Below are 52,848 nucleotides of genomic sequence, written 5' to 3'. Positions count from 1 at the left end.
CGTCGATCCGCGCGGGCAGCGCTGGATGCTCGACATCCAGCTCCCCGGCTCGGCCAACCGCTCCAACGCGGTGATGGCGCTGGCGGTGGCGGAGACGTTCGGGGTGCCGGTGGAGCGGGCGCTGCCCCGGCTGCGCGAGGTCACCTCGGTGGCCGGCCGCTACACGATGGTCGAGCGCGACGGCCGGCACGCGCGGCTGCTGCTGGCGAAGAACCCCGCCGGCTGGCTGGAGGCGTTCGACGTCGCCGACCCGCAGCTCCCGATCGTCCTCTCGGTCAACGCGCAGGGCCCCGACGGGCGCGACACGTCGTGGTTGTGGGACGTCGACTACCGCATCCTGCGCGGCCGCCCGGTGTTCGTGACCGGCGAGCGCCGCCTCGACCTGGCGCTCCGGCTCGACGTGGCGGACGTGCCGTTCACCCTGTGCAGCACGTTCTCCGAGGCGATGGCCATGCAGCCGCCCGGCCGGGTGGACGTGATCGCCAACTACACCGCCTTCCAGCAGATCCGATCGGAGTTCGGTCGTGCCGTCTGACAGCGTCCTGCGCATCGTCTGGATCTATCCCGACCTGTTGAGCACGTACGGCGACCAGGGCAACGTCCTGGTCCTGGAGCAGCGCGCCCAGCGCCGGGGGATCGAGACCGAGACGATCCACGTGCGCTCGTCCGACCCGGTGCCGGAGGGCGGTGACATCTACCTCATCGGCGGCGGCGAGGACCGCCCGCAGATCCTGGCCGCCCAGCGCCTGCGCAAGGACGGCGGCCTGCACCGGGCGATCGCCGGCGGCGCGTCCATGCTGGCGGTGTGCGCGGGCTACCAGATCATGGGCAGCACGTTCGGCGGCGAGGAGGGCCAGCCGGTCCAGGGCATCGGCCTGCTCGACATCGCCAGCGCGCGCGGCCCGGCCCGCGCGGTGGGCGAGCTGGTGGCCGAGGTGGACAGCGCGCTCGGCCTGCCCACGCTGACCGGGTTCGAGAACCACATGGGCGTCACCCGGCTGGGCGCCGGCGTGCGCCCGCTGTCGCGCACGGTCAAGGGCATCGGCAACGGCGACGGCTACGAAGGCTGCTACGCGGGCCACGTGGTCGGCACCTACCTGCACGGCCCGGCGCTGGCCCGCAACCCGGCGCTGGCCGACCTGCTGCTGTCGTGGCGGGTGGGGCAGCTCCCGCCGCTGGACGACTCCCGCTACGAGGCCCTGCGCCAGGAGCGGCTTGCCACCGTCCTGGCCGACTGATCATCCTGATGAATCCGGGCGAACCGGGGTAGAAGGTTCGCCGTGGGTTCCACGGTGACGGTCCCCCAGACCCGGACGATGGGCGGCGAGGAGCTGTCCGCCGACGACGCCTGGGCGACCATGCGCAAGTACGGCGGCTGGCACCTCGTCCGCGACTCGGTGGTCAGGTTCCGCTACGGCGACGGCATGAGCCATGCCCGCGCGCTGGCCTTCCAGCTCTGCCTGGCCATCATCCCCGGCGCGATCGCCCTGGTCGGCCTGAGCGCGGTGACCGACCAGGACGAGCTGGGCCGGGTGCTGGAGCTCACGCTGCGCGGCGTGGCCCCCGGCGGCGGGGCCGAGGCCGTCTCGCAGGCGCTGGAGGGCGGCAACCACGTCTCCGGCAAGCTCGCCCTGTGGCTGGGCCTCGGCACCACGCTGGTGTCGCTGGCGACCTCGATGGCGCAGTTCGAGCGCGGCGCGAACCGCATCTACGGCGTCGAGCGCGACCGGCCCTTCCACCGCAAGTACGCCCGGGCGGCCGTGCTGGCGCTGACCGCCGGAGTCCTGCTGATCACCGGTTTCACGGTCCTGGTGGGCGGCGGCGCGCTGGGGCACGCGATCAGCGAGGTCTACGACTGGGGCGACGGGGCCAGGCAGGCGTTCTCGCTGGTGCGCTGGCCGCTCGGCTTCCTGCTGGCGCTGGCGAGCACGGTCACGCTGTTCCGGGCCTCGCCCCGGCGGCGGCAGCCGGGCCACACCTGGCTGGCCGTGGGCGCGCTGGTGGCGCTCGCCTTGTGGACGGCGTTCACGATGGCGCTGGCCCTCTACACCGACAACAACAGCTCCTTCGGCGACACCTACGGGCCGCTGACGGCCGTCATGGCGCTGCTGCTGTGGTCCTTCCTCAGCTCGGTCGCGCTGTTCCTGGGGATGGCGTTCGCGGCCCAGCTGGAGGCGTGCCGGGCCGGGTGCGTCGAGCCGGCGCATCCCGATCCGGGGCCGACGGCGGAGGAGGAGCGCGAGCCGCTGGTCGGCGCGGTGGGCTCGGCCGCCTTCGCCGTGGTACGCGGCCTGCTGGCCAAGCTCAGGTGAACGATTGACATGCAGCCGTTTGGCTGCCTATTGTTCGACAAGCAGCCGAACGGCTGTATGTTCCGGAACGGACGGCAGATGGACGAGGTGTTCAAGGCGCTGGCCGACCCCAGCCGCCGCAGGCTGCTGGACAGCCTCAACGCCCGCAACGGCCAGACCCTGCGCGAGCTGTGCGCCGGGCTCGACATGGCCCGGCAGTCGGTCAGCAAGCACCTGGGGGTGCTGGAGGAGGCCAACCTGGTCACCACGGTGTGGCGGGGCCGGGAGAAGCTGCACTACCTCAACGCCGTGCCGATCAACGCCATCGCCGACCGCTGGATCACCCAGTACGACCGGCGGCGAGCCGGCGCGCTGGCCGACCTCAAGAGCGCACTGGAGGACCACCCCGTGGCCGACACCGCATTCGTCTACACGACCTACATCAACACCACGCCCGAGCGCCTGTGGCAGGCGCTCACCGAGCCCGCCTTCACCGAGCGCTACTGGGGGATCGCCCTGGAGTCCGACTGGCGGCCGGGCTCGCCGGTCACCTGGAAGCGCGCGGGAACCGCGATCGAGGACCCGGAGCAGGTCGTCCTGGAGTCCGAGCCGGGGCGGCGGCTGGCCTTCACCTGGCACACGATCGGCGACCAGTTCGCCAAGGCGTTCGACGTGGACCCCGAGCTGGTCGCCCGGTGGGGCCGGGAGCCCCGCTCGAAGGTGACGTTCACCATCGAGCCGCACGGCGAGGCGGTCAAGCTGACCGTCGTGCACGACGGCTTCGAGCCCGGCAGCGAGGTGCGCGAGGCGGTCGGCCAGGGCTGGCCCGAGGTGCTGTCGAGCCTGAAGACCCTGCTGGAGACCGGCGACCCGCTGCCGGCCTGAGCCCGGCGGGCCCGATCGGCAGGCCGGGAGGCCCGATCAGTAGACCAGGGCCTGGACGCCCTCGGCGGTGACCTCCTCGACGAACGTCGGCGCCCCGGCGATGCGCACGCCCCCGATGACGTCGTCCACGGTGATTCCCCGGCGGGCCGCGCACTGGGTGCACAACGTCACCCGGCCCGCCGCCAGCACGGCGTCCAGGAGGTCGGCGAGCGGCGCGGCGTGCGGCAGGCTGAACTCCTTGGCCCGCCCCGGCAGCGCGAACCACGACGACTCGCCGGTCAGCCACAGGGAGACCGGGACCCCGCTCGCGAGCGCCGCGGCCGCCACGTTGAACGCCTGGTTGCAACGCTCGGGGGCGTCGGCCCCGGCGGTTACCTTGATCACCAGTGATCGTGCCATGCCAGTCACCCTAGCCGGGCGGGCGTGCCGACGCCGTACACCCGGGCGCCACTAGGCTTGGGGACCATGGAAGAACCTGAGGTGCACCCCGCCCTGGAGCCGATCGCGTTCCTGCTCGGACGGTGGGAGGGCGCGGGCGTCGGCGGTTACCCGACGATCGAGAGCTTCAACTTCGGGCAGGAGATCGAGTTCGGTCACAACGGCAAGCCGTTCCTGACCTACGTCAGCCGCACCTGGCTGCTCGACCAGGACGGCCACCGGGTCCGCCCGCTGGCCACCGAGTCCGGCTACTGGCGGGCCCAGCCCGACCGGCAGATCGAGGTGCTGCTCGCGCATCCGACCGGCGTCGTCGAGATCTACATCGGCGAGGTCGTCTTCCACAAGATCGAGCTGCGCACCGACGTCGTCGCGCGCACCGCCTCCGCCAAGGAGTACACCGCAGGCCACCGCCTGTACGGGCTGGTCAGCGGCAACCTCATGTGGGCCTACGAGATGGCCGCGATGGGGCAGCCGCTGTCCGACCACATGTCGGCCGAGCTGAAGAAGGTCTCGTGAGCACGACGCCGTTCACCGCCGACGCCGTCGAGGCGATCAAGCGCCACATGAACGACGACCACGCCGGTGACGCGCTGCTCATCGTGCGGGCCCTCGGCGGCCGGCCGGCCGCCACCGAGGCCGTCACCAGCGACGTGGACGCCGAGGCGATCGAGTTCACGATCGACGGCGGCGAGCGCGTACGGGTGCCGTGGGGCGAGCCGCTCACCGAGCGGGCCCAGGTGCGCAAGGCCGTGGTGACGCTCTACCGCAGGGCCTGCGCCGAGCTGGGCGTCCCGCCGCGGGGCGAGCACCAGGAGGGATGAAGCACCCGGAGGGGTGAAGTACCCGGAGGGGTGAAGCATCCGGAGAAATGAAGAAGGGCCCCGGGCGACACTCCGCCCGCTCGCGGCGGGCGGGCCGGATGGACCACGGCCAGGATCGGTCGATCCCGGCCTCCGGCTGCCAGGGGCCCCGGTGATTGCCTCGTATTCGCGTCACGTCACGAGACCGAGACAAGCGTCCGCGACGTCAGCGGACAACCACCTCGCTAGCCCGACTATGACTAACCATTATTCGGACCACCTCCTTTCCGCGTACTCATGAAGCTATGTGGTCATCGGCGCGGGAGGCAAATGAATATCACCGGGCCGTACACTCGGAGCATGACCGAGACGCAGTGGCACGAAGAGCTTCGCGCGAAGGGCTACCGGGTCACACCGCAGCGTCAGCTCGTCCTGGAGGCGGTCAAGGAGCTGGAGCACGCCACTCCGGAGGAGATCTGCGCCAGGGTCCGGCAGACGGCGCGCGGGGTCAACATCTCCACCGTCTACCGCACGCTGGAGCTGCTGGAGGAGCTGGGGCTGGTCACCCACACGCACCTCGGGCACGGCGCGCCGACCTACCACCTGGCGGCCGAGGCCGACCACGTCCACCTGGTGTGCCGGGGCTGCGACGAGGTCTTCGAGGTGCGGCCCGAGCTGGCCGAGGGGCTGGTCAAGGCGCTGGACGACGAGATGGGGTTCGTGGCCGACGTCCACCACCTGACCGTCTTCGGACGTTGCCGCGACTGCCGATAGCCTGGAGGGCATGCGTAGCCCTCTGCTCGACCTTCCCGGCGCCGTCGCGGCCGACGCGCCGGACTCCGACGTAGCCGCGCACTACGGCGACCTGTTCGCCGAGCAGCGCGCGCTGGCCAAGGGCGAGGCGGTCGTCGACCGCAGCAACCGCGAGGTGGTCCGTGTCTCGGGCGCCGACCGGCTGAAGTGGCTCAACGACCTGACCTCGCAGAAGCTCGACACGCTGAAACCGGGCGAGTGGACCCAGACGCTCGACCTCGACCTCCAGGGCCACGTCCTGCACCACCTGACGCTGGTGGACGACGGCGAGAGCGTGCTGGCCCACGTCGAGCCGGGCACCGCGCAGAGCCTCGTCGACTATCTCGACCGCATGCGCTTCATGCTGCGGGTCGAGGTGTCGCGGGCCGACGACCTGGCCGTGCTGTCCACGGCCACCGAAGACTTCCTGGTGCCACGCGCCGAGCTGCCCGAGCACCTGGGCAGGCCGCTGGCGGGGCTGTGGGCCTACGAGGCGCTGCGGATCGAGGCGTACCGGCCGCGGCTGGGGTTCGAGACCGACCACAAGACCATCCCGCACGAGGTGGGCTGGATCGGCCCGGCGGTCCACCTCAGCAAGGGCTGCTACCGGGGCCAGGAGACCGTGGCCCGCGTCCACAACCTGGGCCACCCGCCGCGCCGCCTGGTGTTCCTGCACCTCGACGGGAGCGTCGACACCCTGCCGGTGCACGGCGACCCGGTGATCTTCGAGAGCCAGGAGGTCGGCGTGGTGGGCTCGGCGGCCCGCCACCACGAGCTGGGGCCGATCGCGCTGGCCGTGGTCAAGCGCACGGTGCCGGTGGAGGCGCCGCTGCTGGCGGGCGGCGTCGCGGCGAGCCAGGAGGTCGTCGTGCCGCCGGACGCCGGGCGCAACGTCACCATCGACCCGGCGCTGCGGCGGCGGATCCGCTAGAGGTCGAGCACGAGGGTGATCGGCCCGTCGTTGACGAGCGACACCTTCATGTCCGCGCCGAACACCCCGGTCTCAACGCGGGCGCCCAGCGCGCGCAGCTCCTCGACCACCGCCGCCACCAGGGGCTCGGCGACCGGCCCCGGGGCGGCGGCCTGCCAGGTGGGCCGCCGGCCCTTGCGCGCGTCGCCGTAGAGGGTGAACTGGCTGATCACCAGGAGCGGGGCCGAGACGTCCGAGCAGGACTTCTCGCCGTGCAGGACGCGCAGGCCCCACAGCTTGGCGGCGAGCCTGGCCGCCTCGGCCCTGGTGTCGGTGTGGGTGACCCCGACCAGCACGAGCAGGCCGGGCTCGGCGATCGCGCCGACCGTGCGGCCCTCGACCTCCACGGACGCTGAACTCACTCGTTGTACCACTGCTCGCATGAGATCCCATTCTGGACCAGGACAAACCCTCCGTAGACTCGTGCCGAAAGGGGTACCGAGATGTCGCTGATCGTGGAAGTCGTCCGGTCCGGGTTCGTGGAGTCCACGCACCAGGCTCGCATGCTGACCGTCGACGCGGAGGGCCGTCTGGTCGAGACGCGGGGCGCGGTCCACGTCCCGGCCTCGCCGCGCTCGTCGATGAAGCCGCTCCAGGCGCTCGGCATGCTGCGCAGCGGGCTCCGGCTGGAGGGCGAGCTGCTGGCGCTGGCCTGCGCCTCCCACTCGGGGGAGCCGTTCCACGTGGACGGGGTGCGCAAGATCCTGGCGGGCGCCGGGCTGGAGGAGTCGGCGCTGGGCTGCCCCGAGGACTACCCGTTCGACCGCACGGCGACCGAGCGCGGGCGCGTCTACATGAACTGCTCCGGCAAGCACGCCGCCATGCTGGCCACCTGCGCGGCCAACGACTGGCCGCTGACCACGTACCTGGAGCCGGCGCATCCGTTGCAGCGCGCGATCCGGGAGACGGTGGAGGAGCTGACCGGCGAGCGGGTGGCGGCCTCGGGCGTGGACGGGTGCGGGGCGCCGTTGTTCTTCGTGTCGATGCTGGGGGTGACCAAGGCGTTCCGGGCGTTCCCGATGTCGTCGCCCGACTCGTACGAGCGCAGGATCTTCGACGCCGTGACCGCCCACCCCGAGTGGACGTCGGGCACCGACCGCCCCGAGGCGAAGCTCATGCGGGCGCTGCCGGGGCTCATGCTGAAGTCGGGGGCGGAGGCGTTCGACGCGTTCGCCTTCGAGGACGGGCGGGCGGGCACCGTCAAGATCGAGGACGGCTCGGCGCGCGCCCGCGTGCCGGTCACGGTCGCGGCGCTGCGCTCGCTCGGCCTGGACGCCCCCGAGCTGGCCGAGCTGGCCGCGCCGCCGGTGCTCGGCGGCGGGCGGCCGGTCGGCGAGGTGCGGCTGCGCTGAAGGGTCGCACTGAAGGGTCGCACTGAAGGGTCGCGCTGAGGGGCCGCGCTAGAGCGTGCGGAACTGGCGGGTCGCGGAGATGGCGCCCGAGGTCGTCGTGCAGAACGTGCGCATCGAGCCGGCGAACTTCGACAGGTCCCACTCCGCGGGCCCGTGATACCAGTAGAGGTTGTCGGCCTGGTGGCCGTTGCTGGTGACCGAGGCCACCACCCGCGACCAGTGCTCCACGCCGTCGAAGATCACGGCGTAGGGCAGGTAGCGGGAGAACAGCTCCACCCGGTGCTGCTCGGGCACGTGGCCCAGCTCGCCGGAGAACAGGTACTCGCGGAAGCCCAGGGTGTGCGCCAGCGCCGCCGAGCCCTTGGCGGTCTTGGCCGGCATGTACTGGCCGCCGGCCGCCAGCGCGCCGCCCGCGATGATCACGGCCAGGCCGAGCAGCCCGTACGTGGTGAACCAGGCGAGCGCGGCCGTGGCCAGCACCCCGAGCACGATGAGCACGACGCCGACCGTCGTCCAGCGGGTGCGCTCGGTGTCGGGACGGCGGGCGAACCAGCCCTGCTTGACCACGTCGGTGTAGAGCGCGTCGCGGACCTTGCCGAGGTGCGTGGCGAAGGTGCCGGAGAGCTGCGACAGCAGCACCGCGTCGCGGCCGTCGAAGATGGCGTCGTAGAGCGCCTTCTCGTAGGGCAGCAGCGAGTTGACCTGCGCGGCGGGCAGCCGCACCAGCATCCAGTCGGGCGCGTCGTAGGTCTGGCGGGGCTGCTCGTCGATGCGCAGGTAGCCGCGCACGGCGAGGTCCACGATGGTCGCGGTGACGTCCACGACGTCGGCCTGCTCGTCCACCAGCGTGCCGATCTGGCCGGGCCGCACCCCGTCGGGCGGGGAGAAGTGACCGTTCTGGACGGGCGCGACCGCGCCCTTCTCGGCGCCGGCCACGCGGGCGTCGCGGCCCCGCGTCCAGTAGAGCAGGGCCACGCCGCCGAGCAGCAGCACCAGCAGGCCGGCCAGGGCGCCGCCGGTGACGGTGTTCAGCGCGAACGCCGAGGCCAGCGAGAAGCGCTTGTCCAGGATCGGCGTGCCCTTGCTGGAGCCGCGCGGGTAGCCGATGACGACGGTCAGGGCCTGGCCGGGCGCGAGGTTCTCCTGCTCGAAGTCGGCCTGGGTGGCGGAGTGGTCCATCGAGGCGGCGGTGCAGCCGACGGCCGAGGTCAGCTCGCCGGCGAAGCAGGACAGGTTCTGGACCTGGCCGGGGCCCTGCACCGTGACGGTGGCCTTGGCGACCTGCTGGTTCCAGCCGCTCACCGCGAACCAGCGCAGCTCCTCCACGCCGCCGGACGACGTCACCGTGCCCTTGACGTCGTACTCGACGGTGCCGCTGGTCACCGTGAGCACGTCGCCGTCGAGGGTGCCGCCCTTGACGTTGGAGACCTGGTAGAGGCGGTCGTAGTCGTCGTCGTACCGGGTGCGGGTGAGGAACGTGCGCTTCAGCCCACTCGACCCCCCGCTGATCTTCTCGACCACGTGCAGGGTGCCGTCCTTGCCGAGGGTCATCGTGACGTCGTCCGTGATGCCCGCAGCCGCGGCGGTGGCGGGGGCGGCGGTCAGCGTCAGAGCGATGGCCCCCAGCGCGGCCAACGTGGATCTGATACCGGTCATGGCGACGAATGGTAGCGGTTCGTCCCGACAGTCAATCGAGGGTGATGGCGGCGGCCGCGCGCTGGACGCTCTCGGGGCTCGCGCCCTCGCCGGGGTTCTCCAGGGCGAGGGCCTGGTTGGCGGCGGCGAACGGGCGCATGCGCCGCTCGTAGCGGTCCAGGGCGCCGTCGGGGCCGGCGGCGAGCTCCTGCGCCAGCACGTACGCGCCGACCATGGCGAGGCTGGTGCCCTGGCCGGACAGCGGCGAGGCGCAGTAGCCGGCGTCGCCGACCAGCGTCACCCGGCCGGCCGACCAGCGCTCCATCCTGACCTGGGCCATGGCGTCGAAGTAGAAGTCGTCGGCCTTCCCCATGGCGTCCAGCAGCCTGGGGCCCTCCCAGCGCAGGCCGGCGCAGTGCTCCTGGACGAGGCGCTTCTGGGCGTCCACGTCGCGGTGGTCGTAGGCGAGGGGGCCGGCGTGGAAGCCCAGGTTGACGCGCATGGTGGCGGCGTCCCTGTCGCTGTAGACGACGCCGCCCACCTCGCCCTCGCGGAACCAGGTCTGCCAGTGGTCCAGGCCGAGGAAGTTGGGGGCGGTGAAGATGGAGACGTACGCGCCGAGGTGGTGCAGGTAGCGCTCCTCGGGGCCGAAGGCCAGGCGGCGCACGTTGGAGTGCAGGCCGTCGGCGCCGACCACGTAGTCGTAGCGGCCCCGGCGGCCGCTGTCGAACGTCACGTCCACGCCGCCGACGTCCTGGGCGAGGGTGGCGATGGAATCGCCGTAGCGGATGCCGGTGCCGGTGCCGTCGAGCGCGGACAGGACGAGCGCGGTCAGGTCGTCGCGCATCAGCTCGACGTCGGGGCTGTCGAAGCGGCCGCCGCTGAGCGTCTCCTCGGTGTTGCGCATGATCTCGTTGCCGTCGCCGTCCACCATGGACATGCCGCGCATGGTCGTGCGCAGGGCCCGCGCCTGCTCCAGGATGCCGGTCCGATCGGCCACGGTGAGCGCCGCGCCCCTGATGTCGATGGCCTGGCCGCCCGTGCGCGGGGACGGGGCCCGCTCGACGATCGTGGCCTCGAAGCCGTGCCGCCGCAGCCAGTAGGCGAGGACGGGGCCGCCGACGCTGGCGCCGCTGATGAGGACCTTCATGTTCCGCTCCCTTTGTACGTTGTACGCGGAACTGAATGTACGTCGTACATACAGCAGTTCGCAACGGTATGCTGGAGCAATCTGTACTAGGACAGGAGAGGCGATGGACACCCCGCCCTACGCGCGCATCGCGGGCGACATCAAGCGGCGCGTCGCCGACGGCAGGCTGCGGCCCGGCGACCGCGTGCCGTCCACCAGGCAGCTCGCCCGCGACTGGAACGTCGCGCTGGCCACCGCCACCAAGGCCCTGGCGCTGCTGGCCCAGGAAGGCGTGGTGATCGCCGAGCCGCGGGTCGGCACCGTGGTGGCCGAGCCCCGCACGCCCGGCCCGCCCGGCCCGCCCGGCCCGCCCGGCCCGTCCGGGGCGCCCGGGGTGCCGGGAGGGGTGCCGGGGCGGGGGCCGGCCGCGGGGCGCCGGGCGCCGCTACCGGGCCAGGACGGCACGCGCGAGCGCGTCGTGCGCGCCGCCATCGCGATCGCCGACGCCGACGGCCTCGACGAGCTGACCATGCGCGGCCTCGCCGACCGCCTGGGAATGGCCACGATGTCCCTCTACCGCCACGTGAGCAGCAAGGACGAGCTGGTGCTGCTCATGGTGGACGCCGTCATCGGCGACTTCCCGCTGCCCCCGGAGCCGCCCGCGGGCTGGCGCGAGGCGCTGGAGACGACCGCGCGGCTGCAGTGGGCGGTCTACCGCGCGCATCCGTGGGCCGCCGCGGTCACCCCGCTGCACCGCCCGCTGCCCTCGGCCGGCCTGCTCAAGCACTCGGAGCGGGTGATGTCCGCCCTGGCGGGCACCCGGCTTGACGCGGCGACCAAGATGCACGTCCACATACTGCTCTACAGCTACGTGCGGGGCATCGCCGCCAACCTCGAACAGGAGCGGCGGGCGCGGGCCGCCACCGGCCTGACCGACGAGGAGTGGATGGACACCCAGGCGGAGCGCATGCGGGCGGTCAGCGAGTCGCCCGGCTACGGGGCCTTCGCCGCGTTCCTGCGCGAGCTGGGGGAGTTCGACCTCGACCTCGACCGGCTCTTCGAGTTCGGCCTGCGGCCCCTGCTCGACGGCCTGGCCCGGATCGTGGACGGGTGAGACGCGGCTCGCGGGCCGGCGCGGGCCGCCGCCTTCCCCGTCTCCGCCCGCCCCGGGGCCAGGGCTCCTCGCCCGCGCGCAGGGGATCGCCGCGGGTGTCACGCCGCCGGTTCTACACGATCAGCGCGCCCGCGTTCACGGCGCCGACGTGGACGCCCTGGTCGGCGAGTGCCGCGTTCGGGTTGCGGTAGTAGTCGCGCGGCACGGCCTCGATGCCGTCCTCGCCGGGTCCGGCGCCGAAGACGTTGGTTCCACCTTCAACTAACCTGAGAGAACAGTCAACTTCGGTAGGATGACCTCATGCCGACTCGGACGAAGCCGCTGCGGAAGGACGCGCAGCGCAACCGCGACTCGCTGATCGCGACGGCCAGGCAGCTCTACGCCGCCCGCGGCCTGGACGTCTCACTCGACGAGATCGCCCGTACGGCGAAGGTCAGCAGCGGCACGCTCTACAACCACTTCCCCGGCCGCGGCGACCTGATCGAGGCCGTCTTCGCCGACCGGGCCGCCACCGTGGTACGGATCGCCGAGCAGGCGCTGGCGATGGACGACGCGTGGAAGGGGCTGGTCCACTTCCTGGAGCGCATCTGCGAGCTGCAGGCCGCCGACCGCGGCTACAACGACCTTCTCTCCCGCCGGGTCCCGCAGACCCCGCCCACGGAGGGCCACCGGCGGGGCTACGAGCTGATGAGCCGGCTCATCGACCGCGCGCACGAATCCGGGGCGCTGCGCGAGGACGTCACCCTTGAGGACATGGCCTTCGTGACCTGGGGCACCGCCCGCACCGTCGAGGCGACCTCCGGCGTCAGGCCCCAGGCGTGGCGGCGGCACCTCGCCCTCATGCTCGACGGCCTGCGCGCGGAGGCCGCGCACCCCCTGCCCGAACCGCCGTTGCGGCCCGGCGAGCTGGCTGATCTGATGCGCGACTGCGCGTCCTAGGGCCTGGAGGGCAGGAGTCCTGCCGTCCCGGCCGGCCGTCAGTCGGAGATCTGGATGCGCAGGCGGCGGAAGCCCTTGCCCTTGCTCTCGACCTTGGCCACCCTGATGCGGCCGATCTGCTTGGTCGAGGCCACGTGGGTGCCGCCGTCGGCCTGCGTGTCGAGGCCCACGATGTCGACGATCCGTACATCCTGGACGCTCTCGGGCACCAGGTTGGTGGCGGTGCGGATGATGTCGGGGAGGGCGAACGCCTCCGCGCGCGGCAGCACCCTGACGTCGATGCGGCGGTCGGCGGCGATCTCGGCGTTGCAGGCGTCCTCGACGGCCTCCTTGAACCCCGGCGGCACCTCGGGCAGGTTGAAGTCCATGCGGGCGCTCAGCTCGTCCATGTTGCCGCCGGTGACCGGACAGCCGTAGTCGCGGAAGACCACGCCGCACAACACGTGCAGGCCGGAGTGGGTGCGCATGAGCGCCGAGCGGCGCGCGTCGGCCACCGCGGCCCGCACCACCGTGCCCGGCGGCGGGACGGGATCGCCCTCGGCCGGGATCAGGTAAAGGTCGTCGCCCTTGCGCACGCCGGCGATGCGGGTCTCCACGCCCTGCCAGATCAGCACCCCGTGGTCGGCCGGCTGGCCGCCGCCGCCCGGGTAGAAGGCCGACCTGTCGAGCACGACGCCCTCGGGGGAGGAGTCGAGCACGACGGCCTCGAAGTCGCGCAGCGCCTGGTCCGACAGCTCCAGCCTTCTGGTACGTCCGTGGAGGTCGTGGGTCATACCGGAAGTTTAGGGCTCACCACGGGCCGTACGGGCCGTTGTTGCCGCCCCGGCCGCCCATGCCCTTCACCGCGGGCTTGACGTCCACGATGTAGACCGCGGCCGCGATGACGGCCAGGATCGAGAAGATCCCGAGGCCGATGCCCAGGAAGTCGGCGCCGCCGACGTAGAGGAAGCCCATGAGGTATTGGTAGGCCCCGGCCGCGGAGAACAGCGTGGCCAGCCCCAGGATGAGCAGCCAGATCGGTTTCTGCAGCTTGCCGGCCGACAGGAAGGCGTTGGCCGGCACCCGTAGCGCGTGGACGAGTGCATAGACCGACATGCCGAAGATGGCGGCGGCGAGCACCAGGAAGAGGAGGTTGAAGACTCCGTTGATCAGACTCATGTTGTCGGCTCCGCCCAACGCGCGAGATGAAAACCGGACCCCAGCCTAATAGGCGGGACCGACAGCCGGGCACCCCCGAACGGGAAGGCCCGCCTCCGCACGAAGGAGACGGGCCTTCCCGCGGAGGTCAGTCCTTGGTGGTGCGGGTGGTCTTCCTGACCGGCTTGACGGGCTCGGCGACCGGCGGCTCGGCGGCCTCCGACACCTCCTCCAGCTCGAGCGCGGCCGTGCCGGTGGCCTCGCTGACGACCCTGCGGCCGCGCGTGGCGAGCTCCTCGTAGGCCTCGGTGGCGCGGTGGCCGAGCTGGCCGGCGTACTCGCGGGCCTTCTCGGGCAGCTCGCGGGCGACGGACTCGACCTTGTCGGCGTACGCGCGCGTCCGCTCCGGCAGCTCGCGGGCGAGCTCGAAGCGCCGGGCCTGGAGCTTCTGGAGCTGGTCGGGCAGCTCGCGCAGCTTCTCGACGGCGTAGTCGCCGACACCCGCGACCGCGTAGAAGGGCTTGGAGTCGGTGAGCTTCTTGACCTCGGTGGCGAGCGTCATGGATCAACCTTTCTGGGGTTGCTGAGGATCCTGGGGGTTCTGGGCGGCGTCGCTGTCGCGCGGGGCCGCCGCGTAAGGCTGCAGCGCGGCGAGGAACTCCTCGGGCAGCGGCTCGTCCCGCTCGGTGGCCCGCTCGTCCTCGACGGGGCTCTCCTTGCGGAACGACTCGTAGATGTCGATCAGCACCTGGCGTTGCCGCTCGGTGAGATGCGGATCGGCCCGGACCGCGGTGACCACGTCGCTCGGCGGCTCGCGGTCCTCGATCAGCCCCGCCTGCACGTAGAGCGCCTGGGAGGAGATGCGCAGGCCCTTGGCGATCTGGTTGAGGATCTCCGCGCTCGGCTTGCGCAGGCCGCGCTCGATCTGGCTCAGGTAGGGGTTGGAGACCCCGGCAGCCTCCGCGAGCTGGCGCAGCGAGATCTTCGCCTGCGTGCGCTGCTCGCGGATGTACTCACCGATCGAGCCGACCTTGGGTAGTGCCATGCCCATAGTCTGCCGTCCGCTGCTTGCAATTGCAAACGCGGTGATTAACACCAGCAAGCATTAGAGCTGGTAGACCCACAGGACCGGCGCGGCGGTGAGCAATGTCACAGCGAGGGCGAGGTAGCCGTAACGCACCGAGGCCGCCAGCTCAGGACCCGGCTTGACCAGGCGGTTCACCCGCGCCATGACGTTGTGGGCGTGCACGCCCAGCATGCCGTGGGGCGTCGGCATGGCCCCGGCCGTGCCGAACCTGAGCAGCGCCGTGGCCAGCCGGCGCGGCGAGCAGTAGCGCCGGGCCCGGTCGTCGGCGGCCATCTCGATGAGCAGCTCCACCTGTGCCTGCGCGTCGGCCACCACCCGCGACCAGGGCAGCGCCCGGCGCAGCGCGGCGAACGGCAGCAGCACCAGGTCGTGGCGCTCGCGCACGTGCGCCGCCTCGTGCGCGAGCACGGCCGCCAGCTCGTCCTGCGACAGCAGCTTGCGCGCGCCCTCGCTCACCACGACCTGCGAGCGCAGCCCCGGCACGCAGTAGGCCGCCGCGCCCGGGTGGTCGAGCACCCGCACGCCCGGGATCGCCGGGTCGTCGTGGGCGATGAGCGCCAGCAGCATGCGGTGGCGCCGGCGCGCCCGCAGTGCCTGCACGCCGGCCGTGAGCAGCACCGCGACCAGCACGGCCAGCGCGGTGATGCCCGCGATCATGGCCAGCACGTGCAGCGCGTCCCACGGCGCGGCCGGGGTCTCGCCCCGCGCGAACGCGATGAGCCCCGGCAGCACGCCGAGGTCGTAGGGCTGGACCGCGTACGCCAGCATGGCGCCGGTCGTCGCCAGCCCCCAGGCCACGCCCAGGGACTGCCAGAGAATGATGGCCAGCCGCGGCGCGCGCGGGGTCCATTCGGCTTTGGTGAAACGCCAGGAGCCAACGGCGCACGCCGCAGCGAGCGCCGCAAGCGCCGCTGCCGTGATCACTCTTCCTCCAGCTCCGTGAGGGCTCTGCGCAGGATCTCCGCCTCGGGCCCTGACACGGCCTGGGCGAAGCGGGTCAGGGCGGCCGAGCGGTCGCCCGTGAGGTCCAACGCCTCCAGCATAAGCTCGGCGATGTAGGCGTCACGGCTCTCGGCCGGCTGATATCTCCAGGCCCGGCCGTCGCGGGTGCGGTGGAGGAACCCCTTGCGGGTGAGGCGGTCGAGGACGGTCATCACCGTGGTGGGGGCGAGGTCGCGGTCGGCGATGAGCCTGCCGACCTCGCGGGCGGTCAACGCGCCGTCCCCGGCCCACAAAATGTCCATGATGCTGCGCTCAAGCTCGCCAAGACCCTTCACGTCTTTCAGGGTAGCTCTACAGGGCGTCGAGCTGATATCCGGGTGCTCCAGATCTCCCGGGTGGCGGAGGGGATGAGATGAACATCACACTGGTCCAGGGCGACATCACCGAGCAGCACGTGGACGCCGTCGTCAACGCGGCCAACTCCTCGCTCATGGGCGGGGGCGGCGTGGACGGCGCGATCCACCGGCGCGGCGGCCCGGAGATCCTGCGGGCCTGCCAGGAGCTGCGCGCCGGCCGCTACGGCGGCGGCCTGCCGACCGGCCAGGCGGTGGCCACCACCGCGGGCCGGCTGCCCGCCCGCTGGGTGATCCACACGGTGGGCCCGGTCCACTCGCCGTCGCAGGACCGCTCGGACCTGCTGGCCTCCTGCTACCGCGAGTCGCTGCGGGTGGCGGACGAGCTGACGGCCAGGACGGTGGCTTTCCCCGCCATCTCGACCGGCATCTACGGCTGGCCGATGGACGACGCCGCCCGCATCGCCGTGGCCACGGTGCGGGCGGCCGGGGCGTCCGTGACGTCCGTGGAGGAGGTCAGGTTCGTGTTGTTCGACGCCGCGGCCTACGCGGCGTTCGCGGCGCGGCTGGACTGAGCTGGGCGGCTGAGCTGGCCGGGTTGCGCGGCCGGGTCAGGGAGCCGGGGGCGGTGGCGCGACGGCCGTCCACGGCAGGGTCAGCTCGCCGAGCCGCCACCGCTTCCGGCCGCCCAGCGGGGGCCGCTCGTACACCGGCCACGAACCGGCCAGAGCCCGTACGGCGGCCAGCCACCGCTGCCGCGCCCCGTGCGCCCCATAGGGGGCGCTCACCGCCCACGCGTGGTCGAAATCGCGCAGGAACGCATGGATCCGCTCACCCGGGACGTTGCGGTGGATGAGCGTCTTCGGCAGCCGGTCGGCCAGGTCGGAGGGCCGCTCGAAGGCGTCGAACCGGGCCGAGAAGGTCAGGGTCCGCGGCCCGCCCGGCGACAGGCCCACCCACACCGCCCGCCGCCCGTTCTCCGAGCAGGTGCCCTCCACCAGGACGCCGTCCGGCGCGAGCCGGCCGCACAGCACCTCCCAGTAGCGCCAGGCGTCCGCCTCGGCGTACTGGCGCAGCACGTTGAACGCCCGGACCAGCACCGGCGGCCGGTCCACGGGCAGCTCGAAGCCGCCGAGCCGGAAGCTCAGCCCCTCCCGCTCGTACGGCCTGGCCAGCGCCACCCGGGCCGGGTCGATCTCGATGCCCACCACCTCGACCCCGGGCACGGCCCGGCGCAGCCGGGTGAACAGCTCCAGCGTCGTCACGTGCGAGGCGCCGTAGCCCAGGTCCACCACCAGGGGACGCCCGGCCGCCCGCAACCGCCGCCCGTGCGCCGCGACCACCCAGCGGTCGCAGCGCCGCAGCCGGTTCCGGCCGGTCGTGCCCCTGGTGATCGCGCCGACCGGCCTGGTCACGAAACCCGGTGCACCTTGTGCTGGGCTGCCTGGGCGCGCGGGCGGATGACCAGGCGGTCGATGTTGACGTGGGCCGGCCTGGTGACGCACCAGGCGATCGCGTCGGCCACGTCGTCGCTGCTCAGGGGGTCGGGGACGCCTTCGTACACGCGGGCGGCCGCCGCCTCGTCGCCGCGGAACCTGGTCACCGCGAAGCCCTCGCTGCGTACCATGCCCGGCGCGATCTCCACCACGCGCACCGGCCGGCCCACCAGCTCCAGGCGCAGGGTCTCGGCCATCGAGCTCTGGGCGTGCTTGGCCGCGCAGTAGCCGCCGCCGCCCTCGTACGACACCAGGCCCGCGGTGGAGGTCAGCATCACCAGCACGCCGTCGCCGGAGGCGATCAGCTTGGGCGTCAGCGCCTGAGTCATGCGCAGCGAGCCGAGCACGTTGACGTCGTACATGCGCTGCCAGTCGTCGAGCCGCCCCTCGGTCACCGGCTCCAGGCCGAACGCGCCGCCGGCGTTGTTGACCAGCACGTCGCAGCGCTCCAGCGAGGCGGCCAGCGCGTCCACCGACTCCTGGGACGTCACGTCGAGCGTCACCGCCCGGAGGCCGGGCAGCTCGGCGGCCAGTTTGTCCAGCCGGTCGCGGCGCCGCGCGCCGGCCACCACGTCGTATCCCTCGGCGGCGAGCCGGCGGGCCGTCGCCTCGCCGATGCCGCTGCTCGCCCCGGTCACCACAGCCGTCTTCCGCATGCCCACATCCTGCCAGCGCCCGCCGCGCGCCCGCCGCCGGGGGCCCGGCCCGGCCGCCGTCGCGGAGCCGCGACCCCGATGCGTCCGATGTCGGGAATGTCGCATAAATCTGGATGGTTACTAGCTTGGAGGTGGTGCCGCGTGAAGCGACGACGGGTCAGCCGGGTCGCGACCATCAGCATGCACACGTCGCCCCTGGACCAGCCCGGCACGGGCGACGCGGGCGGCATGAACGTGTACATCGTCGAGTCCGCCAAGCGGCTCGCCGACCTCGGCGTGGAGGTGGAGATCTTCACCCGCGCCACCGCCCGCGACCTGCCCCCCGTGGCCGAGCTCGCCCCCGGCGTCCTCGTCCGGCACGTCGCCGCCGGCCCGTACGAGGAGATGGACCGCGCCGACCTGCCCGCCCAGCTCTGCGCCTTCCTGTCGGAGGTGCTGCGCACCGAGGCCATGTACGACCCGGGCCGCTACGATGTCATCCACTCCCACTACTGGCTGTCCGGCCAGGTCGGCTGGCTGGCCAAGGAACGCTGGGGCGTCCCCCTCGTCCACACCATGCACACCATGGCCAAGGTCAAGAACCTGATGCTCGCCGCCGGCGACAAGCCCGAGCCGCAGGCCCGCGTGGTCGGCGAGGAGCAGGTCGTGGAGATCGCCGACCGCCTGGTGGCCAACACCTCCGACGAGGCCCGCGAGCTGGTCGAGCTGTACGGCGCCGCCGAGGAGCGCGTCGCCGTCGTCAACCCCGGCGTCAACCTCAACGTCTTCCAGCCCGGCTCGCAGGCCGCCGCCCGGCACCGCCTGGGCCTGCCGCTGGGCGCGCACGTGCTGCTGTTCGTGGGCCGCATCCAGCCGCTCAAGGCGCCGGACGTGCTGCTGCGCGCCGCCTCCCGCCTGCTCATCGAGGACCCGTCGCTGCGCGGGCGCCTGGTGGTGGCCTGCGTCGGCGGCCCGTCGGGCAACGGCCTGGCCCGCCCCTCCCTCCTCACCGAGCTCGCCGCCGAGCTGGGCATCCCCGACGTCGTCCGGCTCGTGCCGCCGGCTCCGCAGCAGGAGCTGGCCGACTGGTACCGGGCGGCCACGGTCACGGTCGTGCCGTCGTACAACGAGTCGTTCGGCCTCGTCGCCCTGGAGTCGCAGGCGTGCGGCACGCCGGTCGCCGCCGCGGCCGTCGGCGGGCTGCGCACCGCGGTCAGGGACGGCGTCTCCGGCCTCCTCCTCGACACCCACGACCCGGCCGAGTGGGCGCGGGCGCTGCGCCGCTTCGTCGGCGCGCCGGGCTGGCGCGACCAGCTCGCCCGCGGCGCCCGTACGCACGCGGCCGCCTTCGGCTGGCAGGCCACCGCCTCCCGCCTCGTCGAGGTCTACGCGGCCGCCGTCGCCCACCTGCACAAGACGCCCGTCGCCATCAATCTGTAACCTGCGTTGCCATGCGAGATGTCGTCGAAGCCGCGCTCAAGGCCGCGGACGTCACCTATGACGAGCCGCGGCCCGGGGCGTTCCTCGTCAAGCTCCCCGGCCAGCACAAGCTCGCCACCATGACCTGGCTCATCGTCGGGGAGCGGGTGCTCCACGTCGAGGCGTTCTTCTGCCGCAAGCCGGACGAGAACCACGAGGAGTTCTACCGCTGGCTGCTGGAGAAGAACGGCTCCATGTACGGGGTGCACTTCTCCCTCGACCCCGTCGGCGACGTCTACCTCGTGGGCCGCGTCCCGCTGGCCGCCGTCTCCGCCGAGGAGGTCGACCGGCTGCTGGGCTGCGTGCTCACCTACGCCGACGACTGGTTCGACCGGGCGCTGGAGCTGGGCTTCGCCTCCTCGATCCGGCGCGAGTGGGCCTGGCGGGCCAAGCGCGGCGAGTCGCTGGTCAACCTCCAGGCGTTCGCCCGCTTCGCCGATCCCGACCGCTGAGCCCCGCCCCCACCCGGCCGCCCTAGGATGTGGGCCATGGCGACTTTGGTGCTGCTACGGCACGGCGAGAGCGACTGGAACGCGAAGGGCCTGTTCACCGGCTGGGTGGACGTGAGCCTGTCGGCCAAGGGCGAGGAGGAGGCCCGCCGCGGCGGCAAGCTGCTGGTGGAGGCCGGCCTGCGGCCGGACGTCGTCCACACCAGCCTGCTCAGCCGGGCCATCCAGACGGCCCAGCTCGCGCTGGCCGAGGCCGACCTGATGTGGCTGCCGGTCAAGCGGAGCTGGCGGCTCAACGAGCGCCACTACGGCGCGTTGCAGGGCAAGAACAAGGCGCAGACGCGCGAGGCGTTCGGCGACGAGCAGTTCATGCTCTGGCGCCGCTCCTACGACGTGCCGCCGCCGCCGATCGCCGACGACGACGAGTTCTCCCAGGCCGGCGACGCCCGCTACGCCCTCCTCCCGCCGGAGCTCATGCCCCGCACGGAGTGCCTGAAGGACGTGGTGGAGCGCATGCTGCCCTACTGGTACGACCAGATCGTGCCCGACCTCGCGGCCGGCCGCACGGTCCTGGTGGCCGCCCACGGCAACTCGCTGCGGGCCCTGGTCAAGCACCTCGACGGCATCAGCGACGAGGACATCGCCGGCCTCAACATCCCGACCGGCATCCCCCTGCTGTACGAGCTGGACGCCGACTTCCGGCCGCTGGTGCGCGGCGGCGAGTACCTCGACCCCGAGGCCGCCAAGGCCGCCATCGAAGCGGTGGCCAACCAGGGCCGGTAGGGCCCGGCGGGGCCGTCACCCGCCGGTGGTGGGGCCGAACGGGAGGCCGCGTTCGGCCCTGTCCTGGCAGGAGGGGCAGAGCGGCTGGTCAGCCGAGCGGGCCACGGCCTCCGGGGTCGCCGGGCGCGTCCTGCCGAGGACGCTGAAGCCCGGCGGGAGCCCGGTCGCCGGATCGATCAGGAACGTCGTCACCTCGGCGGGGTCGTAGTCGAACTCCCGCCTGCACGCGAAGCAGCGACCGTGCTCCATGATCCCGTCCTTCCGCCGGTGGCACCAGCCTACGGCGGCCGGGGGTCAGTTCGGGCGGTCGCCGGTCACCAGGTAGACGACGTCCTGCGCGACCCGTACCGCGTGGTCGGCGTAACGCTCGTAGTAGCGGCCGATGAGCGTGATGTCGATGGCGGCCTCGACGCCGTGCTCCCAGTCCTTGCCGAGGATGACCCGGAACAACCGGCGGTGCAGCCGGTCCATCGCGTCGTCGTCCTTGGGCAGCTCCAGCGCCGACTCCACGTCCCGCGTGGCGACGCAGCCGCCGGCCTTGGTGACCAGGGTCTCCGCGATCTGGCCCATCTCCACGATGGTGGAGCGGAGCTGGGGCGGGATCGCCGAGTCGGGGTGGCGCAGCCGGGCGACCTTGGCGACGTGGACGGCCAGGTCGCCCATCCGCTCCAGGTCGGTGCCCATGCGCAGCGCGGTGATGACCAGCCGCAGGTCCACCGCCACCGGCTGCTGCCTGGCCATCAGGTCGAAGATCGTGGTCTCGACCTCGGCGAAGATGGCGTTCACTTCCTCGTCGCGCGAGATGACGCTCTCGGCGATCGCGAGGTCCGAGTCGAGCAGGGCCGTGGTGGCACGGGAGATGGCCGACCGGACCAGCCTGGTCATCTCGACCAGCTTGTCCGTCAGTCCTTCGAGTTCCTCATGGTACGCGTCGCGCATGCCGTCACCGTACGTGTCGCACGATGAACGAACCCCGACCGCCAGATGAACTTTCCGGGAAAGGGACGTTCATCCCCTGATGAGAGGGTCTGTCCCCTGAGGAAGGCCACCTACCATCGGAGGCATGAGTGAGATGGCCATGAGCTTCGCGGCCCTGGCCGGCTTCGTCGTGGGCGCGCTGGCGGTGCTCTTCTACCGCAACCAGATCGAGGCCCCGAGCCGTGTCGCCGCGGACGGCGGCGTGGAGACCGGGGCGGCGCTCCCGCAGGGCGTGGCCTCCGTCCTCGCGGTGCTGCCCTCCTCCGCCGTGGTGCTCGACGCGCACGACCGGGTCCTGCGCGCCAGCTCGGCGGCGCGGGCGTTCGGGCTGGTCAAGGGCGACCGGCTGATGGCCGCCGAGCTGCTGGCGCTGGCCCGCCAGGTACGCCGCGACGGCGAGATCCGCGAGAGCGAGATCGACGTCGCCGGGCACAAGTTCGGTCAGGAGACCACCAACTTCGCCGTGCGCGTGGCGCCGCTCGGCTCCCACGGCCAGGTGCTCGTGCTGGCCGAGGACCAGACCGAGCGCCGCAGGGTCGAGGCCGTGCGCCGCGACTTCGTCGCCAACGTCAGCCACGAGCTGAAGACCCCGGTCGGCGCCCTCAGCCTGCTCGCCGAGACCATCCAGGACGCCGCCGACGACCCCGAGGCCGTCACCCGCTTCGCCAACCGCATGCAGCACGAGGCCGCCCGCCTCAACTACCTCGTCCAGGACCTCATCACCCTGAGCAGGATCCAGGGCGCCGAGCCCATCCCCACCCCGGGCCAGGTCTCGATCGACGAGGCCGTCCACGACGCCATCGACCACTGCAACACCAAGGCCGCCGCCAAGGACATCGCGCTCGTCACCGGCGGCACCGAGGGCCTGCGCATCTGGGGCGACGACGAGCTGCTCGTCACCGCCCTGCGCAACCTCATCGACAACGCCGTCGCCTACAGCCCCGAGCACACCCGGGTCGTGGTCAGCGCCCGCCCGGCCGGCGACTCGGTCGAGATCAGCGTCAGCGACCAGGGCATCGGCATCCCCGAGGAGGCGCTGGAGCGCATCTTCGAGCGTTTCTTCCGCGTGGACGCGGCCAGGTCCCGGGCCACCGGCGGCACCGGCCTCGGCCTCGCCATCGTCAAGCACGTCGCCGTCGCGCACGCCGGCGAGGTGTCCGTCTGGAGCAAGGAAGGGTCCGGCTCCACCTTCACCCTCCGCCTGCCCGCCTTCGGCGGCACGGCGGTGGCCGTACCACCCGCGATTCCCTTGGAGGCAGCCTCATGACCCGAGTACTCGTCGTCGAGGACGAGGAGTCGTTCTCCGACGCCCTGTCCTACATGCTGCGCAAGGAGGGTTTCGAGGTGTCGGTCGCGGCGACCGGGCCGGAGGCGCTCGACACGTTCGACCGCAACGGCGCCGACCTGGTGCTGCTCGACCTCATGTTGCCCGGCCTGCCAGGCACGGAGGTGTGCCGGTCGTTGCGGCAGCGGTCCAAGGTGCCGGTGATCATGCTGACCGCCAAGGACAGCGAGATCGACAAGGTGGTCGGCCTGGAGCTGGGCGCCGACGACTACGTGACCAAGCCGTTCTCCTCGCGCGAGCTGGTCGCCCGCATCCGCGCGGTGCTGCGCCGCCAGGGCGACGTCGTGGAGGAGCTGGAGAGCGCCGTGCTGGCCGTCGGGCCGGTGCGCATGGACGTCGACCGGCACGTGGTGGCGGTGCGCGGCGAGCAGGTGCAGCTTCCGCTGAAGGAGTTCGAGCTGCTGGAGGTGCTGCTGCGCAACGCCGGGCGGGTGCTCACCCGCGGCCAGCTCATCGACCGGGTCTGGGGCGCCGACTACGTGGGCGACACCAAGACGCTGGACGTCCACGTCAAGCGCCTGCGCGCCAAGATCGAGGCCGACCCGTCCAACCCGCGCTGCATCCTCACGGTGCGCGGTCTGGGCTACAAGTTCGACGTGGTGGACGGCTGACGAACCCCTTGTCCCGGTGCCGTGCGTACCGGGACAAGGGGTTCTCGCGTTCTCAGTGGGCCTCTTCCTCCTCGGCGGGGGCCGAGGCGGACGGCGTGGGCGTGGGGGCCGCGGTGGCGCCCGGGGCGGGCGGGTAGGCGGCGAACTCGCGGCTGCGCGTGACCACGGGCACGTACATGGACACGGTGCCGGCGTTGGCGAACTGGAGGTCCAGCTTGATGCTCTCGCCGCCCCTGAGGCTCTTGGGGATCGACTCCAGCATGAGCTGGGGGCTGGGCTTGCCGGTGTTGACCAGCTGGTTGCTCGGGATCTGGATGGGGGCCGCGACCTTGACCGAGCCCATGTTCCCGGCGGAGACCGCCTGGAGGGTGTCGGGGGTGCCGTTGGTGTTGAGGATGGTGAGGTAGATCGGGGCCGAGCCGCGCCAGGGGAGCTGGGCGCCGGGGTCGGGGCCGAGGATGAACGCCTGCGGGATGTGAATGCCGCGCGTGCCGTACGAGCCGTTCGCGATCAGTGCTTGGGCCTCGTTGGGCGCGTACGGTTTGTTGGTGTTGGCGTCGAATCCGGCCCCACAGCCGGCGAGCAGGGGGGCTGCCAAGAACGCGGCGGCGGCGACAATCCAGCGACGGCTGGTCACGAGCGGGTACTCCTTGGATCTTGCGCATGCATGTCGGGGGCCTCTCGCGCATGTATCACCTACGCGCGAGTGCAGCGCCAACCATATCGATCCGAATCCATGGTCATATCCGCGCCCCCGCAGGTCATTCGCTATGTCCGGAAATGTCAGGCATAGAGCTCCGCACTTGTCAACCCCCAATATGCGGCTTTGACCTGCAGTTATGAGGATTTCACTGTTCCGGGAGGCTGTGGATGCGTGGTACCCTGGAGTACAGCGGAAGGGGTACTTGTCACATGACTTTCCAGGTCGGCGACACTGTCGTCTACCCCCACCATGGGGCTGCTCGGATCGAAGCAATCACGAAGCGATCCATCAAGGGTGAGGAAAAGACCTACCTGGTGCTCAAGGTCGACAAGGGCGACCTTACCGTCCAGGTGCCAGCCGAAAACGCAGAACTTGTCGGTGTGCGCGATGTCGTCGGTCAGGAAGGCCTTGAGCGGGTTTTCGATGTCCTTCGCATGCCGCACACGGAAGAGCCGACCAACTGGTCTCGTCGTTACAAGGCCAATCTGGAGAAGCTCGCCTCGGGTGACGTGAACAAGGTCGCCGAAGTCGTTCGGGACCTGTGGCGGAGGGACCGCGAGCGTGGTCTGTCCGCGGGCGAGAAGCGCATGCTCGCCAAGGCGCGCCAGATCCTGGTCAGCGAGCTGGCGCTCGCCGAGAAGACCAATGAGGACAAGGCTGAGGCCCTTCTCGACGAGGTTCTCAACAGCTGAACACGAATCTTCCACGGGTGGGCGTCGGAGTCGACGTCCACCCGTTCGCTTCGAGCGTGTCCGGGCGCGAGCTCAGCCTCGCCGGGCTGCGCTGGCCGGGGGAGCCCGGGCTCGACGGCCATTCCGACGGCGACGCCGCCGCGCACGCGGCCTGCGACGCGCTGCTGTCCGCGGCCGGCCTGGGCGATCTGGGCAAGCTGTTCGGCACGTCCGACCCGCGCTGGGCGGGTGCCTCGGGCGTCGCGCTGCTGGAGGAGACCGCCCGCCAGGTGCGCGCGGCGGGCTACGAGATAGGCAACGTCGCCGTCCAGGTGATCGGCAACCGCCCGAAGCTGGCCCCCCGCCGGGTCGAGGCCGAGCTGGCGCTCGGCGGCGCGGTGGGAGCGCCGGTGAGCGTCTCGGCCACCACGACCGACGGGCTGGGGTTGACGGGGCGCGGGGAGGGCATCGCCGCCATCGCGACCGCGCTGGTGGTCAACCTTTCGGCGTAACCGGACGTCTCTCATGTGGGATGCGTGAGGGTGTCCCGGCGGGCCGTCAGCTTCAGCCCGCCCGATGCGGAGGCGGCGGTTCGTCACTGGCGCGGTACGGATCGCCGCCTTCCTCACCTATTGGGTTGTTTGTCTGGTTCGAGGGTAGGTCTCCCGACGCATGTGAACGTCTTCGGGGGGAGCTACACATGATCGGCGCGATTGTCTCCGCCGTGATCATCGGCGCCATCGTCGGTGCGCTGGCCAGGTTGCTGGTGCCCGGCAGGCAGAACATGTCCATCGGGTTGACCCTCATCGTCGGCATCGTCGCGGCGCTGATCGGCACCCTGATCGCGCACGCGCTCGGCTGGGCCGACACGCGGGGGATCGACTGGCTCGAACATCTGCTCCAGCTCGCCCTGGCGGTCATCGGCGTACTCCTGGTGACCCGGATGGGCATGGGGCGCGGGCGAGGTGGCCGTACTCGCGGAACCATGACTTGACCTGCGAAAAATAAAATCCGCGCATAATCGCCGGAGATCGGGTAGCGACATCCCCGTGGAGGTGAACGGCTCACCCTCACGGGGAGGTTTCATACCATGACAATCCAGTCCATCCTTGGCGCCATCGTGATCGGCGCCGTCATCGGCGCCATCGGTCGTCTGCTGCTGCCTGGCCGGCAGGCCATCGGGTGGATCCTCACCGTCGTCGTCGGCATCGTCGCGGCTCTCGTGGGCACCCTGCTCGCGCAGGTGCTGGGCGTTGAGACGACCCCCGGCATCGACTGGATCGAACTCGTGATGCAGGTGGTGCTGGCCGTCGTGGGTGTCGGCCTGGTCGCCGGACTCAAGCGCGGCCACCGCGTCTAGCGGTCTCACCACGGCGGTAGGGCGACGCCCGACCGTACGTCGGACATACATCGGCCCGCCCCGGGAGCCGATCCGATCGGGAAACCCGATCGGATGGACTTCCGGGACGGGCCTCCTCATGTCCTGAGGTCTCCGTCGGTCCTCCCTCGGTCCTCCGTCGGATCTCCGTCAGTCCTCCGGGGGGCGCGGAGTGCTCCGCAGGCGGACCGAAGGGGCCGGGGTGTCCTCATGGATCACCGGGTGCGGGGCGGTGTCCTCCAACTCGTCCTCAGAGCCTTCCGGCGCGTGCTGGGACGGGGCGGGGCGGTGGGGGCGGCCGGCCGACGGCGGCGGCGGGTCGTCGTCCTCCAGGATGATCGGCTGGGGCTGGGTGTCGGCGTTCCTCGGGTCGGGGCGGGGGTGGACGAGGACGTCGGTGGGCTTGTAACGGTCGCCCCAGCGGACGGGGCGGGTGGTGGTGTCCTGGCGGGGGGTCTCCACGTCGGGGGACGGCTGGGCGGGGTCCTGCTCGTGCCCCTGCGGCTGTTCCTGTCCGTGCCCCTGGCCCTGGTCCCGCTCCGACTCCGGCTCGTGTTCGGGCTCGTGTTCGGGCTCGTGGTCGTCGGTGGCGGGCGGGTGCGTGTCCGTGGCGACGGGCTCGTGGTGCTGGGGCTCCTGGACGTGGGTCTGGAGCTCCGGCTCCCGGGGGTGGGGGTCCTGGGCCTCCGACTCCTGGGCGTGCCATTCGGCGACCTGGGCCGAGATCGGTTCGTCCTGGGCGGAGGGCCGGGGGGCGTGCGGCTCGGCGTAGGGCTCGTGCCGACGGGACGGCTTCCTGCGGCCCTCGTGGTCCTCGCGGTCTTCGTGGTCCTCGCGGGCCTCCTGGCTCCCGCGGTCCTCGCGACCCTCGCTCTCGCGGTCCTCCTGGCTCTCCTGGCTCCCGTGGTTCTCGCGGTGTTCACGGTGTTCACGGTGTTCGCGGCGGGGGACCGGGATCTCCCGCGTCGGGATCCCCGCCTCGTCGTCCTCCCGCTCGTCCCGGTGGTTCCGTTCAGCCGTCGCCGCGGGGAGCTCGTCGGGCGTGACCGGGGGCGTCTCCGGGGCCGGAGTGGGGCCGACGACCGGCGTGGACTCCAGCACCGGTGCCGGTGCCGGGGCCTCCGTCACCACCAGCGGCGGCGGGACCGCCTCCGCGGCCCCCCGTCCCCGGTGGAACGGCACGAGGTCCGTCTCCGCCGCGTGGTCGTCCTCGGCCCGCGCGGCCCGGCCGCCGCCCGACTGCACGTGCTTGATCAGCAGCAGCCACAACCACAGGGCCACGGCGAGCATGACCCAGGGGGCGAGCGCCACCCCCACGGCCGTCTGCCGGGGATCGAAGGCGAACCGCACCGCGGTGGCCACGTTGGCCGCGGCGGCGGCCGCGATGAGCAGGACCAGCACGGTCGCGGCCTGGACCCGCACCAGCAGCCGGGCCGAGCGCAGCAGCAGCACGCCGACCAGCGCGACCACGAGGAGCGCGTCGAAGGCCGCCGGGTAGAGGAAGGCGAGGTCGGTCCTGGCCTCGCCGACGACGGCCAGCGCGCGGAGGTCGTCGAACGAGAGCGCGCAGGCGGCACCGGCGAGAGCGGCGACCGCGAGCCCCGCGAGGGCGATGCCCAGGCGCCGGAGCACAGAGGGGGGAGTCACGTCCATGGCGCCTTCGAGCCTACAGAACAATGTGATTCCGAGACCGATCAAGGGAGAGACATGGCCGAGTTGCCATTGGAAGCCCGCAAACTCCTGGACGCGCCCAATCACGCCGTCGTCACCAGCCTCAACGCCGACGGCAGCCCCCAGTCGAGTGTCGTCTGGGTACGCACGGACGGCGACGACGTGTTGTTCTCGACCGTCAAGGGACGCGTGAAGCCGCGTAACTTCGCCCGCGATCCGCGTACGAGCCTGCTGGTCATCGATCCGGACGAACCGGACCGGTACGTGGAGGTCCGCGGCATGGTGACCATCACCCCCGACCCCGAGGGCGCGCTCATCAAGGAGCTCGCGCAGAAGTACCAGGGGACGTCCTGGGAGGACAAGCCGGGCACAGAACGGTTGATTGTCCGCATCCGGCCGGAACGGGTCTTGGTACGAGGCTGATTTATCGGCCTGATGACGCCCTTGAGGCGTTAGCCTTGCCTTCGTGAGCCTGCACATCTACGACACCAGCGCGCGCGCCATCCGTGAATTCGTTCCGGTCGAAGCCGGCCGGGCGTCGATTTACCTGTGTGGCGCGACCGTGCAGGCTCCGCCGCACATCGGGCACATCCGCTCGGGCGTCAACTTCGACGTGCTCCGCCGCTGGCTGATGCGCTCGGGTTACGACGTGACGTTCTGCCGCAACGTCACGGACATCGACGACAAGATCATCAGGGTGTCGGCCGAGGAGGGCGTGCCCTGGTTCGTGGTCGCCGAGCGCAACCAGCGGGCCTTCACGTGGGCGTACGAGACGCTGGGCTGCCTGCCGCCGACGGTCGAGCCGCGGGCGACGGGGCACGTGCCCGAGATGATCACCCTGATGCAGCGGCTGATCGACCGCGGGCACGCCTACGCCTCCGGCGGTGACGTCTACTTCGACGTCCGGTCCTGGGCCGAGCACTACGGCTCGCTCTCCAACCAGAAGCTGGAGAACATGCGGGCCGCGGCCGACACCGACGACGAGTCCTGCAAGCGCGACCCGCGCGACTTCGCCCTGTGGAAGGGCGAGAAGCCGGGCGAGCCGACCTGGCCCACCCCGTGGGGCCCCGGGCGTCCCGGCTGGCACCTGGAGTGCTCGGCGATGGCCACGAAGTACCTCGGGCCGACGTTCGACATCCACGGGGGCGGGCTCGACCTGATCTTCCCGCACCACGAGAACGAGATCGCCCAGTCCCAGGCGGCGGGTGACGGGTTCGCCCGCTACTGGATGCACAACGGCATGCTCAAGATCGGCGCGGAGAAGATGAGCAAGTCGCTCGGCAACTCCCTGCTGATCCCCGACATGGTGCAGAAGGTCCGTCCCGTCGAGCTGCGCTACTACCTGGCGACGCCGCACTACCGCTCCTCCATCGAATACTCCGAGGAGGCGCTGCGGGAGGCGGCCGCCGCCTACCAGCGCATCGAGGGTTTCGTCACCCGCGCCGCCGAGGTCATCCACGACGTGGACGCCGACGCGCCGCTGCCGCAGGCGTTCGCGGACGCCCTCGACGACGACCTCGGCACCCCGCAGGCGATGGCGATCGTCCACGAGGTGGTGCGCGAGGGCAACGTGGCGCTGTCGCGGGGCGACAAGGAGGCCGTGGCGCGCCTGCTGGCCGAGACCCAGAACATGCTCGACGTCCTCGGCCTCGACCCGCGCTCCGCGCAGTGGCGCGGCGCCGGCTCCGACCTGTCGCCGGTCGTGGACGCGCTGGTGGCGGTGGCGCTGGAGCAGCGCAAGGCGGCGCGGGCCCGCAAGGACTACGAGTCGGCCGACGCGATCAGAGACCAGCTGGCCGCCGCGGGCATCACGGTCGAGGACACCCCGCACGGGGCGCGCTGGGAGCTGTCCCGCTAAGCGACACCCGCCCCGTTGGCGACCAGCGCGACCTCCACGTTCCCCCGGGTCGCGTTGGAGTACGGGCAGACGCGGTGCGCGCTCCTCACCAGCGCCACCGCCTGGCCGGCGTCCTCCACCGACGGCAACGTGACGTCCAGCTCGACGCCGAGCCGGAACGTGCCGTCCCCGTTGGGGATCAGGTGGACCTTCGATTCCACCACGGAGTCGCCCGCCTCCACGCCCTCCCTGCGCCCGAGCATGCTCAGCACGCTGGAGAAGCAGGCGGCGTAACCGACGGCGAACAGCTGCTCGGGATTGGTGCCGTCCCCGTCACCGCCCAGCTCCTTCGGCTGCCGGAGCCGGACGTCGAGTTTCCCGTCGCGGCTGGTGCCGTGCCCGTCGGCCCGCCCGCCGGTGACGGTCGCCTCCGCCGTGTAGAGCGGCTTGGTCATGTCGTCCGTTCCTTCCTGGTAAGCCAGTCTTTCCTTCTAGTTTTGGGATTCTAGACTTCAAAAACAGGAAGTCAACGATTAATATCCAGGAACCGCGTACGTAATGGGCGGAGACGCCGGGACGGTCGGCCGAGCAGGAAGTGAGGTCAGATCGGGTCAGGTCAGGTCCGGCGGATGACGCGCCTCCCCGCTGCGGACGTGACGCCCAGGGTGATCGCCAGCCCGACCGCGATCGTGATCACGTACGGCAGGGGCGCCGCCGCCCGCAGGGGGTCGCCCGTCTTGACGACGGCGAACGGCAGGACCGTGACGAACGCGCCCACGCTGCCCGCGACCGCGCTGACGGCGGCGGCCGTGCCGACCTCGCGGACGAGCATGCGCCGGGTCTGGGCATGGGTCGAGCCGATGAGGGACATGGTCGCGAACTCGGGGCGGCGCCGGGCGATGGAGGCGATGAGGTTGTTCGTGAGGGCGATGGCCATGAACGCCGTGAGCAGCGCCACGACCAGGTAGTTGATCGATGCGAGGACCTGGGCCGAGCCGGTCGCGGTGCCGGTGGTGGTGTTCTCGATGCCCTGCATGCTGAGGGTGCCCGCGGCGACGCCGACGAAGAGGGTCAGGAAGGTCGCGGCGGGGCGTACCCGGTCGGGGGCGGCGGCGAGGTTGATCGCGGCCAGGCGGGAGGGGGCGGCGGCCTGCGGGCGGTGGAGGGCGTTCGCCGCGGCGATGAGCTCGGGGGCGAGCACGCACAGGCCGACGGCCACGAGCACGCAGCCCGGCCCGGTCATGGCGGTGGTGAGCACGTCGGCCGGGTCCAGGGCGAACACCGCGGCCGACGAGGTCAGGCCGGCGACGATGACGACCATCGCGGCGACGCGGCGCGCCCGTCCCGTACGGCGGCGCCGGGCGGGGGAGGCGTCGGCCACCGGGCTGCGGCGCGCGAGGGCGCGGCTGCCGATCCACGCGGCCAGTACGCTCGCGGCCGACACGATGAGCATGCCGAGCACCGGAAGGAGAACGCCCGGCGCGTACACCGAGGCCGCGGCGGTGAGCCCGGCGGAACGGACGGCTGCGGCGACGACCCCGCCGACGAGGTATCCGCCCGCCAGGCCGGGGAGCGCGGTGACGGCGGCGATGACCGCCGTCTCGACGGCGAGCATGCGCTGCACCTGCCGGGGGGTCGCGCCGATGAGGCGGATGCCGGCGATCTCCCCGGCCCGCCCGCCGACGGCGACGCTGATGGTCGAGACCATGGCGAACAGGACGATCGCCACGATCCATCCGCCCATGATGAGCGGGAACTGCACCAGGAACGAGCGGTCGGCGGCGGCCGTGGTCGTGGCCAGCCCGGTGCCCAGCAGGGCCATCATGGCCGTGACCAGGATCGTACCGACGAGTGAGACCAGGCCGGTGGCGGTCGCGGCGGCGCGGTGGTGCGCGAAGGAGCGCACGGCGATCCCGATCAACGCTTCACCGCCGCGTTGCCGGTCGTGCCACTGGAGGGGCCGTTGGCCGTGCTGTTGGCGGCCTGCTCGGCCGACTCGACCAGGACGGCCATCCTGCCGGCGACCTCCTGCGCGGTGGGGCGCCTGAGATGGTCGACGATCCGGCCGTCGGCGAGGAAGAGCACCGCGTCGGAGTAGGAGGCGGCGACGGGGTCGTGCGTGACCATGATGATCGTCTGGCCCTGGTCGGCGAGTTCGCGCATCAGGCGCAGGACGTCGCGGGCGCTGCGGATGTCGAGGGCGCCCGTGGGCTCGTCGGCGAAGACGACGTCGGGGTCGGTGATCAGCGCCCGGGCGACCGCGACGCGCTGCTTCTGGCCGCCCGAGAGCTGGTCGGGACGGTGGCTGCCGCGCTCGGCCAGCCCCACCCGGGCGAGCAGCTCGGCCGTGCGCGCCGCGCTGGTCCGCCGCGAGTCCAGCCGCAGGGGCAGCTCGACGTTGTCCACGGCCGAGAGCGCGGGCAGCAGGTTAAACGACTGGAAGACGAACCCGACGCGCCGCCGCCGCAATCGCGCGAGTTGCGCCTGGTCGAGCGCGCCCAGGTCCTGCCCGTTGAGCCGCACGGAGCCGGACGTGGGCCGCTGCAGCCCGGCGGCGCAGTGAAGCAGCGTGGTCTTGCCCGACCCGGACGGACCCATGATCGCGATGAAGGACGACCTGGGGATGTCGAGATCGATCCCGCGCAGGGCGTGGACCGGACCGGCCTCGCCCGGGTACTCGCAGCGCAGGCCGCGGATGCGCAGGACGGGAGGCGCCGAGACGGCGTGCATGTGGACTCCTTAAATGATCGTTTTAAACGTTCATTTCAAACGAATGTTTATTTGATACGGTAAGGCATGTGAGTGCCAAGGACAAGCTGCTGCTGGCCGCCCGCGACTGCCTGCTGACGAAGGGGTATGCCCACACCACCGTGCGTGACCTGGTGGCGGCGTCAGGGGCGAACCAGGCGTCGATCAACTACCACTTCGGCTCGAAGGAGCAGCTGCTCACCCGGGCCCTGCGCGACCTCAACACGGAGTGGGGCGAGCTGCTGTTCGCGGTGCTGGAGGAGCCGGGCGACGCCGACCAGGAGGCGTTGTGGGGCCGGATCATCGACTCGATCCAGGTCAACCGGTCGTTGTGGTTCGTCAACTTCGAGTCCGTGGCCTCGTCGAGGCAGGACGAGGAGATCAGGAGCATGCTGGCCGGCGGGCAGGAGGTGGCGAGGGCGTCGCTGGCGCGGGCGTTCGCGGGCCTCGGGCCGGACGACGATCCCGACGAGGTGCGGGCGGCCGGGTCGTACTATTTCGCCCTGCTCGTCGGGCTCGCCGCGCAGTGGCTCGCCGACCCCGAGCACGCCCCGACGGCCGCGCAGTTCGTCTCGGGCCGGCAGCCCCCGGCACCGGGGCGCCCGCGCGTGGGATGAGACGCGCGGCGGCCCGAGTACCCTTGTTGACATGGCAGCAGGCGGTAGGGCTTCGGGCAGGCCCGCGAAGAAGAAGGGCCCGTCCAAGGGTACCGGGGGCCAGGTACGCCGCGGACTCCAGGGCAAGGGCGCGACCCCGCCCGCCGAGATGCGCCACTGGTACAAGGACAAGGCCCGCACCGAGCGCATCTCCCGCGAGGAGCGCACGGGCGGCACGGGCACCCGCCGTCCGGCCGCGGGGGGCCGCCAGCGCCGCTCCGAGGACTCCCCGGAGTACATCGGCGGCCGCAACCCGGTCCTGGAGGCGCTGCAGGCGGGCGTTCCGTGCACGGCCCTGTACGTCGCCCAGCGCATCGACAACGACGACCGCGTACGCGACTCCATCAAGATCGCGGCGGAGCACGGCATAGCCCTGCTCGAAACCACCCGCGACAAGCTCGACCGCCTGACCGAGGGCGCCGTCCACCAGGGCATCGCACTCCAGATCCCGGCGTACGACTACGCCCACCCCTCCGAGCTGGTCGAGCTGGCCCACGACGCCGCCGAGGTCCCCCTGATCGTCGCCCTGGACTCAGTGACGGACCCACGCAACCTGGGCGCGATCGCCCGCTCGGCCACCGCGTTCGGCGCCCACGGCCTCCTCGTCCCGTCCCGCCGCTCGGCCGGCGTCACGGCGGGAGCCTGGAAGACCTCGGCCGGCACCCTGGCCACCCTGCGCGTCGCCCGCGCCGCCAACCTGACGGCCGCCCTCCGCGAATACCGCGACGCGGGCCTGTTCGTCATCGGCCTCGACGGCGCCGGCGACACCGACATCGACGCCGTCGACCTCCTGACCGAACCCGCCGTCATCGTGGTCGGCTCCGAGGGCAAGGGCCTGTCCCGCCTCGTCCGCGAGCAGTGCGACGTGGTGGCCCGCATCCCGATGCGCGGCGCCGCCGAATCCCTGAACGCGGGCGTGGCGGCCGGAGTGGCGCTGTACGAGGTCGCTCGTCACAGGCGCCTCTAGCGTCTACACTGGTAGGCCGCGCCGACGTAGCTCAATCGGCAGAGCATCTGTCTTGTAAACAGAAGGTCAGGGGTTCGATTCCCCTCGTCGGCTCTGCATCAGGAAGCCCCTGAACAGGCGATTCGCCGTCAGGGGCTTTCGGCTTTCTCAGGGGAACTGCTCGGTCGTCGCAGGAGAGGCGCTACGCGCCCGGAAGCTCAGGCAGTGACCTTTGGGGGGCGCGGCCCCCCAAACCCCCATCTCACACCCCGCTGCGCCGCCCCGCCTGCCGCATGGTTCACATTCGGATAGTTCGGCTTGCGTGCCATCCACCACCAGCCGTCCCCCAGGCGGGTGCACTCATAGAAATCATCGAACGTGGTTTCGGTGAGATCGCAGGGACTTGTCCGCGCGGCGTCAGGCCGGCCATAGATGTAGAGGAACATGTTCTCCGACACTTCCTCGTCTGACAGGTCCATCATCAGAACGCGTCCGGGATAGGTCTCGATCGACACATCCTGCGTATGGAGATGATCAAAGGGCAGGAGGTCGAACTCAGCGGGCAGGTCCACCCAGCCGCCCGAAGGTGTGTCCGTCGGCAGCTTCATCTCCTCGGCCAGTTGGGCCAGTGCGGTGAACTTGCCGTGATGGACCGCGAACCACGTACGCCCGAATACGCCGTTCCAGGGCAGCAGCACAACGGCGGCGCACAGGCCGACCACCGCGCCGATCGCGAGGCGGCCGCGGGTGTCACGACGGCGGCGTTCGAGTCGCTTCGCCCACTCCCAGGTGGAGAGCAGAGCCACGATGAACGCGGCTCCCAGAGTCAGGTGTTCGATGATGCGGCCGTAGTACTCCAGCCACAGCAGATATCGCCCCATCACGACCACGAGCCAGCTCACCACCATGGTCGCGCTCAACGCGTACGATCGCTTCTCGATCACGCCTCCAGACCGGTTGGCGAGCGCCGCTCCATGTGAGGACAGCCCTCCGCCAGCCTACGAATTCCCCGGGCGCTCCACCCGCCTCATGGAACGGGCCCCGCGTAACCCGCTGCCGTCCGGGACGTACCGGACCTCGAACTCCCCGTCCGGAGAGGCGCGTCCATCCCGCTGGCCGGCGTGCGCAAAGCCGTCATGGCTGAGCATTCTGCACCACCAAGATCGGTGCCGAAGGCGGAATCCGACAACACGGGACGCCATCAACGTCACGCACGAGGAAGGAGAAGGCGGGCCGGTCGTTGTACGAGCCGGCGAAGAACAACCGGTCGATCTTCGCGGAGAGGGTCGTCTCCTCGTGGAGTCCACGAACTGCCGCACTCTCCGACGACTCGCCTCGCCCTCCTCCCCATGGCCTCCGGGAAGAACCGCATAGTGGTGCCCGGGACACTGAGAGGCCCCCGCCGGCCCGCGGCATCGCCCATGACACAGGTGATGCCCGGCCTTCGCTGGAGGAGCCGCTTGATGGCCAGGGCTCGGGTGCCGCCGACGACCACGGCGACCGCTCGGGCGATCGGCATGAAGTGGATCCTACGATTCGATTCCCCTCGTCGGCTCTGCGGCGGGAAGCCCCTGAACAGGCGAACCGCCGTCAGGGGCTTTCTGGTTTGTCAGGACGATGTTGGGAGCTTGCTGGCGGGCTCGCCGACACGGTCGCTCTTCGCCGACGGCCTTGGGGAAGATGTCGGCAGCCGTCGCCGCCTGCTCATGGATGATGGCGTGGGCGTGGGCCCGGAGAGTGATCGCCGCGACGACGTGGACGGGCACGCCGGCCAGGAGCAGCGTCGTGGCGTGGACGCGGCGGCGGTGAGGAAGTGGGAGCCGGTGTCGGAGCCGGCTCATCAGGGCAGGGCGGGCACCGCGGGTGCGGCGTTCGTCCAGCCGGCGTGCAGGACGAGCTCGATGTTGTCGTTGCCCGGCCGCTCGACCTTGTGCACGTTCGAGAGCAGGACCATGTCGGCGGTGTCGATGATCAGACGCCTCGTGATCTTCCCTCGCTCGGCCTTCGGACCGGTGGCCTGCCGCTGGTCGATCGACAGCGCGGTGCCGTTCCTGCCCAGGTCGTCGCGCGCGGCGCCCTCGGCGTGCACGCCGGGCAGCGTCAGCAGCACCTGGTAGGCCGCGGCGCGGACCTCCTTCGGCGCCGGGAGGCGGTAGAGCAGGTCGGGCAGCAGGCCGGCGATGAAGGAGCCGGTGTCGTCGCCGCCACCCCGCACCTGGGCGGCCTTCGTCAGCCATGCCTTCAGCGCGGCCGGGTCGGCGGGCAGCCGTTGCACCTCCTCGTACGTCAGGTACTGCCCGACGAGGAAGAACTTGGTGCTCTGGCCGCGTACCGGGGTGACGTGGCCCCTGGTCGGCCTCGTGGACAGCACCACGGTCTGGCCCACCACGTCGCGGGTCCACCTGGCCGGCGAGCCGTCGCGCCGCCACGCCTCGCGGTCCTTGTCGCTCTTCGGGTACGCCCCCGCTTCCCGGAACCCGATCCAGCTCCTGCCGTCCGTCGTGTTCCACTGCTCGGTGAGGTCCTGCTCGACCACCCAGTACGGGTTCGCGCGGCTGCCGACCTGCCGGAAGTTGTCGCGGCGGGACAACACCCTCGTGTGCCAGTACGTGCCCTCCGGCGTCGACGCGGCCGCCAGCCGCGCGACCGGGGCCTTGGCCGGTGCCGCGGCCTGCGCCCCGGTCAGGCCCGGCAGTGCCAGCAGCGCGGCGGCGGCCACCGCCAGGCACGTCCCGGCGATGGTCAGCCGCCGCCCCGGTGCGGTCGCCAGCTCCATGTGCATCCTCCGTGGTTGCGTCGTAACGCCTGTCAATACGCTCGGGCGCCCCTGGAGGTTGCCTGGGACACGCGAGCAACCTTGCGGACGGCCGAGGCGTATAAGGGGGCGTGAAACGGGACACAGCGCCGTGAGCGGCGGCGCGGAAGATGACTTCGGCGCGTTCGTGGCGGCCAGAGCCACGACCCTGCTGCGGGTCGCCCACCTCGCCTGCGGGGACCGGGCGGAGGCGGAGGACCTGTTGCAGACGGCGCTGGAGCGTACCTACAGGAACTGGCACAAGGTGCGGCACGACAGCCCCGAGCCCTACGTGCGCCGCGTGATCGTGAACACCGCCATCAGCCGGGCCCGCCGCCGGGCGATCCTGCGGATGATCCCGATGCGCGCGCTGCCTGACACCCCCGCGCGCTCGGACGACGTGGACCTGCGCGAGGTGCTCATGGACGCGCTGCGGGCCCTGCCGCCCCGGCAGCGCGCGGTGGTCGTCCTGCGGTACTGGGAGGACCTCAGCGAGCACCAGACGGCGCAGGTGCTCGGCTGCGCGGTCGGGACGGTCAAGAGCCAGTGCTCGAAGGCGCTGGCCAAGCTGCGTACGGCGCTCGGCGAGGAGTCCGTGGAAGGAGTGATCGGTCATGGCCGCGCTTGAGGAACGCATCCGCCACCTCATGGCGGAGGAGACCGCGGGCCTGTACGCCCCGCCCGACCTCGGGCTGCGGGTCATGCGATCCGCCAAGCGGAAGAGGAGGCGGCGCAGCGTGCTGGCCGCGCTGGCCGCCACCGTGGCCGTCGCCGGCGCCGCCCCCCTCTACCTGGCGACGGCCACGGGCTCCGAGCCGACACCGATCGTCATCGAGACACCCTCCCCTCCCGCCATCGACGACCTGCCGCCCACGGGCAGGCCGACGCAGAAGGACCTCGGGGACCTGGGCGACGGGAAGGCGTTCGGGCACGTCAAGGTGGGTTATCTGCCCGAGGGGCTGCGGTGGCAGAAGTGGTCGCTGGACTTCGGCGACCGCTATTCGACCTCCTACGACTACAAGGGCGACAAGCACGGCTTCTACTGCGTCCAGATCTACGTGTTCGAGGACGAGGCCGTGCTGGAGGTCGACGACCGCATCAGCGTTCATCGGCAGGAGGGAGAGGGGCAGGAGGTGCGCATCGGTGACCGCACCGGATACATGGTCGTGCAGAACGTCGGCGAGGACGGCGGGAACGGCACCCCCACGCTGTTCCTCGACATGGGCGAGCGGCGGCGGGCCGAGATCTCGTTCAGCCCGGCCTACGTCAAGGACCTGCGCACCTCCGAAGCCGTCGACCGCGAGCTGCGCGAGATCGCCGAGGGCCTGACCTCGACGGACTGACGAGCCGGCCCCGGCCGTCGTCATGAAGCTGCCGGGCTTCATCGCCGGTCAGTGGGGCCGGTCGCAGCGGTGGCAGGATGGGGTGGTGACGACCATCGCCGAAGCTCGTCGAATGCCGGGGCCGCTCAGAGTGGCTCGGTTCATCGTCACGCTGGAAGCGGCTTTCGGGCTGGTGGGCTTGGGGCTCGCGCTGGTGTCCTTCTTCTCCGCTTTCGATCGGGGTGTCCTGCCGGGGCTGGTCTACTTCGCGGGGAGAGTCGCCCTTCTCGGGTGGTTGCTGAGCCGATGGTCGAGTCGTCGGAGGTACTTACGATGGGCGATCGTCGTTGTGCACCTGCTGGATGTCGGTGCCACCGTTCTCGACCTGGCGTTCTTCTCGACCGTGACGTGGCATGCGGTGCTCGGTGGCCACGTGCTCACAGGGGTTGTCGTCGTCCTGCTTCTGTTGCCTTCGGCGGGGCGTTGGTTCTGTGAGTCCAGGGTCTGACGCGAGGGTGGGGACTCGGGCGCTGTGGTGGAGGAAGCCGAGGGTCTGCAGGGCGAGGAGGAGGGTGCTGGTGAGGGGGAGGGCGCTCCACAGGCCGGGGAGGCCCCAGGCCGCCGTCACGGCGGGTGTCGCCAGGGCGAGGAGGCCGTAGCTCGTCGCGGCCGAGCCCAGGCTCCAGGTCGAGCGTTTGAGTGCCGTCAGGCCGGTGGACATCACGATCGCGCAGTTGCCGGCGATGGAGTGGGCCAGCAGCAACGGCAGCAGGGCGAGCGTCAGGGCGAGCACCCTCGCGTCGGTGGTGAACAGGCGTAGCACCGCCTCGGCGAGGACCGACAGCGTGAGCGCCCCCGCGGACAGGCCGGCGACCGCGACCGCCAGGGCCGCGCGGTTGTGGCGGCGGGCGTCGGCGGGGGAGGTCGCCCTGGCGATCTCGGGGACGGCGGCCTGCGCGACGGCGAAGGCGGCCAGCCCCAGGAGCCCGTCCAGCGAGACGAGGACGGCGTGGGCGGCGGCGCCCTGGGCTCCGGTACGGGCGGCGGCGTAGGTCACCCCGCCCATGACCGCGAACTTGACCACCAGCGTGGCGGACATCGGGATGCCCACCTTCGCCATCCGCAGGATCTCGCGCGGTCGCGGGCGTCCGGGCCGCCACCCCGGTCGCCCGGCCAGCTCCGGCACCCGGCGCAGGAGGAGGTTGGAGGCGGCGAGCGCGGTGGCGGTGGCGGCCACGAGCGCGACGCCGGTGCCCTGGGCGCCCAGCCTGGGGACGAGGACGAGGAGCGACGTCACCTCCACGACGGTCCTGCACAGGCTCGACCAGAGCACGAGGCGGCCGCGGCCCAGCGCGATCAGCACGCCGTTCGCGCCGCCGCCCGCCGCGGCGAGCAGGACCTGGAGGGCCAGGAGCGCGGGCAGCGCGCCGAACTCGGCCGTCACCTCCGCGGGCGCTCCACCGAGCCGGGCGATCAGGGGGACGCCGAGCAGGACGAGCGCACCGGCCGTGCCGAGCCCCAGGGACAGCCAGCGGGCGTCCCTCAGGATGGGCAGCGCGTCGGCGGGGGATTCGCGGCAGGCGGCGACGAACGGGGCCATGCCGCGCAGGCCGCCGGAGACCGCCGCGGTGACCGGGTTCAGGACGGCGGCGACGAGGGCGAAGGCGGCCAGCTCGGTCGTCGCCCGCTGGCCGAGGAGGGAGGTGCCGAGGAGCTGGGTCGCGGTTCCGGCGCTCATCGACAGGAAGAGAGGGGTCGCCGATCGCAGGATCACCCGGGCGGGAGCGGGGGCGGGGGCGAGAGGAGGAGCGGGAGGGGGCATGAAACGCAGAATCCCGGACGGGGCCGTCCGGGATACATGATCATTATAGCAGGTGGGTCCGCGCGGCGGTCAGTTGCGCGGGGGTGGGCGGTTCCGCGGGCGCCGTCGTGCGGTGGCGGGCGCGGGGTACGGCCGTGCGCTGGCGGGCGCGGGGTACGGCCGTGCGCTGGCGGGGGCGGGGGCGCGGCCGTGTGGCGGTGGTGTGGAAGTACTGGGCGGATACCGTGCAGATCGCCGTACCGGCTCCGTGTTCCGCCTAGCGTCGCCAGGTATGCGAAGAGTGGACGTACTGGTCGTGGGGGCGGGGCTGGCGGGGCTGCACACGGCCCGCCTGCTCGCGGGCAGTGGCCTGGAGGCGCTGGTGGTGGAGCGGCGCAGGTCGTTGTCGGCGGGCGTCCGGACGACGGGGATCTTCGTCCGGCGTACCCTCGACGACTTCGACCTGCCGGAGCACCTGCTCGGGCCCGGGATCCGCGACGTGCTGCTGTATCCGCCGTCGCGCCGGGCGCCGGTCCGGCTCTCCAGCGATCGGGACGAGTACCGCGTGGCCGACATGCCGGGCGTGTACGCGTACGCGCGCGCAGCGGCGGAGGCGGCCGGGGCCCGGGTGCTGCTGGGCGTCCGGTACGTCCGCGCGTCGCCGGCGGGCGGCCCGGTGCATCTGGAGGGGACGGAGCCGGTGGTGGCCCGGTTCGTCGTCGGCGCGGACGGGGCCCGCTCCCGGGTGGCACGCGACCTGGGCCTCGACGTCAACCGGCGCTTCCTCGTGGGGGCCGAGCTCGTCCACCCGATCGCGCCGGGCACGGGCGCGCCGGCGTTCCACTGCGTGCTGGATCCCCGGATCGCTCCGGGGTACCTGGGGTGGGTCGTGGACGACGGGCGCCAGGCGCACGTCGGCGTCGCGGGGCATCCGGACGCGATGCGCCGCGGCGTCCGCCACCTGCTGGACACGTTCGCCGCGGACGCGCCGGGCCGCGTGGCGGCGGCCGGGCCGGTGGAGCGGCGGGGCGGTCCGATCCCGGTCGGCGGGGTGCTGCGGCGGCTGGCGTGCCCCGCCGGGCTGCTCGTCGGGGACGCGGCGGGCGCGGTGTCGCCGTTGACGGCTGGCGGGCTGGATCCCTGCCTGCGCATGTCCGAGCTGGCGGCGGCGGTGGTGGCCGGGTACCTGCGTACCGGGGATCAGGGGGTGTTGCGGCAGTACGACGGGGGCGCGCTGCGGCGCCGGTTCCGGGGGCGGCTGGCGATGCGGCGGGTGTTCGCGGGTGTCCGGTCGCCGGCCGTGATGGAGGCGGCGGTGGCCGTGCTGCGGAGCGGTGGCGGGCGGGCGGTGGCGGGGCGGGTGCTGTTCGGGGACGGCTCGTTCCCCGATGTCGGGCCGCGGATCGAGGGCCTGGCGGCCGGGCACCCAGGCCGGTGACGGCGGTGGCGACAAAGGCGGCAGGTGACAGCGGTGGTGACAAAGGCGGCAGGAAAGGCGGCAGGAAAGGCGGCAGGAGAAGGCGGCAGGAGAAGGCGGCAGGAAAGGACGGTCAGTTCGTGCCGGGGCGGGCGGCGTGGATCTGGTCGAGGTGGCTCTCCACCCAGGCGCGCAGCAGGCCGAGCGGCCCGGCCACGCCGCGCCCCAGCTCGGTGAGCGCGTACTCGACGTGCAGCGGGACCGCCGGGTAGATCGTGCGATCGACGAAGCCGTTCTCCTCCAGGCGGCGCAGCGTCTGGGTGAGCACCTTGGGGCTCACGCCCTCCAGCCGCCGCTGCAACGCGCCGAAGCGTTGCGGCCCCTCTTCGAGGGCGCCCACGGCCAGGGCCGACCACTTGTTGGCCAGCATGTCCAGGACGTCCCGGCACGGGCACTGCGCGGCGTAGACGTCGTGCCGGTCGTGCAGGCCGGATCCGCAGGTCGTCGTCATGGCCTGGCCCTTTCCTCGGAGGGGTATAACTTCCCAAAAGATAGTAGTGGCCCTTGCAAGTTACTACCACCCTTTGGGTAGCTTCGGCTGCGGCCGGAACGGAAGGCGTTCCGGCGGACGAGCCGATCGAGGAGAAGCAGACCCATGTCGTCCACCATGCGCGCGATCACCCAGGACTCCTTCGGCGGCCCGGACGTGCTGCGCCTCGCCGAGGTGCCGCGGCCGGCCCCGCAGCCCACCGAGATCCTGGTCCGGGTGCACGCCGCCGGCGTGAACCCGGTGGACTGGAAGACCCGCCAGGGCTCCGGCATGGCCGGGGTGCTCGGCGAGCCGCCGTTCATCCTGGGCTGGGACGTCTCCGGCGTGGTCGAGGAGGTCGGCTTCGGCGTGACGGTCTTCGCGCCGGGCGACGAGGTGTACGGCATGCCGTGGTTCCCGCGCCAGGCGGGCGCGTACGCCGAGTACGTCACCGCGCCCGCCCGCCAGTTCGCCCGCAAGCCGGCCACCGTCGGGCACGAGGCCGCGGCCGGGACGCCGCTGGCCGCGCTCACCGCCTGGCAGTCCCTGGTCGACACCGCCGCCCTCGCGCGCGGGCAGCGGGTGCTGGTCCACGCGGCGGCGGGCGGCGTCGGCCACCTGGCGGTGCAGATCGCCCGGCACCTGGGCGCGTACGTGATCGGCACCGCGAGCGCGGCCAAGCACGACTGGCTGCGCTCGCTCGGCGCCGACGAGGTGATCGACTACACCACGACCCGCTTCGAGGAAGCGGTCCGGGACGTGGACGTGGTGCTCGACATGGCCGGCGAAGCGCACGACCGGACGAGCACCCGCTCGCTGGAAGTGCTGCGCCCCGGCGGGCTGCTGGTGATGGTGTCGTCCAGCGCGGCGCCCGAGCTGATCGACCGGGCCCGCGAGCGTGGCTTGCGGGCCACCGGCATCCTGGTCGAGCCCGACGGCGCGGCGCTGGCCAGGATCGCCGAGCTCATCGACAAGGGCGAGCTGAGCGCCGAGGTCGAGGAGGTCTACCCGCTCGCGCAGGCCGCCGAGGCGCATCGGCGGGGCGAGCAGGGGCGTACCCGCGGCAAGATCGTGCTCAACGTCACCTGAGGAGAAATAAGGTTTTTGTCACCTCTTGCGCCTTATGTTCCCTTTGGGGCCATAATGGCGCATGGTGAGACGTGATCTTCGTAGTGGCGACCCGGAGCTCGACCGCCTCATGGCGGAGTTCCAGGCGAACTCCAGGGAGCTGTCCGGCGTCCTCGGCCTGGTCGGCGACGTGACCGGGCAGGCGGAGAGCCCGGACGGCAGGATCAGGGTGCGGGTGTCGTCCACGGGGCAGCTCGCCGGGCTGCACCTCGACCCGAGGGCGATGCGGCTGGGGTCCCAGGAGCTGGCCGACGCGATCATGGAGCTGTCGCGGCGCGCGGCCGAGGACGCCACGCGCCGGCTCGTGGACGTGACGCGGCCCTACCTGGAGGAGGAGCGCCGGCCCGGCTAGCCGGCCCGGCCGGGCCGTGGCCATGCCGGTCACCTCGTGCGCGGGATGAGGCTGCGCGTGCCGTGGATCAGGAACTTCTGGTACATCTCCTCCTCGGTCAGGCCGTGCTCCGCGCCGGGCAGAGGGTTGTCCCCGTGCTGCGCGTCCAGGACCATCGAGTACGTCGTCGAGGCGGTCAGCCGGGGCACGAACCCGCCGGTGTTGAGCGCCATCCCGTTCGGCAGGGGGACGTGGGTGGCCACGGCCCGCAGCCCGGGCACCTTGACCATCAGGGCCGCGCCGCCGTCGGCCACCGCGTCGAAGGCCATGTTGGCCACGAAGTGCTCGCGGAACGCGGTGAGGTTGTAGCCGGCCGAACGCACGTCGTTGCCCGAGGCGTCGGTCCTGATGCCGCCCAGGTGGTTGATCGCCAGGGGCAGCGCGACCTCGCCCGCCGCGTACGCCGCGCTGTCGGCGACGTAGTAGGCGAACAGCGGCAGGAGCAGCCTGACAAGGCGGTGCGCGGTGGCTCTGACCAGCAGCGCCTGGCGTTTCATGATCTGCTGGAGCAGCTTCCAGGTCAGCACCTGGTAGCCGACGGTGAACATCATGTCCACCGTCATGATCCAGCACAGCACGCGCAGCGCGTGGTTGACCTTCTCGATGACGTCGGCGTAGGCGCGGCAGGCGTCGGCCGCCCTGCGGTGCTTGAGCGAGACCGCGAGGACGGCCGGGCCGTACTGCTCGCTCCAGAACTTCCTGAACGCCTCGGTGGCCGGGTCCGGGCTCTTCTGCCAGACGTTCGCGGCGGCCGCGTTCGCCTCCCGGAAGCGGGCGTCGATCGCGTCGGCCAGCTCGTCCAGGACGTCGGCCGCCTCGCGGATCCGCTCCGGATCGCCCTCCAGGTAAGAGACGCCGAACAGGAACTCGGGCGCCAGCACTCCCGCCGCGCCGACGCCGGCCATGCCGCCCAGCGCCACCTTGCCTCCGAGCCCGACGGGCACGATCTCCTCCTCAGTCCAGCTCGACCGGCGTGACGGGCACGCCGATCCGGTCGTCCTGGCGCCGGGCGAACGCGATCAGGTCGCGCACGAAGGCGTTCTCGTCCACCGTGCTCGCCCAGTCGGCCGCCTTCACGTTCCTGCTCATGGCCACGACGGCCGCGCCGATGCCCTCGTACGCCCCGGCGAGGTCGTCCAGGGCCTTGCCCAGGCCCTCGTAGGCGCCGTCGAAGCCGGGATGGCCGTCCTCGCCCCGGCGGAAGACGCGGGCCGCCTCGTCGCTCGCCGGGTCGCCGAAGGAGGGGATGAGGTGGCTCAGCCGGGCGCGCAGCCGGGCGACGTCGCGGGCGAGCTCGCCGCCCTCGGCGTGGATCGCCCTGCCGCCGCCCTCCGTGCTCGAATGATCGATCTCCACAGCCGCCCAGTCTGCGGCTCCCCTGTTACGGCGGAATGACCGCCCGGTTGCCGGTTCCGTCCCGAGCGGCACGGGCAACGCGTGAGAGAGCGCTCTCTTGACAGGGAAGGTGAGGTTGCCGGAAGGTTTCCGTAAATGCACACCGGTGGAACCGATGAGGTGACCCGAATGGTCCGCACCCCCCGATCCAGAACCCGATCCAGAACGATGCTCGCCCTCGGCACCGCGCTCGTCTCGGTGCTCGCGCTGCTGCTGGTGCCGCTGACCGGCACCGCGAGCGCCGCTCCCGCCCCTGGCCCGCTGGTCTGGTCCGACGAGTTCGACGGAGCCGCCGGCAGCGCCGTCGACGCCGCGAAGTGGCGCTTCGACATCGGCGGCAGCGGCTGGGGCAACAACGAGCAGCAGTACTACACCAACAGCACCCGCAACGCCGCCCTGGACGGCGCGGGGAACCTGGTGATCACCGCCCGCCGCGAGAACCCGGCCAACTACCAGTGCCACTACGGCACCTGCCAGTACACCTCGGCGAGGCTGCTCACCTCCGCCACCTTCACCCGCGCCTACGGGCGCTTCGAGGCCCGCATGAAGCTGCCCAGGGGCCAGGGCATCTGGCCGGCGTTCTGGATGCTGGGCAACGACATCGGCTCGGCCGGCTGGCCCAACAGCGGCGAGATCGACATCATGGAGAACATCGGGCGCGAGCCCAACACCGTCCACGGCACCATCCACGGCCCCGGCTACTCCGGGGGCGGCGGCATCGGCGCGCCGTACTCGATCGGCGCCCCCTTCGCCGACGCCTTCCACACCTTCGCCGTCGACTGGTCGCCCAACCTCATCGTCTGGTACGTGGACGGCGTCGAGTACCAGCGGCGCACCCCGGCCGACCTCGGCGGCAACCGGTGGGTCTTCGACCACCCGTTCTTCATGATCATGAACGTCGCGGTCGGCGGCAACTGGCCCGGCTACCCCGACGCCTCCACCACGTTCCCGCAGACCATGACGGTCGACTACGTCCGCGTCTACGCCCCGCCCACCGACGGCGGCACCAGCGGCCGGATCACCGGCTACGGCGGCAAGTGCGTCGACGTGGCCGGGGCGAGCACCGCCAACGGCGCCGCCGTGCAGCTCTACGACTGCAACGGCACCGCCGCCCAGAGCTGGTCCTGGAACAGCGACGGCTCGGTGCGCGCGCTCGGCAAGTGCATGGACGTCACCTCCGGCTCCACCGCCAACGGCGCCCAGGTGCAGCTCTACGACTGCAACGGCACCGGCGCGCAGAAGTGGACCTACAACTCCGGCACCGGCCAGATCGTCAACCCGCCGTCAGGAAGGTGCCTCGACGCGACCGGGGTCAGTTCGGCCAACGGCACCCGGCTGCAGATCTGGGACTGCACGGGCGGCGCCAACCAGAAATGGACGCGTAACTGAGAGAGCGCGTTCTCGACACCGTTTCCGCGCGGCCGTCATTCCCCGCCGGGAATTGCCGGCCGCGCGGGCGGTCCCGCAGGATCGGCCGCATGAGTGACACGGCGACAAAGCGGCGGATGCTCGCCTGGCGGGCGCGCAAGGGGGCCGGGATCGACGGGCTGGAGCTGCGGGAGGTGCCCGAGCCGGCCCCCGGCCCCGGCGAGGTGCTGGTGGCAGTGCGGGCGGTCTCGCTCAGCTACCGGGAGCTGCTGGTGCTGCGCGGCGAGTACGTCCTGCCGGTCAAGGACGACCTGGTGCCGGTGTCGGACGGCGCCGGCGAGGTGGTGGAGCTGGGCCCGGGGACGTCGCGGGCGCGCGTCGGCGACCGGGTCACCGCCGGGTTGTTCCCGTACTGGCTGGACGGGCCGTTCGGGCGGCCGGAGGAGCTGCCGCAGCTCGGCGGGTCCCTGGACGGCATGCTCGCCAGGAAGGTGGTCCTGCCGGAGAGCGCCCTGGTGCCGGTGCCGGCGCACCTGTCCTACGCCGAGGCGGCGACGCTGCCGTGCGCGGCGGTGACCGCCTGGAACGCGCTGGAGGGCGTACGTGCCGGCGACACCGTGCTGACGTTGGGCACCGGAGGCGTGTCGCTGTTCGCGGCGCAGCTCGCCAAGCTGCTCGGCGCCCGCGTCATCGCCACCACCGGCGACGCGGGCAAGGCCGCGCGGCTGCGCGCGCTCGGCGTGGACGAGGTGGTGCTCCGGGAGAGCACACCGGGCGACGGGCAGCACGACGGGCAGCACGACGGGCAGCACGGTGGGCAGCACGGCGGGCCGGGCGACTGGCCGGAGCGGGTGCGGGCGCTGACCGCCGGCGGCCGGGGCGTGGACCGGGTGGTGGACGTGGTGGGCGACCTGCCGCGCTCGCTGCGGGCCGTGGCGATGTCGGGCGAGGTGGCGCTGGTCGGGTTCCTGGACAAGGAGCCGCCCGCGCTGGACCCGAGGAGGCTGTTCGGCTCCGGGGCGCGGGTGCGGCCCGTCGCCGTCGGGAGCAGGGCCCAGTTCGCGGCGATGAACCGGGCGATCGAGGCCGGCGGGATGCGGCCGGTGGTGGAGCGGGTGTTCCCGTTCGAGGAGGCCGTCGCGGCCTTCCGCCACTACGCGGACGAGCGGCCGTTCGGGAAGGTGGTCATCGCTCTTTGAGTGCCGGCAGCCGCAGGACGAAGCGGGCGCCGACGTCGGAGTTCTCGATCGCCAGCGAGCCGCCGTGCGCCGTGGCGATCTCCCGGGCGATGGGCAGGCCGAGCCCGGTGCCGCCCGCGTCCCGGTTGCGGGAGGCGTCCAGGCGGGTGAAGCGCTGGAAGACCACCTCACGCTGCTCGGGCGCGATGCCCGCGCCGTCGTCCAGGACCTCCACGATCGCCTCGCCGTCCTGCTGGCGGACGGTCACCAGGATCTGCGTCTCGGCGTGCCGCTCGGCGTTGTCGAGCAGGTTGGTGAGCAGGCGGACGAGCTGGAGCTGGTCGCCCTCGATGACGACGCCCGGCTGCACGCTGGTGACGACGCGCTTGGTGCGGTTGCGGGCGGTCTCGGTGGCGACCAGCTCGCCGAGGTCCACGGGCGCGCGCTCGGCCGGGGCGCCGGCGTCCAGCTTGGTGAGGGTGAGCAGGTCGGCGACGATGGCCTGGAGCCGGTCCAGGCTGGCGAGCACCTGCCGGCCCGCCTCCGGCCAGTCGGCGTCCTGGGGGTGGAGCAGGGCGTCCTCGACCTGGGTGCGCATGGCGGTGATGGGGCTGCGCAGGTCGTGCGAGGCGTCGGTGGCGAACCTGCGCTGCCGCTCCATCGCGACCTCCTGCTGCCGCCTGGCGTTCTCCAGCCGCTCCAGCGTGCGGTTGCCGGTCTCGGCGAGGGCCCTGATCTCGTCGTCGTGCTCCGGCACCGGCAGGCGCATCCCGTCGCCGCAGCTCGTCGTGATGTCGGCCAGCCTGCCGGTGATGCTGCTGACCGGGGCGAGCGTCCTGGCGACGATGCGCGAGACCCCCAGCCAGGTCAGCGCCACCAGCAGCGTCGTGATGCAGGTCTGGAACAGCAGCAGTTGCGGGCTGACGTACCAGGGGACGGCCGGGTCGTAGGCGAGGATGCGGTACTCGCCGTCCGGCTGGAAGGCGGTCAGCGCGACCACGGTCTTGCAGCCGTCCGGGAACGCGGGCAGGTCGCAGACCTCGGGGACCATGTCGCTGGCCTGGTTGCGCTGCAGGATGGTGCCGGTCTGCCGGGGCAGCCCGGCCAGGTTCGGGGTCCAGGCGACGGGGCTGCCGGCCGGGCCGATCACCTGGATGCCGTCGAGGCCGTAGGACGGCAGGGCCCGGGGCAGCCGGTCGCGCTGGATCATGAAGAGCACGCGCAGCACCTGGCTGGACATCTCGTGCCCGTGGATCGTGGCGACCTGGCTCCGCACGCCCCACAGCACGAACCCGCTGACCACGATGTTCAGCAGCAGCATGATGACGGCCGCGTACAGTGCCAGCCGCGTGCGCAGCGACTGCCCCCAACGTCTCTTCACCCGTGTCCCCCGCTGGTCAGGACATCACAACCAGCACTTTCACCGGGAGATACGGCGACAAAGGTTGGACAAAAGGTCAGCGCGTTCTACGGGAAAATTGCCTACAGATGGAGATATGTGGGGGATTGTCCTGGGATGAGCAGGGCAGTGGGCGGGGGATGTCCACCCCCGACCTCGTCCTCGCCCTCGGCGGCGGCGCCGCGCTGCTCGCCGCCGTCCTGCCCGGCCTGCTCGCCCGCCGGGCGGTGTCCCTGCCCCTGGTCTACCTGCTCGGCGGCGTGGTCCTGTTCCTGCTGCCGATCGGGCTGCCCGAGCCCGATCCCATCGCGCACCGGGCCGCGGTGGAGCACGTCACCGAGATCTGTGTGCTGGTCTCGCTCATGGGAGCGGGCCTGGCGCTCAACCGGCGGGTCGGGCTGCGGAGCTGGTCCACGACCTGGCGGCTGCTCGGCCTGGCGATGCCGCTGACCGTCGCCGGGATCGCGGCCGCGGCGACGGGCCTGCTGGGCTGGCCCCTCGCGGCCGCGCTGCTGCTCGGCGCGGTGCTCGCGCCCACCGACCCGGTGCTCGCCTCCGACGTCAACGTCGGCGAGCCCGCCGACGCCGAGAACGCCGACGACGAGGTCCGCTTCGCGCTCACCTCCGAGGCCGGGCTCAACGACGGCGCCGCCTTCCCCATCGTGTACGCCGCCATCGCCCTGGCCACCGCCGGGGGAGCGGGATGGCTCGGCGAGTGGGCGCTGACGGACGTGCTCTACCGGGTCGCCGCCGGGGTGATCTGCGGGCTGCTGATCGGCCGCCTGCTCGGCCGGCTGTTCTTCCACTCCCGGGCCGAGGAGCTGCGCCTCGCCGAGCGCCGCGACGGCTTCGTGGCGCTGGCCGCGACCCTGCTCGCGTACGGGGTGACCGAGCTGGTCAGCGGCTACGGCTTCATCGCCGTGTTCGTCACCGCCTGCGCCATCCGCCGGGCCGAGTACGGCCACGGCTACAACAACATCCTGCACGGCTTCGTCGAGCAGCTCGAACGGCTCTTCACCGCCTGGCTGCTGCTCCTGCTCGGCGGCTTCGTCGCGGCCGGCGGCCTGGCCGCGCTCACCTGGCGCGGCGCGGCCGTCGGGCTGCTGCTGCTCCTGGTCGTCCGCCCGCTGGCGGGCTGGCTCTCCCAACTCGGCGGCCTGGCCGGGCCGCGCGAGCGGTGGGTCGTCTCCTTCTTCGGGATCCGGGGGATCGGGTCGCTGTTCTACCTGGCGTACGCGCTGGGCCACGCCGACTTCGGCGTGCCGCCGGAGGAGCTGTGGGCGGTGACCGCCTTCACCGTGGTGGTCTCGGTGGTCCTGCACGGCGTCACCGCCACCCCGGTCATGAACCGCCTGGACGCCCTCCGCGACCGCCGCGCCGACCGGGTGCCGGCGGGCGGCCACGGGTGACGGTCAGGGCGTCACCGGCTCGCGGTCGCCGCCGTCCAGCCCGGCAGTCCGGGAAGCGGGCCGGGGTACGGGCGCGGGGCGCGCTTGGCGGCGGTCGCGGCCTCTGCCGGTGGCACCGCCGGGCAGCGCAGGCCCTTGGCGGGCAGGGCGCGGGAGACGAGGTACCGGTCGATGGCGGCCGTCGGGCAGTCGCCACGGCCGTAGATGCCGTGCCCCCACCCTTCGTACGTCACCAGCCGGGCCTCCCTGCCGATCTGCAGGGCCGTGCTCACCGCCCACGGGTAGGGGGTGGCGGGGTCGTGCAGGGCGTTGCCGAGCAGCAGCGTGGGCGAGCCGTCCACCTTGAGGCGGTGCTGCGGGTTCGGGGTGGCCGAGCCCTGGCAGATCAGCGTGAGCGGATGGGCGGCGGAGCTCACCAGCATGTCCGGCGCGATGGCCGCCGACCTGCGCAGCAGGCGGGCCCAGTCCCGGTGGTCGCGGACGGGCAGCGCGTAGTCCTGGCAGAAGACGAAGCTCGCGTCGTTGATGGTCTGCTCGGCCGTCCGCGCCGGCGGGGCGAACAGGGGGCTCGTGACGGGGGTGCCGTTCTCCATCGCCACCAGCAGCTCGGCCAGCTCCAGGTAGGCCGGGCCGTAGAACGCGCCGAACGCCACCCCGACGAGGTCGAGCTTGTTCAGCTTGACGTCCGGCTGGCCGGGGAAGGTCAGCTCGCCGCGCTCGGCGCGGGCCAGCAGCTCGTGCCACACGGCGCGCACGTCCCTGCCGTGCAGCGCGCACGCCTCGGTCCGCTCGCACCAGGCGACGAACTCGTTGAAGGAGTCCTGGGCGGTCCACGCCTCGGTGTCCAGGAACGCCTGGGTGCCGAGGCTGTGGTCCATGTTGCTGTCCAGGGCGAGGGCGCGGACGCGGCCCGGGTAGCGCTCGGCGTAGAGCTGGCCGATCAGCGTGCCGTAGGAGATGCCGTAGTACGTCAGCTTCTCCTCGCCGAGGGCGGCGCGCAGCGCGTCGAGGTCGCGGATCACGTTGCCGGTGTGGACGTGGTCGAACAGCGGGCCGGTGCGCCGCCGGCAGTCCTCGCGGTAGCGCTGGTTGTGGGCGAGCATGGCGTCCCAGTCGGCCCGGGTCTTCAGCGACAGCGGGTCGGGCGCCTGCACGGCCAGCTCCAGCGAGCAGGTGATGGGGTGGCTGCGGCCCACGCCGCGCGGGTCGAAGCCCACCACGTCGAAGCGGCTGGTGATCTCGGGGGTGAAGCCGAGCCAGTCGTTCAGCACGGCGTCCACGCCGGAGCCGCCGGGGCCGCCCGGGTTGATCACCAGCGAGCCGGTGCGGGCGGCCGGGTCGCTCGCCTTGCGCCGGGCCAGGGCCAGCTCGAACGTGCCGCCGCCCGGGTTGTTCCAGTCGATCGGTACGGTCAGCGTCCCGCACTCGACCGCCGTGTCCTCCGCGCAAGGCGTCCATGTGATGGCCGGAGCCGCCGGGGCCGCCGCGGCGGGGGCGGTGAGCGCCGGCGGGACCGCCAGGGCCAGTGAGAAGGCGAGGATCAGGACTGGTCTTCGCATCGCGATTCCCATCGTCGGGGCCCCGATCATCGACCGGCTCGCCTGACAGAACCATCCGCCTGAAGGAGGAAAAACAGGTCATACCTAAGTACCTTCCGCCCTCCGCGCCGCTTCGTTCCGCGAGCCCCGCCCGCACGCGCGGGGCTCAGGCGTGGACCGCGCCCAGCGGCCTGGCACCCCCCTCGCGGACGGCGCACAGCAGCCGGTTGTCGCCCCGCTGCCACAGCGTGCCGATCTCGCTGAACCCGGCCGCCCGCAACGCCTCGACGTGCTGCGACAGCAGGTGGGACTCCGAGCCGTGGTGGCCGGCCCCGGCCGTGGTGCGCTCGCTGTCGAGGGCGGCGAGGGCCGGGTCCGCGCTGACGGCAGCCCACCAGGCGCTCCAGTCCTCGGGGCGGTCCGCGCCGAAGACCCGCTCGGTCTCGCGCCCGCGCAGGGCGCGCTCCAGCCGCGACAGCGTCGGGGTGACGTCCTCGCTGTCCAGGTGGTCGCCGTTGAGCAGCAGCCCGCCGGGACGCAGCACGCCGGCCAGCTCGCCGTAGACGCGGTGCAGGTCGGTGGCGGAGATCCAGTGCAGGGCCGTCGTGCTGACCGCGGCGTCGGCGGGCCCGTCGAGGCCGAGCAGGCCGGTCCAGCCGGGCGTACGCAGGTCGGCGGGGACGAACCTGAGCCCCGGGTACGCCGCCCGCCCGAGCCCCAGCAGCAGCGGATCGGCGTCCACCGACACGACCCGGGCCCGCGGCAGCCGCTCCAGCAGCCGCGCCGACAACGAGCCCGGCCCGCACCCCAGGTCGATGACCAGCGGATCGGGCCGGCCCAGGGCCTCGACGGCGTCGATCAGGGCGGTGAAACGCTCCTCTCGGTCGGGCATGTAACCCTCCTGCTGGCGGTCCCAGCGCGCGATCCAC

61 protein-coding genes and 1 tRNA gene (2 of these 62 cut by a window edge) are annotated in these 52,848 nt (G+C 72.1%); 34 read left to right on the top strand and 28 right to left on the bottom strand.

The window, feature by feature from the left end:
• From AB0H75_RS39445 to AB0H75_RS39430, 4 genes are all read left to right on the top strand, one after another.
• A protein-coding gene (locus tag AB0H75_RS39445; RefSeq protein ID WP_367805035.1) for a MurT ligase domain-containing protein crosses the window boundary here: on the top strand, positions 1-535 show its final stretch. It extends 695 nt beyond the left edge of the window; the window shows 535 of its 1,230 coding nt (coding positions 696-1,230); the start codon falls outside the window, past its left edge; it ends in the stop codon at positions 533-535.
• A complete protein-coding gene (locus AB0H75_RS39440; protein WP_367805033.1) occupies positions 525-1,238 on the top strand; it encodes a type 1 glutamine amidotransferase in 714 nt (237 codons plus the stop codon). The genes AB0H75_RS39445 and AB0H75_RS39440 overlap by 11 nt, the downstream gene beginning before the upstream one ends.
• Before the next feature lie 42 nt (positions 1,239-1,280).
• Positions 1,281-2,312 carry a YihY/virulence factor BrkB family protein gene (locus AB0H75_RS39435; protein ID WP_367805031.1) on the top strand — a complete coding sequence of 344 codons (1,032 nt, stop codon included), beginning with the start codon at positions 1,281-1,283 and terminating at the stop codon, positions 2,310-2,312.
• Between the two features lie 78 nt (positions 2,313-2,390).
• Complete coding sequence (locus AB0H75_RS39430) at positions 2,391-3,176, top strand: ArsR/SmtB family transcription factor (protein ID WP_367805029.1); 786 nt, start codon at positions 2,391-2,393, stop codon at positions 3,174-3,176.
• Between the two features lie 36 nt (positions 3,177-3,212).
• Here AB0H75_RS39430 and AB0H75_RS39425 read toward each other — a convergent pair whose 3' ends face one another.
• The gene (locus AB0H75_RS39425) at positions 3,213-3,575 is read right to left on the bottom strand and encodes a DsrE family protein (protein ID WP_367805027.1); all 363 of its coding nucleotides are present in this window, start codon (positions 3,573-3,575) and stop codon (positions 3,213-3,215) included.
• A gap of 66 nt (positions 3,576-3,641) precedes the next feature.
• Between AB0H75_RS39425 and AB0H75_RS39420 the strand changes: the two genes are divergently transcribed.
• The 4 genes from AB0H75_RS39420 (at position 3,642) to AB0H75_RS39405 (ending at position 6,137) form a co-directional block, all read left to right on the top strand.
• The gene (locus tag AB0H75_RS39420; RefSeq protein WP_367805025.1) at positions 3,642-4,130 is read left to right on the top strand and encodes an FABP family protein; all 489 of its coding nucleotides are present in this window, start codon (positions 3,642-3,644) and stop codon (positions 4,128-4,130) included.
• Positions 4,127-4,435, top strand: a complete 309-nt coding sequence (locus AB0H75_RS39415) for a DUF2470 domain-containing protein (RefSeq protein ID WP_367805023.1) — start codon at positions 4,127-4,129, stop codon at positions 4,433-4,435. Before AB0H75_RS39420 ends, AB0H75_RS39415 begins: the two co-directional genes overlap by 4 nt.
• 339 nt (positions 4,436-4,774) lie before the next feature.
• On the top strand, positions 4,775-5,188 hold the full coding sequence (locus tag AB0H75_RS39410; RefSeq protein WP_367805021.1) for a Fur family transcriptional regulator: 414 nt from the start codon (positions 4,775-4,777) through the stop codon (positions 5,186-5,188).
• A gap of 10 nt (positions 5,189-5,198) precedes the next feature.
• Positions 5,199-6,137: a folate-binding protein YgfZ gene (locus tag AB0H75_RS39405; RefSeq protein WP_367805019.1), complete on the top strand. Its 939-nt coding sequence runs from the start codon at positions 5,199-5,201 to the stop codon at positions 6,135-6,137.
• Here the strand turns inward: AB0H75_RS39405 and dtd are convergent.
• A complete protein-coding gene (gene dtd, locus AB0H75_RS39400; RefSeq protein WP_367805017.1) occupies positions 6,134-6,559 on the bottom strand; it encodes a D-aminoacyl-tRNA deacylase in 426 nt (141 codons plus the stop codon). The genes AB0H75_RS39405 and dtd overlap by 4 nt on opposite strands.
• Before the next feature lie 60 nt (positions 6,560-6,619).
• On the opposite strand from dtd, the gene AB0H75_RS39395 reads away from it, so the two are divergent.
• Positions 6,620-7,528, top strand: coding sequence for an asparaginase (locus AB0H75_RS39395; RefSeq protein ID WP_367805015.1), 909 nt, complete (start codon positions 6,620-6,622; stop codon positions 7,526-7,528).
• 48 nt (positions 7,529-7,576) lie between these two features.
• Here AB0H75_RS39395 and AB0H75_RS39390 read toward each other — a convergent pair whose 3' ends face one another.
• Positions 7,577-9,184, bottom strand: a complete 1,608-nt coding sequence (locus AB0H75_RS39390; protein ID WP_367805013.1) for a DUF2207 domain-containing protein — start codon at positions 9,182-9,184, stop codon at positions 7,577-7,579.
• Between the two features lie 31 nt (positions 9,185-9,215).
• Positions 9,216-10,313 carry an FAD-dependent monooxygenase gene (locus tag AB0H75_RS39385; RefSeq protein ID WP_367805011.1) on the bottom strand — a complete coding sequence of 366 codons (1,098 nt, stop codon included), beginning with the start codon at positions 10,311-10,313 and terminating at the stop codon, positions 9,216-9,218.
• A gap of 103 nt (positions 10,314-10,416) precedes the next feature.
• On the opposite strand from AB0H75_RS39385, the gene AB0H75_RS39380 reads away from it, so the two are divergent.
• Both AB0H75_RS39380 and AB0H75_RS39375 read left to right on the top strand, forming a co-directional pair.
• On the top strand, positions 10,417-11,406 hold the full coding sequence (locus AB0H75_RS39380) for a TetR/AcrR family transcriptional regulator C-terminal domain-containing protein (RefSeq protein WP_367805009.1): 990 nt from the start codon (positions 10,417-10,419) through the stop codon (positions 11,404-11,406).
• A 300-nt stretch (positions 11,407-11,706) separates the two neighbouring features.
• Positions 11,707-12,345 (top strand): TetR/AcrR family transcriptional regulator, encoded by a 639-nt coding sequence (locus tag AB0H75_RS39375; protein WP_367805007.1) that lies wholly within the window; start codon positions 11,707-11,709, stop codon positions 12,343-12,345.
• A gap of 38 nt (positions 12,346-12,383) precedes the next feature.
• Here AB0H75_RS39375 and AB0H75_RS39370 read toward each other — a convergent pair whose 3' ends face one another.
• From AB0H75_RS39370 to AB0H75_RS39345, 6 genes are all read right to left on the bottom strand, one after another.
• Complete coding sequence (locus tag AB0H75_RS39370) at positions 12,384-13,118, bottom strand: alanyl-tRNA editing protein (RefSeq protein ID WP_367805005.1); 735 nt, start codon at positions 13,116-13,118, stop codon at positions 12,384-12,386.
• 16 nt (positions 13,119-13,134) lie between these two features.
• Complete coding sequence (locus AB0H75_RS39365) at positions 13,135-13,503, bottom strand: DUF2516 family protein (RefSeq protein WP_367805003.1); 369 nt, start codon at positions 13,501-13,503, stop codon at positions 13,135-13,137.
• A gap of 127 nt (positions 13,504-13,630) precedes the next feature.
• Positions 13,631-14,044, bottom strand: a complete 414-nt coding sequence (locus AB0H75_RS39360; protein ID WP_367805001.1) for a hypothetical protein — start codon at positions 14,042-14,044, stop codon at positions 13,631-13,633.
• Positions 14,045-14,047: 3 nt separating this feature from the next.
• Entirely contained in the window at positions 14,048-14,527 is a 480-nt protein-coding gene (locus AB0H75_RS39355; protein ID WP_367804999.1) for a helix-turn-helix domain-containing protein, read from the bottom strand.
• A gap of 60 nt (positions 14,528-14,587) precedes the next feature.
• Positions 14,588-15,493 (bottom strand): M56 family metallopeptidase, encoded by a 906-nt coding sequence (locus AB0H75_RS39350; RefSeq protein WP_367804997.1) that lies wholly within the window; start codon positions 15,491-15,493, stop codon positions 14,588-14,590.
• Positions 15,490-15,846, bottom strand: a complete 357-nt coding sequence (locus tag AB0H75_RS39345; RefSeq protein WP_367804995.1) for a BlaI/MecI/CopY family transcriptional regulator — start codon at positions 15,844-15,846, stop codon at positions 15,490-15,492. The genes AB0H75_RS39350 and AB0H75_RS39345 overlap by 4 nt, the downstream gene beginning before the upstream one ends.
• A gap of 77 nt (positions 15,847-15,923) precedes the next feature.
• Here AB0H75_RS39345 and AB0H75_RS39340 point away from each other — a divergent pair, with 77 nt between their 5' ends.
• On the top strand, positions 15,924-16,439 hold the full coding sequence (locus AB0H75_RS39340) for an O-acetyl-ADP-ribose deacetylase (protein ID WP_367804993.1): 516 nt from the start codon (positions 15,924-15,926) through the stop codon (positions 16,437-16,439).
• 36 nt (positions 16,440-16,475) lie between these two features.
• Here the strand turns inward: AB0H75_RS39340 and AB0H75_RS39335 are convergent, their stop codons facing one another.
• Both AB0H75_RS39335 and AB0H75_RS39330 read right to left on the bottom strand, forming a co-directional pair.
• Positions 16,476-17,279: a class I SAM-dependent methyltransferase gene (locus AB0H75_RS39335; RefSeq protein WP_367804991.1), complete on the bottom strand. Its 804-nt coding sequence runs from the start codon at positions 17,277-17,279 to the stop codon at positions 16,476-16,478.
• Positions 17,276-18,016: an SDR family oxidoreductase gene (locus AB0H75_RS39330; protein WP_367804989.1), complete on the bottom strand. Its 741-nt coding sequence runs from the start codon at positions 18,014-18,016 to the stop codon at positions 17,276-17,278. Before AB0H75_RS39330 ends, AB0H75_RS39335 begins: the two co-directional genes overlap by 4 nt.
• A 141-nt stretch (positions 18,017-18,157) precedes the next feature.
• Between AB0H75_RS39330 and mshA the strand changes: the two genes are divergently transcribed.
• The 3 genes from mshA to AB0H75_RS39315 are packed head-to-tail and all read left to right on the top strand — an operon-like array spanning position 18,158 to position 20,706.
• Positions 18,158-19,435 carry a D-inositol-3-phosphate glycosyltransferase gene (mshA, locus tag AB0H75_RS39325; RefSeq protein ID WP_367804987.1) on the top strand — a complete coding sequence of 426 codons (1,278 nt, stop codon included), beginning with the start codon at positions 18,158-18,160 and terminating at the stop codon, positions 19,433-19,435.
• A gap of 11 nt (positions 19,436-19,446) precedes the next feature.
• The gene (locus AB0H75_RS39320) at positions 19,447-19,926 is read left to right on the top strand and encodes a YbjN domain-containing protein (RefSeq protein WP_367804985.1); all 480 of its coding nucleotides are present in this window, start codon (positions 19,447-19,449) and stop codon (positions 19,924-19,926) included.
• Positions 19,927-19,962: 36 nt separating this feature from the next.
• Positions 19,963-20,706 (top strand): phosphoglyceromutase, encoded by a 744-nt coding sequence (locus AB0H75_RS39315; protein WP_367804983.1) that lies wholly within the window; start codon positions 19,963-19,965, stop codon positions 20,704-20,706.
• Between the two features lie 15 nt (positions 20,707-20,721).
• Here the strand turns inward: AB0H75_RS39315 and AB0H75_RS39310 are convergent, their stop codons facing one another.
• Both AB0H75_RS39310 and phoU read right to left on the bottom strand, forming a co-directional pair.
• The gene (locus AB0H75_RS39310) at positions 20,722-20,955 is read right to left on the bottom strand and encodes a hypothetical protein (RefSeq protein ID WP_367804981.1); all 234 of its coding nucleotides are present in this window, start codon (positions 20,953-20,955) and stop codon (positions 20,722-20,724) included.
• Positions 20,956-21,000: 45 nt separating this feature from the next.
• Complete coding sequence (gene phoU / locus AB0H75_RS39305; RefSeq protein WP_367804979.1) at positions 21,001-21,645, bottom strand: phosphate signaling complex protein PhoU; 645 nt, start codon at positions 21,643-21,645, stop codon at positions 21,001-21,003.
• 124 nt (positions 21,646-21,769) lie between these two features.
• Here phoU and AB0H75_RS39300 point away from each other — a divergent pair, with 124 nt between their 5' ends.
• Both AB0H75_RS39300 and AB0H75_RS39295 read left to right on the top strand, forming a co-directional pair.
• Positions 21,770-22,951, top strand: coding sequence for a sensor histidine kinase (locus AB0H75_RS39300; protein WP_367804977.1), 1,182 nt, complete (start codon positions 21,770-21,772; stop codon positions 22,949-22,951).
• The gene (locus tag AB0H75_RS39295; RefSeq protein WP_020544660.1) at positions 22,948-23,640 is read left to right on the top strand and encodes a response regulator transcription factor; all 693 of its coding nucleotides are present in this window, start codon (positions 22,948-22,950) and stop codon (positions 23,638-23,640) included. The genes AB0H75_RS39300 and AB0H75_RS39295 overlap by 4 nt, the downstream gene beginning before the upstream one ends.
• A 52-nt stretch (positions 23,641-23,692) precedes the next feature.
• On the opposite strand, the gene AB0H75_RS39290 is transcribed toward AB0H75_RS39295, so the two are convergent.
• Positions 23,693-24,277, bottom strand: coding sequence for a copper chaperone PCu(A)C (locus AB0H75_RS39290; RefSeq protein ID WP_367804975.1), 585 nt, complete (start codon positions 24,275-24,277; stop codon positions 23,693-23,695).
• Positions 24,278-24,552: 275 nt separating this feature from the next.
• On the opposite strand from AB0H75_RS39290, the gene AB0H75_RS39285 reads away from it, so the two are divergent.
• From AB0H75_RS39285 to AB0H75_RS39270, 4 genes are all read left to right on the top strand, one after another.
• A complete protein-coding gene (locus AB0H75_RS39285) occupies positions 24,553-25,035 on the top strand; it encodes a CarD family transcriptional regulator (RefSeq protein ID WP_043624891.1) in 483 nt (160 codons plus the stop codon).
• A 17-nt stretch (positions 25,036-25,052) separates the two neighbouring features.
• A complete protein-coding gene (gene ispF / locus AB0H75_RS39280) occupies positions 25,053-25,526 on the top strand; it encodes a 2-C-methyl-D-erythritol 2,4-cyclodiphosphate synthase (RefSeq protein WP_367804972.1) in 474 nt (157 codons plus the stop codon).
• A 188-nt stretch (positions 25,527-25,714) separates the two neighbouring features.
• Positions 25,715-26,008: a GlsB/YeaQ/YmgE family stress response membrane protein gene (locus AB0H75_RS39275; RefSeq protein ID WP_367804970.1), complete on the top strand. Its 294-nt coding sequence runs from the start codon at positions 25,715-25,717 to the stop codon at positions 26,006-26,008.
• Between the two features lie 96 nt (positions 26,009-26,104).
• A complete protein-coding gene (locus AB0H75_RS39270; RefSeq protein WP_091080742.1) occupies positions 26,105-26,374 on the top strand; it encodes a GlsB/YeaQ/YmgE family stress response membrane protein in 270 nt (89 codons plus the stop codon).
• Between the two features lie 168 nt (positions 26,375-26,542).
• On the opposite strand, the gene AB0H75_RS39265 is transcribed toward AB0H75_RS39270, so the two are convergent.
• Positions 26,543-28,045 carry a DUF2637 domain-containing protein gene (locus AB0H75_RS39265; protein WP_367804967.1) on the bottom strand — a complete coding sequence of 501 codons (1,503 nt, stop codon included), beginning with the start codon at positions 28,043-28,045 and terminating at the stop codon, positions 26,543-26,545.
• Positions 28,046-28,099: 54 nt separating this feature from the next.
• On the opposite strand from AB0H75_RS39265, the gene AB0H75_RS39260 reads away from it, so the two are divergent.
• The gene (locus tag AB0H75_RS39260; protein ID WP_367804965.1) at positions 28,100-28,486 is read left to right on the top strand and encodes a PPOX class F420-dependent oxidoreductase; all 387 of its coding nucleotides are present in this window, start codon (positions 28,100-28,102) and stop codon (positions 28,484-28,486) included.
• Between the two features lie 43 nt (positions 28,487-28,529).
• Positions 28,530-29,921, top strand: a complete 1,392-nt coding sequence (gene cysS / locus AB0H75_RS39255; RefSeq protein ID WP_367804963.1) for a cysteine--tRNA ligase — start codon at positions 28,530-28,532, stop codon at positions 29,919-29,921.
• On the opposite strand, the gene AB0H75_RS39250 is transcribed toward cysS, so the two are convergent.
• The 3 genes from AB0H75_RS39250 to AB0H75_RS39240 form a co-directional block, all read right to left on the bottom strand.
• On the bottom strand, positions 29,918-30,355 hold the full coding sequence (locus tag AB0H75_RS39250; RefSeq protein WP_367804961.1) for an organic hydroperoxide resistance protein: 438 nt from the start codon (positions 30,353-30,355) through the stop codon (positions 29,918-29,920). The two genes, cysS and AB0H75_RS39250, sit on opposite strands and share 4 nt — an antisense overlap.
• Positions 30,356-30,516: 161 nt before the next feature.
• Positions 30,517-31,821 carry an FtsX-like permease family protein gene (locus AB0H75_RS39245; RefSeq protein WP_367804959.1) on the bottom strand — a complete coding sequence of 435 codons (1,305 nt, stop codon included), beginning with the start codon at positions 31,819-31,821 and terminating at the stop codon, positions 30,517-30,519.
• Entirely contained in the window at positions 31,818-32,630 is an 813-nt protein-coding gene (locus AB0H75_RS39240) for an ABC transporter ATP-binding protein (protein WP_367804957.1), read from the bottom strand. Before AB0H75_RS39240 ends, AB0H75_RS39245 begins: the two co-directional genes overlap by 4 nt.
• A 68-nt stretch (positions 32,631-32,698) precedes the next feature.
• On the opposite strand from AB0H75_RS39240, the gene AB0H75_RS39235 reads away from it, so the two are divergent.
• From AB0H75_RS39235 to AB0H75_RS39225, 3 genes are all read left to right on the top strand, one after another.
• Complete coding sequence (locus AB0H75_RS39235; protein WP_367804955.1) at positions 32,699-33,265, top strand: TetR/AcrR family transcriptional regulator; 567 nt, start codon at positions 32,699-32,701, stop codon at positions 33,263-33,265.
• A gap of 31 nt (positions 33,266-33,296) precedes the next feature.
• Positions 33,297-34,271: a 23S rRNA (guanosine(2251)-2'-O)-methyltransferase RlmB gene (gene rlmB / locus AB0H75_RS39230; RefSeq protein ID WP_367804953.1), complete on the top strand. Its 975-nt coding sequence runs from the start codon at positions 33,297-33,299 to the stop codon at positions 34,269-34,271.
• Between the two features lie 20 nt (positions 34,272-34,291).
• Positions 34,292-34,364: transfer RNA gene (locus AB0H75_RS39225), tRNA-Thr, on the top strand.
• Positions 34,365-34,468: 104 nt separating this feature from the next.
• Here the strand turns inward: AB0H75_RS39225 and AB0H75_RS39220 are convergent.
• Both AB0H75_RS39220 and AB0H75_RS39215 read right to left on the bottom strand, forming a co-directional pair.
• Positions 34,469-35,194, bottom strand: coding sequence for a hypothetical protein (locus tag AB0H75_RS39220; protein ID WP_367804951.1), 726 nt, complete (start codon positions 35,192-35,194; stop codon positions 34,469-34,471).
• 896 nt (positions 35,195-36,090) lie between these two features.
• Positions 36,091-37,026: a hypothetical protein gene (locus tag AB0H75_RS39215; RefSeq protein ID WP_367804949.1), complete on the bottom strand. Its 936-nt coding sequence runs from the start codon at positions 37,024-37,026 to the stop codon at positions 36,091-36,093.
• 130 nt (positions 37,027-37,156) lie between these two features.
• On the opposite strand from AB0H75_RS39215, the gene AB0H75_RS39210 reads away from it, so the two are divergent.
• Both AB0H75_RS39210 and AB0H75_RS39205 read left to right on the top strand, forming a co-directional pair.
• On the top strand, positions 37,157-37,672 hold the full coding sequence (locus AB0H75_RS39210) for a SigE family RNA polymerase sigma factor (RefSeq protein WP_367804947.1): 516 nt from the start codon (positions 37,157-37,159) through the stop codon (positions 37,670-37,672).
• Positions 37,659-38,387 carry a hypothetical protein gene (locus tag AB0H75_RS39205; protein ID WP_367804945.1) on the top strand — a complete coding sequence of 243 codons (729 nt, stop codon included), beginning with the start codon at positions 37,659-37,661 and terminating at the stop codon, positions 38,385-38,387. Before AB0H75_RS39210 ends, AB0H75_RS39205 begins: the two co-directional genes overlap by 14 nt.
• Positions 38,388-38,694: 307 nt before the next feature.
• On the opposite strand, the gene AB0H75_RS39200 is transcribed toward AB0H75_RS39205, so the two are convergent.
• Positions 38,695-40,104: a hypothetical protein gene (locus AB0H75_RS39200; RefSeq protein WP_367804943.1), complete on the bottom strand. Its 1,410-nt coding sequence runs from the start codon at positions 40,102-40,104 to the stop codon at positions 38,695-38,697.
• Positions 40,105-40,459: 355 nt separating this feature from the next.
• Between AB0H75_RS39200 and AB0H75_RS39195 the strand changes: the two genes are divergently transcribed.
• Complete coding sequence (locus AB0H75_RS39195) at positions 40,460-41,605, top strand: FAD-dependent monooxygenase (protein WP_367804941.1); 1,146 nt, start codon at positions 40,460-40,462, stop codon at positions 41,603-41,605.
• A gap of 112 nt (positions 41,606-41,717) precedes the next feature.
• Here AB0H75_RS39195 and AB0H75_RS39190 read toward each other — a convergent pair whose 3' ends face one another.
• Positions 41,718-42,095: a winged helix-turn-helix transcriptional regulator gene (locus tag AB0H75_RS39190; RefSeq protein ID WP_367804939.1), complete on the bottom strand. Its 378-nt coding sequence runs from the start codon at positions 42,093-42,095 to the stop codon at positions 41,718-41,720.
• Between the two features lie 144 nt (positions 42,096-42,239).
• Here AB0H75_RS39190 and AB0H75_RS39185 point away from each other — a divergent pair, with 144 nt between their 5' ends.
• Positions 42,240-43,202: an NADP-dependent oxidoreductase gene (locus tag AB0H75_RS39185; protein ID WP_367804937.1), complete on the top strand. Its 963-nt coding sequence runs from the start codon at positions 42,240-42,242 to the stop codon at positions 43,200-43,202.
• 61 nt (positions 43,203-43,263) lie between these two features.
• Positions 43,264-43,593 (top strand): YbaB/EbfC family nucleoid-associated protein, encoded by a 330-nt coding sequence (locus tag AB0H75_RS39180; RefSeq protein ID WP_367804935.1) that lies wholly within the window; start codon positions 43,264-43,266, stop codon positions 43,591-43,593.
• Positions 43,594-43,622: 29 nt separating this feature from the next.
• Here AB0H75_RS39180 and AB0H75_RS39175 read toward each other — a convergent pair whose 3' ends face one another.
• Together AB0H75_RS39175 and AB0H75_RS39170 are read right to left on the bottom strand one after the other, a co-directional pair.
• Positions 43,623-44,576: a hypothetical protein gene (locus tag AB0H75_RS39175; RefSeq protein ID WP_367804933.1), complete on the bottom strand. Its 954-nt coding sequence runs from the start codon at positions 44,574-44,576 to the stop codon at positions 43,623-43,625.
• Positions 44,577-44,586: 10 nt separating this feature from the next.
• The gene (locus AB0H75_RS39170) at positions 44,587-44,988 is read right to left on the bottom strand and encodes a hypothetical protein (protein ID WP_367804931.1); all 402 of its coding nucleotides are present in this window, start codon (positions 44,986-44,988) and stop codon (positions 44,587-44,589) included.
• A gap of 207 nt (positions 44,989-45,195) precedes the next feature.
• Here AB0H75_RS39170 and AB0H75_RS39165 point away from each other — a divergent pair, with 207 nt between their 5' ends.
• Together AB0H75_RS39165 and AB0H75_RS39160 are read left to right on the top strand one after the other, a co-directional pair.
• Positions 45,196-46,416: a family 16 glycosylhydrolase gene (locus AB0H75_RS39165; protein WP_367804929.1), complete on the top strand. Its 1,221-nt coding sequence runs from the start codon at positions 45,196-45,198 to the stop codon at positions 46,414-46,416.
• Positions 46,417-46,505: 89 nt separating this feature from the next.
• Complete coding sequence (locus tag AB0H75_RS39160) at positions 46,506-47,594, top strand: NAD(P)-dependent alcohol dehydrogenase (protein ID WP_367804927.1); 1,089 nt, start codon at positions 46,506-46,508, stop codon at positions 47,592-47,594.
• Here AB0H75_RS39160 and AB0H75_RS39155 read toward each other — a convergent pair.
• Positions 47,581-48,954, bottom strand: a complete 1,374-nt coding sequence (locus AB0H75_RS39155; RefSeq protein WP_367804925.1) for a sensor histidine kinase — start codon at positions 48,952-48,954, stop codon at positions 47,581-47,583. The two genes, AB0H75_RS39160 and AB0H75_RS39155, sit on opposite strands and share 14 nt — an antisense overlap.
• Positions 48,955-49,112: 158 nt before the next feature.
• Here AB0H75_RS39155 and AB0H75_RS39150 point away from each other — a divergent pair, with 158 nt between their 5' ends.
• The gene (locus AB0H75_RS39150; protein WP_367804923.1) at positions 49,113-50,381 is read left to right on the top strand and encodes a cation:proton antiporter; all 1,269 of its coding nucleotides are present in this window, start codon (positions 49,113-49,115) and stop codon (positions 50,379-50,381) included.
• Positions 50,382-50,392: 11 nt separating this feature from the next.
• Here AB0H75_RS39150 and AB0H75_RS39145 read toward each other — a convergent pair whose 3' ends face one another.
• The gene (locus AB0H75_RS39145) at positions 50,393-51,940 is read right to left on the bottom strand and encodes an alpha/beta fold hydrolase (RefSeq protein WP_367804921.1); all 1,548 of its coding nucleotides are present in this window, start codon (positions 51,938-51,940) and stop codon (positions 50,393-50,395) included.
• 145 nt (positions 51,941-52,085) lie between these two features.
• Positions 52,086-52,848 carry the 3' portion of a trans-aconitate 2-methyltransferase gene (locus tag AB0H75_RS39140; RefSeq protein ID WP_367804919.1) on the bottom strand. Its footprint extends 26 nt past the window's final position, so the window shows 763 of its 789 coding nt (coding positions 27-789); its start codon lies off the right edge, out of view; the stop codon is at positions 52,086-52,088.

The organism is Nonomuraea sp. NPDC050783 (assembly GCF_040802095.1).
GTDB lineage: Bacteria > Actinomycetota > Actinomycetes > Streptosporangiales > Streptosporangiaceae > Nonomuraea.
Note: the sequence above shows the minus strand (reverse complement) of the source record. Positions and strands in the feature narration are given on the sequence as shown.

Excerpts from the sequence above, each read along its gene's own strand:
- AB0H75_RS39430 (WP_367805029.1), top strand. The coding sequence starts at position 2,391 with ATGGACGAGGTGTTCAAGGCGCTGGCCGACCCCAGCCGCCGCAGGCTG.
- AB0H75_RS39425 (WP_367805027.1), bottom strand. The coding sequence starts at position 3,575 with ATGGCACGATCACTGGTGATCAAGGTAACCGCCGGGGCCGACGCCCCC.
- AB0H75_RS39420 (WP_367805025.1), top strand. The coding sequence starts at position 3,642 with ATGGAAGAACCTGAGGTGCACCCCGCCCTGGAGCCGATCGCGTTCCTG.
- AB0H75_RS39410 (WP_367805021.1), top strand. The coding sequence starts at position 4,775 with ATGACCGAGACGCAGTGGCACGAAGAGCTTCGCGCGAAGGGCTACCGG.
- AB0H75_RS39405 (WP_367805019.1), top strand. The coding sequence starts at position 5,199 with ATGCGTAGCCCTCTGCTCGACCTTCCCGGCGCCGTCGCGGCCGACGCG.
- dtd (WP_367805017.1), bottom strand. The coding sequence starts at position 6,559 with ATGCGAGCAGTGGTACAACGAGTGAGTTCAGCGTCCGTGGAGGTCGAG.
- AB0H75_RS39395 (WP_367805015.1), top strand. The coding sequence starts at position 6,620 with ATGTCGCTGATCGTGGAAGTCGTCCGGTCCGGGTTCGTGGAGTCCACG.
- AB0H75_RS39390 (WP_367805013.1), bottom strand. The coding sequence starts at position 9,184 with ATGACCGGTATCAGATCCACGTTGGCCGCGCTGGGGGCCATCGCTCTG.
- AB0H75_RS39385 (WP_367805011.1), bottom strand. The coding sequence starts at position 10,313 with ATGAAGGTCCTCATCAGCGGCGCCAGCGTCGGCGGCCCCGTCCTCGCC.
- AB0H75_RS39380 (WP_367805009.1), top strand. The coding sequence starts at position 10,417 with ATGGACACCCCGCCCTACGCGCGCATCGCGGGCGACATCAAGCGGCGC.
- AB0H75_RS39375 (WP_367805007.1), top strand. The coding sequence starts at position 11,707 with ATGCCGACTCGGACGAAGCCGCTGCGGAAGGACGCGCAGCGCAACCGC.
- AB0H75_RS39370 (WP_367805005.1), bottom strand. The coding sequence starts at position 13,118 with ATGACCCACGACCTCCACGGACGTACCAGAAGGCTGGAGCTGTCGGAC.
- AB0H75_RS39365 (WP_367805003.1), bottom strand. The coding sequence starts at position 13,503 with ATGAGTCTGATCAACGGAGTCTTCAACCTCCTCTTCCTGGTGCTCGCC.
- AB0H75_RS39360 (WP_367805001.1), bottom strand. The coding sequence starts at position 14,044 with ATGACGCTCGCCACCGAGGTCAAGAAGCTCACCGACTCCAAGCCCTTC.
- AB0H75_RS39355 (WP_367804999.1), bottom strand. The coding sequence starts at position 14,527 with ATGGCACTACCCAAGGTCGGCTCGATCGGTGAGTACATCCGCGAGCAG.
- AB0H75_RS39340 (WP_367804993.1), top strand. The coding sequence starts at position 15,924 with ATGAACATCACACTGGTCCAGGGCGACATCACCGAGCAGCACGTGGAC.
- AB0H75_RS39330 (WP_367804989.1), bottom strand. The coding sequence starts at position 18,016 with ATGCGGAAGACGGCTGTGGTGACCGGGGCGAGCAGCGGCATCGGCGAG.
- AB0H75_RS39320 (WP_367804985.1), top strand. The coding sequence starts at position 19,447 with ATGCGAGATGTCGTCGAAGCCGCGCTCAAGGCCGCGGACGTCACCTAT.
- AB0H75_RS39315 (WP_367804983.1), top strand. The coding sequence starts at position 19,963 with ATGGCGACTTTGGTGCTGCTACGGCACGGCGAGAGCGACTGGAACGCG.
- AB0H75_RS39310 (WP_367804981.1), bottom strand. The coding sequence starts at position 20,955 with ATGGAGCACGGTCGCTGCTTCGCGTGCAGGCGGGAGTTCGACTACGAC.
- phoU (WP_367804979.1), bottom strand. The coding sequence starts at position 21,645 with ATGCGCGACGCGTACCATGAGGAACTCGAAGGACTGACGGACAAGCTG.
- AB0H75_RS39300 (WP_367804977.1), top strand. The coding sequence starts at position 21,770 with ATGAGTGAGATGGCCATGAGCTTCGCGGCCCTGGCCGGCTTCGTCGTG.
- AB0H75_RS39295 (WP_020544660.1), top strand. The coding sequence starts at position 22,948 with ATGACCCGAGTACTCGTCGTCGAGGACGAGGAGTCGTTCTCCGACGCC.
- AB0H75_RS39285 (WP_043624891.1), top strand. The coding sequence starts at position 24,553 with ATGACTTTCCAGGTCGGCGACACTGTCGTCTACCCCCACCATGGGGCT.
- AB0H75_RS39275 (WP_367804970.1), top strand. The coding sequence starts at position 25,715 with ATGATCGGCGCGATTGTCTCCGCCGTGATCATCGGCGCCATCGTCGGT.
- AB0H75_RS39270 (WP_091080742.1), top strand. The coding sequence starts at position 26,105 with ATGACAATCCAGTCCATCCTTGGCGCCATCGTGATCGGCGCCGTCATC.
- AB0H75_RS39265 (WP_367804967.1), bottom strand. The coding sequence starts at position 28,045 with ATGGACGTGACTCCCCCCTCTGTGCTCCGGCGCCTGGGCATCGCCCTC.
- AB0H75_RS39260 (WP_367804965.1), top strand. The coding sequence starts at position 28,100 with ATGGCCGAGTTGCCATTGGAAGCCCGCAAACTCCTGGACGCGCCCAAT.
- AB0H75_RS39250 (WP_367804961.1), bottom strand. The coding sequence starts at position 30,355 with ATGACCAAGCCGCTCTACACGGCGGAGGCGACCGTCACCGGCGGGCGG.
- AB0H75_RS39240 (WP_367804957.1), bottom strand. The coding sequence starts at position 32,630 with ATGCACGCCGTCTCGGCGCCTCCCGTCCTGCGCATCCGCGGCCTGCGC.
- rlmB (WP_367804953.1), top strand. The coding sequence starts at position 33,297 with ATGGCAGCAGGCGGTAGGGCTTCGGGCAGGCCCGCGAAGAAGAAGGGC.
- AB0H75_RS39215 (WP_367804949.1), bottom strand. The coding sequence starts at position 37,026 with ATGGAGCTGGCGACCGCACCGGGGCGGCGGCTGACCATCGCCGGGACG.
- AB0H75_RS39205 (WP_367804945.1), top strand. The coding sequence starts at position 37,659 with ATGGCCGCGCTTGAGGAACGCATCCGCCACCTCATGGCGGAGGAGACC.
- AB0H75_RS39200 (WP_367804943.1), bottom strand. The coding sequence starts at position 40,104 with ATGAGCGCCGGAACCGCGACCCAGCTCCTCGGCACCTCCCTCCTCGGC.
- AB0H75_RS39195 (WP_367804941.1), top strand. The coding sequence starts at position 40,460 with ATGCGAAGAGTGGACGTACTGGTCGTGGGGGCGGGGCTGGCGGGGCTG.
- AB0H75_RS39190 (WP_367804939.1), bottom strand. The coding sequence starts at position 42,095 with ATGACGACGACCTGCGGATCCGGCCTGCACGACCGGCACGACGTCTAC.
- AB0H75_RS39185 (WP_367804937.1), top strand. The coding sequence starts at position 42,240 with ATGTCGTCCACCATGCGCGCGATCACCCAGGACTCCTTCGGCGGCCCG.
- AB0H75_RS39180 (WP_367804935.1), top strand. The coding sequence starts at position 43,264 with ATGGTGAGACGTGATCTTCGTAGTGGCGACCCGGAGCTCGACCGCCTC.
- AB0H75_RS39165 (WP_367804929.1), top strand. The coding sequence starts at position 45,196 with ATGCTCGCCCTCGGCACCGCGCTCGTCTCGGTGCTCGCGCTGCTGCTG.
- AB0H75_RS39160 (WP_367804927.1), top strand. The coding sequence starts at position 46,506 with ATGAGTGACACGGCGACAAAGCGGCGGATGCTCGCCTGGCGGGCGCGC.
- AB0H75_RS39150 (WP_367804923.1), top strand. The coding sequence starts at position 49,113 with ATGTCCACCCCCGACCTCGTCCTCGCCCTCGGCGGCGGCGCCGCGCTG.
- AB0H75_RS39145 (WP_367804921.1), bottom strand. The coding sequence starts at position 51,940 with ATGCGAAGACCAGTCCTGATCCTCGCCTTCTCACTGGCCCTGGCGGTC.